Source organism: Cryptosporangium phraense, assembly GCF_006912135.1.
In the GTDB taxonomy this organism is placed as follows: domain Bacteria; phylum Actinomycetota; class Actinomycetes; order Mycobacteriales; family Cryptosporangiaceae; genus Cryptosporangium; species Cryptosporangium phraense.
This window is the reverse complement of record NZ_VIRS01000023.1, coordinates 1-57,671: the sequence shown is the minus strand read 5'-3', so window position 1 is coordinate 57,671 and position 57,671 is coordinate 1. Positions and strand designations below refer to the sequence as shown.

The 57,671-nt window shown below is 72.7% G+C and carries 48 protein-coding genes (1 of these 48 running past the window's edge); 43 read left to right on the top strand and 5 right to left on the bottom strand.

The genetic code is table 11. From position 1 onward, the window contains the following. From FL583_RS28180 to FL583_RS28135, 8 genes are all read left to right on the top strand, one after another. A protein-coding gene (locus FL583_RS28180; protein ID WP_420843204.1) for an SAV_6107 family HEPN domain-containing protein crosses the window boundary here: on the top strand, positions 1-335 show its 3' portion. 151 nt of this gene lie to the left of the window's left edge; only the last 335 of its 486 coding nucleotides appear in the window; the start codon falls outside the window, past its left edge; its stop codon occupies positions 333-335. 105 nt (positions 336-440) lie between these two features. Then, complete coding sequence (locus FL583_RS28175; RefSeq protein WP_142707869.1) at positions 441-1,565, top strand: hypothetical protein; 1,125 nt, start codon at positions 441-443, stop codon at positions 1,563-1,565. Positions 1,566-3,078: 1,513 nt separating this feature from the next. Next, positions 3,079-4,629: a DNA polymerase Y family protein gene (locus tag FL583_RS28160; RefSeq protein ID WP_142707868.1), complete on the top strand. Its 1,551-nt coding sequence runs from the start codon at positions 3,079-3,081 to the stop codon at positions 4,627-4,629. Then, the gene (locus FL583_RS28155; protein ID WP_142707867.1) at positions 4,629-7,904 is read left to right on the top strand and encodes an error-prone DNA polymerase; all 3,276 of its coding nucleotides are present in this window, start codon (positions 4,629-4,631) and stop codon (positions 7,902-7,904) included. Before FL583_RS28160 ends, FL583_RS28155 begins: the two co-directional genes overlap by 1 nt. Next, positions 7,904-8,629: a class I SAM-dependent methyltransferase gene (locus FL583_RS28150; protein ID WP_142707906.1), complete on the top strand. Its 726-nt coding sequence runs from the start codon at positions 7,904-7,906 to the stop codon at positions 8,627-8,629. Before FL583_RS28155 ends, FL583_RS28150 begins: the two co-directional genes overlap by 1 nt. Beyond that, positions 8,626-9,768 (top strand): alkaline phosphatase family protein, encoded by a 1,143-nt coding sequence (locus FL583_RS28145; RefSeq protein WP_142707866.1) that lies wholly within the window; start codon positions 8,626-8,628, stop codon positions 9,766-9,768. Before FL583_RS28150 ends, FL583_RS28145 begins: the two co-directional genes overlap by 4 nt. Positions 9,769-9,778: 10 nt before the next feature. After that, positions 9,779-11,098, top strand: a complete 1,320-nt coding sequence (locus tag FL583_RS28140) for a DNA polymerase IV (protein WP_142707865.1) — start codon at positions 9,779-9,781, stop codon at positions 11,096-11,098. Between the two features lie 201 nt (positions 11,099-11,299). Then, positions 11,300-11,719: a DUF3040 domain-containing protein gene (locus FL583_RS28135; protein ID WP_142707864.1), complete on the top strand. Its 420-nt coding sequence runs from the start codon at positions 11,300-11,302 to the stop codon at positions 11,717-11,719. 909 nt (positions 11,720-12,628) lie between these two features. Here FL583_RS28135 and FL583_RS28130 read toward each other — a convergent pair. The 4 genes from FL583_RS28130 to FL583_RS28115 are packed head-to-tail and all read right to left on the bottom strand — an operon-like array spanning position 12,629 to position 17,497. After that, positions 12,629-14,947: a transglutaminase TgpA family protein gene (locus FL583_RS28130; RefSeq protein ID WP_142707863.1), complete on the bottom strand. Its 2,319-nt coding sequence runs from the start codon at positions 14,945-14,947 to the stop codon at positions 12,629-12,631. After that, complete coding sequence (locus FL583_RS41930) at positions 14,944-16,263, bottom strand: DUF58 domain-containing protein (protein ID WP_142707862.1); 1,320 nt, start codon at positions 16,261-16,263, stop codon at positions 14,944-14,946. The genes FL583_RS28130 and FL583_RS41930 overlap by 4 nt, the downstream gene beginning before the upstream one ends. After that, positions 16,260-17,246 (bottom strand): AAA family ATPase, encoded by a 987-nt coding sequence (locus tag FL583_RS28120; protein WP_142707905.1) that lies wholly within the window; start codon positions 17,244-17,246, stop codon positions 16,260-16,262. The genes FL583_RS41930 and FL583_RS28120 overlap by 4 nt, the downstream gene beginning before the upstream one ends. A 53-nt stretch (positions 17,247-17,299) precedes the next feature. Next, positions 17,300-17,497 carry a hypothetical protein gene (locus FL583_RS28115; protein WP_142707861.1) on the bottom strand — a complete coding sequence of 66 codons (198 nt, stop codon included), beginning with the start codon at positions 17,495-17,497 and terminating at the stop codon, positions 17,300-17,302. A gap of 107 nt (positions 17,498-17,604) precedes the next feature. Between FL583_RS28115 and leuS the strand changes: the two genes are divergently transcribed. The 28 genes from leuS (at position 17,605) to FL583_RS27975 (ending at position 50,597) form a co-directional block, all read left to right on the top strand. Next, on the top strand, positions 17,605-20,469 hold the full coding sequence (leuS, locus tag FL583_RS28110) for a leucine--tRNA ligase (protein ID WP_142707860.1): 2,865 nt from the start codon (positions 17,605-17,607) through the stop codon (positions 20,467-20,469). Between the two features lie 253 nt (positions 20,470-20,722). Further along, entirely contained in the window at positions 20,723-21,154 is a 432-nt protein-coding gene (mraZ, locus tag FL583_RS28105; protein WP_142707859.1) for a division/cell wall cluster transcriptional repressor MraZ, read from the top strand. Positions 21,155-21,281: 127 nt separating this feature from the next. Then, on the top strand, positions 21,282-22,301 hold the full coding sequence (gene rsmH / locus FL583_RS28100) for a 16S rRNA (cytosine(1402)-N(4))-methyltransferase RsmH (protein ID WP_205752519.1): 1,020 nt from the start codon (positions 21,282-21,284) through the stop codon (positions 22,299-22,301). Positions 22,302-22,441: 140 nt separating this feature from the next. Then, positions 22,442-22,888 carry a cell division protein FtsL gene (gene ftsL, locus FL583_RS40380; protein WP_170323905.1) on the top strand — a complete coding sequence of 149 codons (447 nt, stop codon included), beginning with the start codon at positions 22,442-22,444 and terminating at the stop codon, positions 22,886-22,888. A gap of 947 nt (positions 22,889-23,835) precedes the next feature. Continuing rightward, entirely contained in the window at positions 23,836-25,524 is a 1,689-nt protein-coding gene (locus FL583_RS40375) for a peptidoglycan D,D-transpeptidase FtsI family protein (protein ID WP_170323904.1), read from the top strand. A 22-nt stretch (positions 25,525-25,546) separates the two neighbouring features. Next, on the top strand, positions 25,547-27,085 hold the full coding sequence (locus FL583_RS28085; RefSeq protein WP_170323903.1) for a UDP-N-acetylmuramoyl-L-alanyl-D-glutamate--2,6-diaminopimelate ligase: 1,539 nt from the start codon (positions 25,547-25,549) through the stop codon (positions 27,083-27,085). Beyond that, positions 27,082-28,470, top strand: coding sequence for a UDP-N-acetylmuramoyl-tripeptide--D-alanyl-D-alanine ligase (locus tag FL583_RS28080; protein WP_142707855.1), 1,389 nt, complete (start codon positions 27,082-27,084; stop codon positions 28,468-28,470). The genes FL583_RS28085 and FL583_RS28080 overlap by 4 nt, the downstream gene beginning before the upstream one ends. Then, positions 28,467-29,540 carry a phospho-N-acetylmuramoyl-pentapeptide-transferase gene (mraY, locus tag FL583_RS28075; protein ID WP_142707854.1) on the top strand — a complete coding sequence of 358 codons (1,074 nt, stop codon included), beginning with the start codon at positions 28,467-28,469 and terminating at the stop codon, positions 29,538-29,540. The genes FL583_RS28080 and mraY overlap by 4 nt, the downstream gene beginning before the upstream one ends. A 17-nt stretch (positions 29,541-29,557) precedes the next feature. Continuing rightward, on the top strand, positions 29,558-31,006 hold the full coding sequence (gene murD / locus FL583_RS28070) for a UDP-N-acetylmuramoyl-L-alanine--D-glutamate ligase (RefSeq protein WP_240746827.1): 1,449 nt from the start codon (positions 29,558-29,560) through the stop codon (positions 31,004-31,006). 51 nt (positions 31,007-31,057) lie between these two features. Further along, entirely contained in the window at positions 31,058-32,392 is a 1,335-nt protein-coding gene (ftsW, locus tag FL583_RS28065) for a putative lipid II flippase FtsW (RefSeq protein WP_205752518.1), read from the top strand. Continuing rightward, the gene (locus FL583_RS28060) at positions 32,389-33,504 is read left to right on the top strand and encodes a UDP-N-acetylglucosamine--N-acetylmuramyl-(pentapeptide) pyrophosphoryl-undecaprenol N-acetylglucosamine transferase (protein WP_142707852.1); all 1,116 of its coding nucleotides are present in this window, start codon (positions 32,389-32,391) and stop codon (positions 33,502-33,504) included. Before ftsW ends, FL583_RS28060 begins: the two co-directional genes overlap by 4 nt. Next, positions 33,501-34,922 carry a UDP-N-acetylmuramate--L-alanine ligase gene (gene murC / locus FL583_RS28055; RefSeq protein WP_142707851.1) on the top strand — a complete coding sequence of 474 codons (1,422 nt, stop codon included), beginning with the start codon at positions 33,501-33,503 and terminating at the stop codon, positions 34,920-34,922. Before FL583_RS28060 ends, murC begins: the two co-directional genes overlap by 4 nt. Positions 34,923-35,001: 79 nt before the next feature. Continuing rightward, a complete protein-coding gene (locus FL583_RS28050; RefSeq protein ID WP_142707850.1) occupies positions 35,002-36,000 on the top strand; it encodes a hypothetical protein in 999 nt (332 codons plus the stop codon). Between the two features lie 82 nt (positions 36,001-36,082). Then, positions 36,083-36,853: a cell division protein FtsQ/DivIB gene (locus FL583_RS28045; protein ID WP_142707849.1), complete on the top strand. Its 771-nt coding sequence runs from the start codon at positions 36,083-36,085 to the stop codon at positions 36,851-36,853. 321 nt (positions 36,854-37,174) lie between these two features. Further along, positions 37,175-38,341 (top strand): cell division protein FtsZ, encoded by a 1,167-nt coding sequence (gene ftsZ / locus FL583_RS28040; protein ID WP_142707848.1) that lies wholly within the window; start codon positions 37,175-37,177, stop codon positions 38,339-38,341. Further along, the gene (locus tag FL583_RS28035; protein ID WP_142707847.1) at positions 38,338-39,066 is read left to right on the top strand and encodes a YggS family pyridoxal phosphate-dependent enzyme; all 729 of its coding nucleotides are present in this window, start codon (positions 38,338-38,340) and stop codon (positions 39,064-39,066) included. The genes ftsZ and FL583_RS28035 overlap by 4 nt, the downstream gene beginning before the upstream one ends. Positions 39,067-39,140: 74 nt before the next feature. Then, on the top strand, positions 39,141-39,758 hold the full coding sequence (locus tag FL583_RS28030) for a cell division protein SepF (RefSeq protein ID WP_142707846.1): 618 nt from the start codon (positions 39,141-39,143) through the stop codon (positions 39,756-39,758). Between the two features lie 14 nt (positions 39,759-39,772). After that, positions 39,773-40,072, top strand: a complete 300-nt coding sequence (locus FL583_RS28025; RefSeq protein WP_073250795.1) for a YggT family protein — start codon at positions 39,773-39,775, stop codon at positions 40,070-40,072. A gap of 43 nt (positions 40,073-40,115) precedes the next feature. Continuing rightward, the gene (locus FL583_RS28020) at positions 40,116-40,955 is read left to right on the top strand and encodes a DivIVA domain-containing protein (protein ID WP_142707844.1); all 840 of its coding nucleotides are present in this window, start codon (positions 40,116-40,118) and stop codon (positions 40,953-40,955) included. A 2,058-nt stretch (positions 40,956-43,013) separates the two neighbouring features. Next, complete coding sequence (locus FL583_RS28015) at positions 43,014-44,315, top strand: hypothetical protein (protein WP_142707843.1); 1,302 nt, start codon at positions 43,014-43,016, stop codon at positions 44,313-44,315. Then, positions 44,312-44,632, top strand: a complete 321-nt coding sequence (locus tag FL583_RS28010) for a DUF167 domain-containing protein (RefSeq protein WP_205752517.1) — start codon at positions 44,312-44,314, stop codon at positions 44,630-44,632. The genes FL583_RS28015 and FL583_RS28010 overlap by 4 nt, the downstream gene beginning before the upstream one ends. 174 nt (positions 44,633-44,806) lie before the next feature. Then, positions 44,807-45,313, top strand: coding sequence for a TraR/DksA family transcriptional regulator (locus FL583_RS28005; protein WP_142707841.1), 507 nt, complete (start codon positions 44,807-44,809; stop codon positions 45,311-45,313). Next, positions 45,277-46,050 (top strand): signal peptidase II, encoded by a 774-nt coding sequence (lspA, locus tag FL583_RS28000; protein ID WP_205752516.1) that lies wholly within the window; start codon positions 45,277-45,279, stop codon positions 46,048-46,050. Before FL583_RS28005 ends, lspA begins: the two co-directional genes overlap by 37 nt. Next, a complete protein-coding gene (locus FL583_RS27995) occupies positions 46,043-46,972 on the top strand; it encodes an RluA family pseudouridine synthase (RefSeq protein ID WP_142707840.1) in 930 nt (309 codons plus the stop codon). The genes lspA and FL583_RS27995 overlap by 8 nt, the downstream gene beginning before the upstream one ends. Continuing rightward, the gene (locus FL583_RS27990; RefSeq protein ID WP_142707839.1) at positions 46,969-47,748 is read left to right on the top strand and encodes a hypothetical protein; all 780 of its coding nucleotides are present in this window, start codon (positions 46,969-46,971) and stop codon (positions 47,746-47,748) included. Before FL583_RS27995 ends, FL583_RS27990 begins: the two co-directional genes overlap by 4 nt. A 44-nt stretch (positions 47,749-47,792) precedes the next feature. After that, positions 47,793-48,767: a GNAT family N-acetyltransferase gene (locus FL583_RS27985; RefSeq protein WP_142707838.1), complete on the top strand. Its 975-nt coding sequence runs from the start codon at positions 47,793-47,795 to the stop codon at positions 48,765-48,767. 215 nt (positions 48,768-48,982) lie between these two features. After that, the gene (locus FL583_RS27980) at positions 48,983-49,864 is read left to right on the top strand and encodes a MinD/ParA family ATP-binding protein (RefSeq protein ID WP_205752515.1); all 882 of its coding nucleotides are present in this window, start codon (positions 48,983-48,985) and stop codon (positions 49,862-49,864) included. Positions 49,865-49,880: 16 nt separating this feature from the next. Further along, entirely contained in the window at positions 49,881-50,597 is a 717-nt protein-coding gene (locus tag FL583_RS27975) for a DUF2567 domain-containing protein (RefSeq protein WP_142707837.1), read from the top strand. A gap of 37 nt (positions 50,598-50,634) precedes the next feature. Here FL583_RS27975 and FL583_RS27970 read toward each other — a convergent pair whose 3' ends face one another. Continuing rightward, positions 50,635-51,342 (bottom strand): LON peptidase substrate-binding domain-containing protein, encoded by a 708-nt coding sequence (locus FL583_RS27970; protein WP_142707836.1) that lies wholly within the window; start codon positions 51,340-51,342, stop codon positions 50,635-50,637. A 146-nt stretch (positions 51,343-51,488) separates the two neighbouring features. Between FL583_RS27970 and hisD the strand changes: the two genes are divergently transcribed. The 7 genes from hisD to hisF are packed head-to-tail and all read left to right on the top strand — an operon-like array spanning position 51,489 to position 56,958. Then, positions 51,489-52,799, top strand: a complete 1,311-nt coding sequence (gene hisD, locus FL583_RS27965) for a histidinol dehydrogenase (RefSeq protein WP_142707835.1) — start codon at positions 51,489-51,491, stop codon at positions 52,797-52,799. Further along, on the top strand, positions 52,796-53,878 hold the full coding sequence (locus tag FL583_RS27960; RefSeq protein WP_142707834.1) for a histidinol-phosphate transaminase: 1,083 nt from the start codon (positions 52,796-52,798) through the stop codon (positions 53,876-53,878). Before hisD ends, FL583_RS27960 begins: the two co-directional genes overlap by 4 nt. Next, a complete protein-coding gene (hisB, locus tag FL583_RS27955) occupies positions 53,875-54,477 on the top strand; it encodes an imidazoleglycerol-phosphate dehydratase HisB (protein WP_142707833.1) in 603 nt (200 codons plus the stop codon). Before FL583_RS27960 ends, hisB begins: the two co-directional genes overlap by 4 nt. Then, positions 54,474-55,085 (top strand): imidazole glycerol phosphate synthase subunit HisH, encoded by a 612-nt coding sequence (gene hisH / locus FL583_RS27950; protein WP_142707832.1) that lies wholly within the window; start codon positions 54,474-54,476, stop codon positions 55,083-55,085. The genes hisB and hisH overlap by 4 nt, the downstream gene beginning before the upstream one ends. A gap of 24 nt (positions 55,086-55,109) precedes the next feature. Further along, entirely contained in the window at positions 55,110-55,469 is a 360-nt protein-coding gene (locus FL583_RS27945; protein WP_142707831.1) for a hypothetical protein, read from the top strand. Further along, positions 55,466-56,191 carry a bifunctional 1-(5-phosphoribosyl)-5-((5-phosphoribosylamino)methylideneamino)imidazole-4-carboxamide isomerase/phosphoribosylanthranilate isomerase PriA gene (gene priA, locus FL583_RS27940; RefSeq protein ID WP_142707830.1) on the top strand — a complete coding sequence of 242 codons (726 nt, stop codon included), beginning with the start codon at positions 55,466-55,468 and terminating at the stop codon, positions 56,189-56,191. Before FL583_RS27945 ends, priA begins: the two co-directional genes overlap by 4 nt. Next, entirely contained in the window at positions 56,188-56,958 is a 771-nt protein-coding gene (gene hisF, locus FL583_RS27935) for an imidazole glycerol phosphate synthase subunit HisF (RefSeq protein ID WP_142707829.1), read from the top strand. The genes priA and hisF overlap by 4 nt, the downstream gene beginning before the upstream one ends. Positions 56,959-57,671 lie beyond the last annotated feature (713 nt).

Below are 57,671 nucleotides of genomic sequence, written 5' to 3'. Positions count from 1 at the left end.
GGTACGCCACCGCGCACCTGGCCGCGCTGCGTGCGGCGGCCGCGGTGCTCGCGGTCCGCGCTCGTCCGCTGCCGCCCGGCACCCGCCGGCCGCGGTCGCGGCCGGCCAGCGTCTGGGTGCTGCTCACCCAGGTCGCTCCCGAGCTGGGGGAGTGGGCCGCGTTCTTCGCGACCGCCGCGGTGAAGCGGGCCGCGGCCGAGGCCGGCCTGCCCCGCGCGGTCACGACCCGCGAGGCCGACGACCTGCTCCGCGACGCGGAGCGGTTCTGCACGCTCATCGAGACGACGCTCGGTCTGCCGGCCGAGCTCCCGGCGGACGCTCCCCGAGCCGGCTGAGGGGTTTCACCGGTTTCGCCGGTTCCGGGCGACGCAGGGCGGAGACGATCGGGGGAGCGCGGTGGGCGCGGTGGGCGCGGTGGGCGCGGTGTGGGGTGCGGTCAGGTGAGCGCGAAAGCGGCTACCTGGGCCGCGTTGGCCGAGACCGTGCGGGCAGGGACCACTTTCACGGAGAAGCACCAGGTCACCGACCTGTTGCCGGTACCGGCGCCGCTGGCGTCGCTGTTCCCGTCCGGAGGCCTGCAGCGCGGCTCGGCCCTGGCCGTCGCCGGCTCGACGAGCCTGCTCGTCGCCCTGCTGGCCGAGGCGTCGGCGGCCGGCTCCTGGTGCGCGGTCGTCGGCCTGCCGTCGTTCGGAGTGGTGGCCGCGGCCGAGGCCGGGGTGCCGGTCGAGCGGCTCGCGCTGGTGCGCGACCCGGGCCCGGACTCGGCCGGAGTGGTCGGGGCGCTCCTGGACGGCTTCGACGTAGTGGTCGTCGGCAACCCGGCGGCGCTCGGGTTGGCCGAGGTCCGGCGGCTGGTCGCCCGGGCCAGGCAGCGCGGTTCGGTGCTGATGGGGGTGGGTACGTGGCCCGCGGCCGAGCTGCGGCTCTCGCTGACCGACGCGGTCTGGGACGGGGTTGGACGCGGCGACGGGAGGCTCCGGCAGCGCCGGGTCAGCGTCGTCGCCGAGGGCCGGGGGAGCGCGGCCAGGCCGCGCGAGGTGACGGTGTTCCTGCCCGCTGAGGGCGGAGGCATCGCGGCGGTTCCGATGCCGGATCGGCGTCTTGTGCCGGTGCCGGTGCCGGTGCCTGTGCCTGTGGCTGCGGAGCGCTCTGTGCCCGCGGCCGAGCGTCCCGCGGCGGTGGGAAGACCGGCGGTGGTGGGGCTGCCTGCGGCGGCGGGACGGCCCGTAGTGGTGGGCCGATCCGCGGCGGCGGGGCGGTCTGCGGCGGCGGGACGGTCTGCGGCGGCGGGGCGGCCCGCGGTGGCGGGGCGGTCTGCGGGGGCGGGGCGGTCTGCGGGGGCGGGGCGGTCTGCGGGGGCGGGGCGGTCTGCGGGGGCGGGGCGGCCCGCGGTGGCGGGGCGGTCTGCGGCGGCCTCTGGGCGATCCGCAGCGGTGGCGGGGCGGTCTGCGGGGGTGGCGGATCGCGCGCCCGCGGTGCGAATCCGTCCGATGGTGCCCACCCTCGTGCCCGACCCCGAGCTGCCGGCCGCGCCCCTACCGGCGGCGGCCCCGGAGGCGGGATGAACGCGGGCCTACGCAGATTGCCGGGAAATCGGCCTCCCCAGCGCCCCCGAGACGCCGATTTCCCGCCAATCGGCGCGCCCTCAATGAACGCGCCTGCCTGGTGCACTGCGGTAACGGCCTCTGCGCACCGGGGCGCACCCACATTTGCCCCGCTCGCGCCTGCCCCGCTCGCGCCGGTTCTGCTCGCGCCGGTTCTGCTCGCGCCTGCGCTGCTCGCGTCTGCGCTGCTCGCGTCTGCGCTGCTCGCGCCTGCGCTGCCTGCGCCGTCTGAGCGCGCGCCGCTCGCGGGGGCTGCTCAGCCTGCGGCGGCAGCTTCGCCCACGCCCGCGCTGTCCACCCCCGCGCAGCCCGCGTCCACGTCGGCCGTGGCGACCCCGCCCGCGCCCACACGTGCTCTCCCCGCGCCGACTGTGCCCGCGCCGGCTCTCCCCGCGCCGACTGTGCCCGCGCCGACTGTGCCCGCGCCGCTCGCGGCTACCCGGCCCGCGGCTATACCGCCCGCGGCGGCGGCTTCGCTTGCGCCCCCTCCGCCCGTCCCGGCCTCGTCTGCGCTGCTCGCACCGTCTGTGTCTGCGCCGCTCGACGCGGCTGTTCAGTCTGCGGCGGCTTCGCCCGCGTCTGTGCTGTCCATCCCCGTGCCGCAGGCGCCTATGCCGGCCGTGACGGTCCCTTCCACGCCCATACCCCCTCTCCCCGCGCCATCCGCACTGGCGCCGTCCCCGCTGGGCGTGCCTGCGCCGTCCGTGCCTGCGCCGTCCACGCCGGCCGCGCTCGCGCCGGCCCTGCTCGCCCCGTCCCCACCCGCGGTGACCTTGTCTGCGGCGGCCATGGCGCCTCCGCCTGCTGCGCCCGCGGCGGCTGCGCCTGCGCCGCCCACCTTCGCCCCATCCGCGCCTGTGCTGCCTGTGTCGTTGGTGCCTGGGTTGCCCGCCGTGGCTGCTCTGATTGGGGCGGCGGCTTCGTCTGTGCCCGTTTTGTCGATCTCTGTTCCGCTTAGGCTGCCCGCATCTGTGCCGTTCGCGCCCACACCTGCTCCACCTGCGCCGTCTGTGCCTGCGCTGTCCCCACCTGCGCTAGCCATACCTGCGATGTCCGTGACTGCCTCTTCTGCGCCTGCCGCACCCGCCCCGCCCGTGGCTGCGTCACCCGCCCTTGCCGCACCCGTCCCTGCAACCCCGCAGCCCTCGCCTCCGCAGCCTGCGCCCCTGCAGCCTGCGCCGGCTCAGCCCACGCTGCATCAGCCCGCGCCCCCGCAACCCCCGCCGCCCGCGTCTCCCCAGACCGCGTCGCCGCCGCCCGCGTCGACCAGCCCGCGCTGCCCGCGGCCCCTGCGACCCGCGCTGCTCGCGGCCCGCGCTGCCCGTGGTCCGCGCCGTCCGCAGCCCGCGCGCCCCGCAACTCACGCAGCTCGCGGCCCGCGCTGCCCGCGGCCCGCGGGGCATCAGCCTGCGGCGCCCGCAGCGATACGGGGACGCCGCGCCGGCCGGCGCCGGCCCAGGGCTGAGGAGGTGCGATGAATAGCCCCGTTCGAGTCGCAGCAGTCTGGTGCCCCGACTGGCCCGTCGTGGCGGCGGCCACCGACGCCAACATCTCCCTGCATCTCCCGATCGCGGTCCTGGCCGCCAACCGGGTCGTCGCCTGCTCCGAGGTAGCCCGGGCCGACGGCGTCCGCCGTGGCCTGCGTCGGCGGGAGGCGCAATCGCTCTGCCCCGAGCTGGTCCTGCTCGACGACGACCCCGATCGCGACGCTCGGGCGTTCGAGCCGGTAGTGGCCGCGGTGGAGGAGCTGGCCCCGGGCGTCGAGATCATCCGCCCCGGGCTGTGCGCATTTCGCGTCCGCGGGCCGGCCCGCTACTTCGGCTCCGAGACCGACGTCGCCGAGCGCGTCGTCGACACGATCGCCGAACGCACCGGCGCCGAAGTGCTGGTCGGCGTGGCCGAGGGCGTCTTCGCGGCCGGGCTCGCGGCCCGGCACGGCGGCATCGTCCCGCCCGGCGAGACGCCGGCGTTCCTCGCCCCACTCGACCTCGCGGTCGTCGACCGCCCCGAGCTGGTCAGCCTGATGCGCCGGCTGGGCATCCACACGGTCGGCGCGTTCGCCGCGCTGCCGGCCCAGGACGTCCTGGCCCGGTTCGGCCCGGACGGCGCGGCCGCGCACCGGCTGGCCCGCGGGCTGGAGCCCCGCCCGCTGGTGGCCCGGCTGCCTCCGGTCGACCTGTCCGCCTCCAAAGAGATCGACCCGCCGGCCGACCGCGTCGACACGGTCGCCTTCGTCGCCCGGACGCTCGCCGAGGAGTTCGCCGAGCGGCTCACGAGCTACGGCCTGGCTTGCACGCGCCTGATCATCGAAGCCTCCACCGAACACGGCGAAGAACTCAGCCGCACCTGGCGGCACGACGGCGTCCTCACGGTCGCCGACATCGCCGACCGGGTCCGCTGGCAGCTCGACGGCTGGCTCACCGGCCGCTCCCGCGAAGATCGCCCGACCGCGGGCGTCACCCGGGTCCGGCTGGCCCCCGAGGACGTCGTCGAGCACGGCGGCGCCCAGCTCGGGCTCTGGGGCGACACCGGCGCCGACGACGAGCGGGCGCACCGGGCCCTGACCCGCGTACAGGGCCTGCTCGGTCCGGAGGCCGTCGTGACGCCGGTCCTCGGCGGCGGTCGCGACCCGGAGAGCCGGGTCCGGTACGTGGCCTGGCGGGACGCCCGCGAGCCGTCGCTGCCCCTCGAACCACCGTGGCCGGGGCTACTCCCCCCGCCGGCCCCGGCCACGGTGCCCCCGAATTCGCCTCCGGTCAGCGTCCTCGGAGAAAACGGCGAGCCGGTAGGCGTCACCGGGCGGGCCTTTCTCACCGGTCTGCCGACGACGGTGAGCCTGGGCCGCGGCCCGGGCCGGAACGTGGTGGCCTGGGCCGGCCCTTGGCCGGCCGACGAACGGTGGTGGAGCCCGGTCCAGGCGCGCCGTCGCGCCTGGATGCAGGTCGTTCTCGACGGCGCTGAGCCCTCCGCGTTCCTCCTCGCGCTGGAGAGCGGCACCTGGCAACTAGCAGGGATCTACGACTGATGGGCTTCGACAACCCGGTCCTGCCGTGGAAGACGCTGGAGCGCGCGCTGTCCGGGGAGATCCCCGACGGCGGCGACGCCCCCGCCTGGTCCCGCAAGCGGGAAACCTACACCGCGAAAACCATAAAACCTCCCGTAACCACCCCCTACGCCGAACTGCACTGCCACTCGAACTTCAGCTTTCTCGACGGCGCCAGCCACCCCGAGGAACTCGTCGAGGAGGCGGTCCGGCTCGGGCTGACCGGGCTCGCGCTCACCGACCACGACGGCATGTACGGGGTGGTCCGGTTCGCCGAGGCCGCCGCGGCCCACGGTCTGGCCACGGTGTTCGGCGCCGAGCTGAGTCTGGGGCTGAAAACGCCGCAGAACGGCGTCCCCGACCCGGAAGGGGACCACCTGCTGGTGCTGGCCCGCGACCCCACGGGTTACCACCGCCTCTGCTCGGCGATGAGCGAGGCGCACCTGCGCGGGAAAGAGAAGGGAAGGCCGGTCTACGACCTCGACGAACTGGCCGAGGCGGCCGACGGACACTGGCTGATCCTGACCGGCTGTCGGAAGGGGGCCGTCCGGAAAGCCGAAGACCCGGGAAGAGCCCTCAAGGACCTGATGACCCGCTTCGGGCGCGACAACGTCGTCGTCGAGCTCACCGACCACGGTGACCCGCTGGACTCCGAACGCAACGACGCCTTCGCCGAGCTCGCCGCAGAACACAAAATAAGAACCGTCGCGACCAACAACGTGCACTACGCCACCCCGGCCCGGCGCAAGCTCGCCACCGCCCTCGCGGCCGTGCGCGCCCGGCGCAGCCTGGACGAGATCGAGGGCTGGCTCCCCGCCGCCGCCACCGCCCACCTGCGGTCCGGCGCCGAAATGGCGCAAAAATTCGCCCGCTACCCGGGCGCGGTCGCGAACGCCGCAGCACTGGCCGAAGAGTGCTCCTTCGACCTGACGCTGATCGCTCCGAAGCTGCCCGACTCCGACGTCGGCCCGGGCCACACCGAGATGAGCTGGTTGCGCCACTTGACCGCGATCGGCGCGAGAGACCGGTACGGCACCCGCGAGGAACACCCGCACGCCTACGCCCAGATCGACCACGAACTCGAGGTGATCGAGAAGCTGGGCTTCCCCGGCTACTTCCTGATCGTCGAGTCGATCACGACCTGGTGCAAGCAGAACGACATCCTCTGCCAGGGCCGCGGCTCGGCCGCGAACTCCGCGGTCTGCTTCGCGCTCGGCATCACGAACGTCGACGCGGTCAAGTACGGCCTGCTCTTCGAGCGGTTCCTGGCCCCGGAGCGGGAGGGTCCGCCGGACATCGACCTCGACATCGAGTCCGGCCGCCGCGAGCTGGTCATCCAGCACGTCTACGACAAATACGGACGCCGCCGGGCCGCGCAGGTCGCGAACGTGATCAGCTACCGCCCGAAATCGGCGATCCGGGACGTCGCCAAAGCCTTCGGATTCTCACCCGGCCAGCAGGACGCCTGGAGCAAGCAGCTCGAACACTGGGGGAAGATCGACGACGCCGACATCCCGGAGCACGTCACCGAGATGGCCGAGCAGCTGCTGCATTTCCCCCGTCACCTGGGCATCCACTCCGGCGGCATGGTGCTCTGCGACCGGCCGGTCACCGAGGTCTGCCCGGTGGAGTGGGCCCGGATGGAGAACCGCACGGTCCTGCAGTGGGACAAGGACGACTGCGCGATCGCCGGCCTGGTCAAGTTCGACCTGCTCGGGCTGGGCATGCTGACCGCGCTGCACCACTGCGTGGACATGGTCCGCGACTTCTCCGGCCTCACCGTCGACCTGCACAAGATCCCGCTGGACGACAAGGCCGTCTACGAGATGCTCTGCGAGGCCGACTCGGTCGGGGTGTTCCAGGTGGAGAGCCGGGCCCAGATGGCGACGCTGCCCCGGCTGAAGCCGCGCGAGTTCTACGACCTGGTCGTCGAGGTCGCGCTGATCCGGCCGGGGCCGATCCAGGGCGGGTCGGTGCACCCGTACATCCGCCGGCGCAACGGGCTGGAGAAGCCCCGGTACGCGCACCCGCTGCTGGAGAACGCGCTGTCCAAGACGCTCGGCGTCCCGCTGTTCCAGGAGCAGCTGATGCAGATGGCGGTCGACGTCGCCGGGTTCAGCGCGTCCGAGTCCGACCAGCTGCGCCGGGCGATCGGCTCGAAGCGCTCCCCGGAGAAGATGGCCGCTCTTCGCGATCGCTTCTATCGGGGCATGGCCGCGAACGGCATCACCGGCGAGCTCGCCGACCAGATCTTCGCCCAGCTGGCCGCGTTCGCGAACTTCGGTTTCCCGGAGAGCCACTCGGTGAGCTTCGCCGCGCTGGTGCTCTACAGCTCCTGGTTCAAGCGGTACTTCCCGGCCGCGTTCTGTGCGGCGCTGCTCGCGTCGCAGCCGATGGGGTTCTACTCGCCGCAGTCGCTGGTCGCCGACGCGCGACGGCACGGCGTCACGGTCCGCGGGCCGGACCTGAACCTGAGCGTTGCACAAGCGACCCTAGAACGTATAAATACTGTCATTTCAGACTGGCCTGATCCCGGGGCCGCGCCCCGGCTCGACCACGCGGTCCGGCTCGGCCTCGCCTCGGTCCGGACGATCGGCGACGACCTGGCCGAGCGCCTCGTCGCCGAGCGGGAGGAGAACGGCCCGTTCACCGACATGACGAACCTGACCCAGCGGATCGCGCTGACCGCGGCCCAGGTCGAGGCGCTGGCCACGGCCGGCGCGTTCGACGGGTTCGGGCTCTCCCGCCGGGCCGCCCTGTGGGCGGCCGGCGCCGTCGCCCAGGGCCGGCCCGACCGGCTGGCCGGCGTCGTGGTCGGGGTGGAGGCGCCGATGCTGCCCGGGATGTCGGAGGTGGAGGAGGCGGTCGCCGACGTCTGGGCGACGGGCGTCTCGCCGGACAGTTACCCGACGCAGTTCGTCCGCGATGTTCTGGACGCCCGGGGAGCGCTGCCGATTTCTTTTCTGCCGGAGATGTCGGATGGAACCAGAGTGCTCGTCGGAGGCGTGGTGACCCACCGGCAGCGCCCGGCCACCGCCGGCGGCGTCACGTTCATCAACCTCGAGGACGAGACCGGCATGCTCAACGTCGTCTGCACCGAGGGGTTCTGGGCCCGCTACCGCCGGATCGCCCGGGGTTCGGCCGCGCTGCTGATCCGTGGGCGGCTGCAGAACGTCGAGGGGGTGATCGGGGTGACCGCCGAGTTCGTGGAGCCGCTGCCGCTCCGGGTAGCGAGTACGTCCCGGAACTTCCGGTAATAGGCTGGGCGTCTCCTCGACGAAGGGTGGCCCCCGTGCCCCGCAGCCCGCGCAACGCCGTGGTCTGGGCCGTACTCGACGCGGAACTCACCCGCGGCCCGGCTCACGTCGTCGACGCCGGCGGCGGTACCGGCGGGTTCGCGGTGCCGCTGGCGCAGGCCGGGCACACGGTCACGGTCGTCGACCCGAGCCCCGACGCGCTGGCCGCGCTGGCCCGCCGCGCCGCCGAGCGGGGCGTCGCCGACCGCATCACCGCGTACCAGGGCGACGCCGACGACCTCGGTGGCCTCCTCGAGCCGGGCACCGCGGACGTCGTCCTCTGCCACAGCGTCCTCGAGGTCGTCGACGACCCGGGCCGCACGCTGGCCGCGGTGGCCGGGGTGCTCCGCCCGGGCGGGTGCGCCAGCATTCTGGTCGCCAACCGGGTGGCTGCGGTGCTGGCCAGGGCCCTGGCCGGGCATTTCGCGGCGGCTCGCGACTCGCTCGACGGCGAGCTCGACCCCCGCCGCTACGACCTGGAGGGGTTGTCGGCGCTGATCTCCAAGGCCGGGCTCGTGCCCGAGCGCGCGCACGGCGTCCGCGTGCTGGCCGACCTCGTCCCCGGCGCCGTCGTCGACGTTGAGCCTGGTGCGGCCGACGCGCTCACCGCGCTCGAGCTCGCGATGGCCGAGCGTCCGCCCTACCGCGACATCGCGACCCAGCTCCACGTCCTGGCCCGCCGGTGACCCGGCCTGCTCCTCCGGCCTACGGCCGGCGCTCGGCCGCGGAACTGCTGCCCGCCGCCGTGCGCGCGCTCGGCGTCTTCTTTCCTGGGGACGACGCTCTGGGGCTTCCCGCCGCCGATCGGATCTGCGTTCTCATTCTGGACGGGTTGGGGGCGGCCCTGCTGTCGTCCCATGCCGGCGATGCCCCGTTCCTGGCGTCGCTGAACGGGGCCCCGCCGCTCACCGTGGGGTTCCCGTCGACGACCGCGACGAGCATGGCGAGCTTCGGCACCGGCCTGCCGCCCGGGCAGCACGGGATGCTGGGCTACCGGGTGCGCAACCCCGACCGGGGCACCCTGCTCAACCTGCTGCAGTGGGACAAGACGACGGTCCCCGAGCTCTGGCAGCCGCTGCCGACCGTGCCCGAGCAGGCGGTGGCGGCCGGGCTGCCGGTGTTCCACGCCGGCCCGTCGGCGTTCTCGAACTCACCGCTGACCCGGGCGGTCTGGCGGGGCGCGGAGTACCGGTCGGCCGACGGACCCGGCCCGCTGGTGGCCGCGACGGCCGCGGCGGTGGCCCAGGAGCCGCGGTCGCTGACGATCGCGTACTACGCCGGGGTCGACCACGCTGGGCACGTGTACGGGTCGGAGTCGGCGGCCTGGCGGCACGAGCTGGCGATCGCCGACCGGATGGTGGAGCGGCTGGCCGGGGCCTTGCCGCCGGACGCGCTGCTGATCGTGACCGGCGATCACGGGATGAGCGACCCGCTCGGGCGACACGACATCGACGCGGTTCCGGCGCTGGGGGACGGCGTAGCGCTACTGGGCGGCGAGGCCCGGGCCCGGCACGTGTACGCGGTGCCCGGGGCTTCGTCGGACGTGCTGGCGGCCTGGACGTCCGTGCTGGGGGAGGCGGCCTGGGTGCTCTCCCGGGAGCAGGCGATCGAGGCCGGGTGGTTCGGGCCGGTCGTGCGGCCCGAGGTGCTCGGACGGATCGGGGACGTGGTCGCGGCGGCCCGGCCCGGCTCGGCGCTGATCGCCACCGCGGTCGAGCCCCGCGAGTCGCGGTTGGTCGGGCTGCACGGATCGTTGGCTCCGGAAGATCTCACGGTGCCGCTGTTGCTGGCGCAGGCGGCCCGTTCTGTCGGAGGTTCGGCCTAGGCTCTCGGGCATGGGACGGTCGCAGTCGTTGCCGCGTTCGGGGCCTGGCGGCGAGCTGGGTGACGACACCGGGTGCACGATCCTGCACGTCGACATGGATGCGTTCTTCGTCTCGGTCGAGGTGCGGCGGGATCCGTCGCTGCGCGGGAAGCCGGTCGTGGTCGGTGGCACCGGCCCGCGGGGCGTGGTGTCGTCGGCCAGCTACGAGGCCCGCGCGTTCGGCGTCCGCAGCGCGATGCCGACGTCCCGGGCCCGGCGGCTGTGCCCACAGGCCATCTACATCCAGCCCGAGCACGGCGCCTACGGCGAGGTCTCGGCCGCCGTGATGCAGATCTTCCGTGACGTCACGCCGCTGGTCGAGCCGCTCAGCCTGGACGAGGCGTTCCTCGACGTGGCCGGGGCCCGCCGGCTGCTCGGCTCCCCGGCCGAGATCGGCCGGCTGATCCGTCGCCGGGTCGCCGAGGAGCAGCAGATCACGTGTTCGGTGGGCGTCGCGTCCACGAAGTTCGTCGCCAAGCTCGCGTCCACCCGCTGCAAGCCCGACGGGCTCGCGGTCGTCCCGGCCGACGGCGTGCTCGAGTATCTGCACCCGCTGCCGGTCGGCGCGCTGTGGGGCGTCGGCGACCGCACCGGCGAGCAGCTCGACAAGCTCGGCCTGCGCACGGTGGGCGACCTGGCCGCCCTGCCGCTAGCGGTGCTGCGCCGCTCGGTGGGGGAGGCCCAGGCGGCCCACCTGCACGCGCTGGCCTGGGGTCGCGACCCGCGCCGGGTGGTCGTCGGCACCCCCGACAAGTCGATCGGGGCCGAGGAGACGTTCGACGTGGACGTCGCCGATTCGGATCTGATCAATCGGGAACTACTCAGGCTGTCGGAGAAGACGGCGGCCCGTTTGCGGTCGACCGGGCAGGTGGGGAGAACCGTCGTGATCAAGGTGCGATTCGGCGACTTCTCCACCGTGAACCGCTCCCGCACGCTCCAGTCGCCCACCGACGGCACCCAGGAGATCTACGACACAGCCCGGCGCTTGTACGTTGGTTTGTCGCCCACGATGCCGATCCGTCTCGTTGGCGTCCGGGTCGAGGGCATCGGCCCGGCCGCCGCGGTGGCCCGCCAGCCGACGCTCGACGAGCCCGATCGCGGGTGGACCGAGGCCGACCGCGCGGTGGACGCGGTCGCGCGTCGATTCGGCAGCGGAGCGATTCGTCCGGCGGCTCTGGTCCGCCCGAACGTTCGGACCGCGCCGAACGTTGATGAAGTCAGGGCACGCGGGGAAAGAAGAAGTCAGAAAGGGCCCAATAAGGGCTCCACGGAGGGAAACGGACAGTTGTGAACGGGTATCGGAGCAGTGAACGCCACCTCGCGACCGACACCTGTCCGAGTCACGACTACGAGCGTGGCCGTCTGTCTTTCCGACATCGCGGACCGCTCGTAAACTCATGGTCGGATAGCCGCAACGGCCGTTCCACAGCGGTCGCCCATGCCCGGGCCTCCGGCCCCCGTGGAGCGGCCCTGAAGAGCGGGGAGGAGTGCCGTGCCGCTCTCTGAGAACGAGCAAAGGCTGCTCGAGCAGATCGAGCGCGGCTTGCTCGCGGACGATCCCAAGTTCGCGGACAAGGTTCGCTCGACCGACCCTCGGCATCGCGCAGTTCGGCGCGGTGCGCTCGCGGTCGCTCTGTTCCTCGCTGGTGTCGCGATCATGGTGTTCGGCCTGGTCAGCAAGATCGCTCCCGGGGGAGTGCCGCTGCTGGGGATCCTCGGCTTCGTGGTGATGTTCGGTGCCGCGGTGCTCGGGGTCCAGTCCTACCTGTACACCGGTCGTGGCGATCAGCGACCGCTGCACGCCGTCGGCAGCGAGCCGCCGAAGGGGCGGGGACGGAGCCGGGGCCACCGGTCGTCGCTGCTCGATCGGTTGGAGGAGCGCTGGCGCCGCCGGGCCGACGAGGACCGCTGAAGTGAGCCGGGAGCTTCGGCTCCCGGAGGGCGCCGCCCCGCGCTGAGTGCTCAGGCGCCCCGAGAGTCACATCTGCCGCTGCCCCGAGGGGCGGCGGCTGTTGTGTTCTCGCTCACGTTCGCGCGGGGGTGGGGGTTGCTCCGGCGGGGTGGGCGGGTGGCCCCGCTTCGAGCCGGCCTCGCGGCGCCCGGCCGGGCGCCGCGAGGCCGGAGCCGTGGTCGTCGGGCTGCGGTCGTTGGGCTGGGTCGTCGGGCTGGGGTCGTGAGGCGGGGGATGAGCTGCGGAGCGCGGGCGCTCAGGCGTCGGGCCCTCTAGCCGCCGGAGTGCTGAGCTCCTGGGCGTCAGCTGGGCCGCCGGACGGCTGAGGCGGCGGGGATGGGCCGGGGGGCCAGGCGAGTGGCGTGTTCGATCTGACCGGACGCGTTCGGACCGGTGAGCTTGCCCAAACGCACCTACCTGACCCGAGGGCGCCCAGTTGCGCCGATCGGCCCCGATGCACCCCTGGCCGGGGTCTGCTCATTTGCGCCGCCCGCGCTACCGCTGAGCTGCCTGGCACCCCGCGCCACGTGCTGAGGCGCCCTGCGGCGCGCTGAGCCGTCTAGCACCCCCGCGCGTCGCGCGAAGCCCCCACTCACCGCGGTAGGGGAGCGGCGCCGGGCCGCTCAAAGCGTCGTGCGCCCTCACGGCGCACTTCCGCTGCCGGGTGCCGCCGCCGAGGGGCCGCTGAGCTGCCCATGTGCTGAGCTGCCCCGTCTGCTGAGCTGCCCCGACCGTGAGCTGCTCCGGCCGTGAGCCGCCCGACCGCCGGGGCGTCCGCCCGCCGGGGCGCCCGCCCGTCGGGGCGCCCGCCCGCCGGGGCGCCCGAGCGCCGGGGCGCGCGGCCGTCGGGGCGCCGAGCTCAGGTGGCAGCTAGCTTCGGCGGGCCTTGGCCGGTATCGAGCGCACGGCAGAACCCGCCCTCTCCAGCGTCGACGCCGGCGCCAACTCCGCCAGAATCCTCCTCCGCCTCGGCGACTTCTGATGCAACGCAGCCCGCACCGTCACCACCGCATCAGCCAACCCCGGCACCGCCCCCATTCTCGGCGCATACCTGGCCTGCTCCTCGGCGTGCGCCAGCAGCGTCAGGGCACCCTGGGCCTGGCCGTCCAGACCGTCCGAGCCCAGCCGCTTCGAGAGGCCCCGAGGCGTCTCGCCACCGTCCCCGGCCGCATCGAGGTCGGTGAGCGTGTCCATGACCTCGTCCCAGGCCGCGTGCGCGGCCGCCGACGGGTCACCCGGACGTGACACCGCGGCGAGCCGCTTCGCCCGCACGGCCCGGCGTACCAGCGCCGGAGTCACGGCCAGCGCGACGACCACCAGCGCACCCAGCACCCAGAGCAGGATCGTCATGAGGATCGACAGCAGGGTCGGGCCGCTGTCCTTGTTCTTGTCCTGCTCGGTCGCCGCGGCCGCGGCGTCGTCGCTGGCCTCGGGCTCGGGAGCGGCCTGGGACGGGCCGGCCGCCTCGGGCTGCTCCTCGGGCGCGGTCTGCGCGGCCGTGTCACCCGGGTTGGTCGCGTTGTCGTCGACCCAGGCCAGGTTGCCGGTGCGGCCCTGGCCGGTCGGCGGCGTCGGGTCGAACGGCACCCAACCGATCCCGCTGAAGTAGATCTCGACCCAGGCGTGGGCGTCGTGGCTGGTGATCGTCGTGTAGTTGCCCTCGGGCGCGCCGTAGCCGAACCCGATCGCGACCCGGGCCGGCAGGCCGGCCACCCGGGCCATGTAGGCCATCGCCGACGCGTACTGCTCGCAGTAGCCGCGCCGCTTGTCGAGGAAGTCGACGATCGCGCTCTGGCTGGTGCCCGCGGGCGTCTGCAGGTCGTAGACGAACCCGTTCTCGGGCGAGAAGAAGTTGTTGAGCGCGACCGCGCGCTCGTACTCGTTCGACTTGCCCGCGATGAGCTGGTCGACCTGCTTCTTGACGCTCGGCTCGGGGTTGGACAGCTGCGTGTAACGGGCGATCGAGCTGTCGGTCGGCGGCGGCGGGGCGTTGCGCAGCAACTCGGCCGAGTAGCGCACCCGGCGCGACTCGAACGTGTACTTCAGCGACTTGGTGGTGTCGACCGTGCTGAACACGGCCTCCGAGCCCCGGTCGAACCGCCAGTCGCCCTTGACGTCGACCGCGGTCGGGTTCGAGTACAGCGGCAGGTAGCGGGACTGGGTCAGGCCGGTGATCTCGATCGTCGTCTTCTGCGAGACGGTGGGCGTGCCACCGCTGATGCCGGAGACGTTCGGCACGCCCTCGCGGACCCGGGCCTCGGGCTTGGCCGACATGTCGCGCAGCGTCCAGCCGTTGCCGGTGAACCGCTCGAGCGTGGCCAGCCGCAGGTAGAACGGGTCACGGTCGTTCGAGCGGATCCGGAGCAGCTCGACCGGGTCGTCCTGGATCAGCTGGCCGCGCAGTTCGGTGACCGGGTTGATCGCGGTGACGGTCCGGCCGCTGCCGGTGCCCGGCAGCCCACCGTTGAACAGCGAGTGCAGCCCCTCCGCGGAGAGCGCGGGCACCCCGGCCGGCAGGAGCACGGCCAGGACGATGCCGAACACCGCGAGCCGCCCGGCGACCAGCGACCCCGAACGGGACGGCTCGGCCGCCGAGCCGGCCCGGAACGGGCGGCCCCAGCGCCGGATCGTCGTGCCGTGCTCGGCGGTCAACAGCCAGCAGAACCCGGCCGCGCCCAGCGCGAACGGCACCCAGCCGATGCCCTCCCGGTCGACCGCGACCGGCACCGTGTACAAGCCGAGCAACGGCAGCCCGGCCAGCGCGGCCCGGCCGAGCACCGACGCCAGCAGGTCGACGAGAATCGCGACGATGCCGACGCCGGCCACCGTGAGCAGCAGGATCCCCGGCCGGGCGGGCACCGGGGCGGCCAGCTCGGCGATGTCCGCGAACGCGGTCTGGATGTCGGCGCGCAACCCGGTGATCGTCGCCGGGGTGGGGACGAGACCCAGGAACCGGTCGTGGCCGAAGACGACGGTCGTGTACAGCAGCACGGCGACGGCGCCGACCACCGGTTGCAGCCACGGCGGCGTCCGCAGCGCGCGGGCGCCGAGGCCGGCCAGCGTGACGACGATGATGCTGCCGGCCACCACCGGGAACCACGACATCCCGTCGAAGACGCCGGTGAGCGACGTCGCCGCGAGCACGGTCGCCGCCCCGGCGACCACCGATACGTACGTCCGACGATTCATGAGGACACTCCGTGAAACCCGTTCGAGCGGATCCCGTTGCCGGGCGCCGGCGGGACGTGCATGGTCGACGGGCCCGACGTCGGCTCCGACGGCACCCAGAGGCTGCTGATCCGGGCGCCCGGCCGGGCCGGCATCACCCGCCAGCCGGCGGCCGAGAGCCGCCCGATGTTCTCCTGGTAGCGCCGGTCGGCCTCGGCCTTCGCGGCCGACGGGATCGACGCCCACGCGGTGGAGTCGATCAGCACCGCGATCGACGTCCCGCCGGTGCGGGCCGCGGCCAGCCGCGTGCACTCCTCCGGCGTCAGCAGGCCGACGATGGCGACGAGGAGCTGGTCGCGTTCGTGCCGGAAGCGTTCGAGCGCCATGCCGAGCGACTGGATCCGGCTCGCCTCGACCTCGGCCAGCAGCCCGAGCGCGATGTTCTCGCCGCCGGCGCCCGACGACAGGGACTGGTCGAGCCCGGAGTCGGTGACCAGGTGCAGGTCGAAGCCGGCTCGCAGCAGATGGCAGGTGATGCTGGCGGCCGCGCTGACCGCCCACTCCAGGCTGGACGCCGGACCGGTACCGCGGTGGCCGGCGAACCGGGCGTCGAGCAGGACGGTGCCGGTCGACTCGCGCGGCTGCTCCTCCCGCCGGACCATCAGCTCGCCGGTGCGGGCGGTCGACCGCCAGTGCACCCGGCGGTAGTCGTCGCCGTGTCGGTACTCGCGGGTGGTCGCCGCGTCCTCACCCCGGGACGCCGTCGACCGGGGCTGGCTGACCGAGCTGCCGGACCGGTCGCCCTCCAGCGGGATCGGCTGCAGGGGAGCCACCTGGGGCGTGACGACGATCCGCTCGGTGCGGGTGAACGAGCGGGTCAGCTCGCAGAGCCCGAAGGGGTCGGAGAGCCGGACGGTCAGCGGACCGATCTCGTACCGGCCGCGGACGTCGACCCGGATCGGGTAGTCGACGCTGCTCCACTGGCGGCTCGACAGCCGGTCGAGAACGAACCGCGGCGGCTCACCGAGGGCGGGCGGCAGCTGTTCCTCGAGCAGCAGCACCCCGGTCGGCACCCGGGACAGGTTCTCCAGCCGGAGCGTCACCGACGCGGCCGTGCCGGCCTGGATGCGGCCGGGATGCACTGAGCGGGTGCACGAGAGCCGGTACCGGGTGCGGGCCACCGCGACCACGGCCAGGATCGGCAGCGCGGCAAGCAGCCCGGCCACCTGGAGCAGCTCGCGCTCCCCGAGCACGAAGGCCGACAGTGTCGCCGCGGCCGCCGCGGCCAGGAAGCTGCGGCCGCGGGTCGTGAGCCCCCGGAGAGCGGCCCGGATCACCGGGTCCTACGCCCGCCCCGCGCGTCCGGCACCGGGACCCTCGCGACGAGATCGGCCAGGATGACCTCGGCGGTGCGCCGGTTGAACACGGCTTCCTCGGTCGGGATCAGGCGGTGGGTGAGCACGGGCGCGGCCAGTCGCTGGATGTCGTCGGGAAGGACGTAGTCGCGGCCCTCGATCGCCGCGAAGGCCCGGGCCGTGCGCAGCAGCTGCAGGCTGGCCCGCGGGCTGGCGCCCAGGCGCAGATCGGGGTTGTTGCGGGTCGCGCTCACCAGGTCGATGACGTACCACTTCACCGGCTCGGCGACGTGGACGCGGTGCACCATGTCGATCAGCATGCGGATCTCGTTGCCGTCGCAGACCGGGCGCAGGCCGTCCAGCGGGTCGGCCTCGCCGTGGCCGTCGAGCATCGCGAGCTCGGAGCGCCGGTCGGGATAGCCCATCGCCAGCCGGGCGGTGAACCGGTCGCGCTGCGCCTCGGGCAGGGGATAGGTGCCGGCCATCTGGGTCGGGTTCTGCGTCGCGACGACCATGAACGGGTGCTGCAGCGGGTAGGTGACGCCGTCGACCGTGACCTGGCGCTCCTCCATGCACTCGAGCAGCGCGGACTGGGCGTGCGGCGAGGCCCGGTTGATCTCGTCGCCGACGACCAGGTTCGCGAACACCGGGCCCGGCTTGAACTCGAACGAGCGGTTCTCCGGGTTGTAGATGCTGACCCCGGTGACGTCGGAGGGCAGGAGGTCGGGCGTGAACTGGATGCGCCGGACCGAACCGTCGATCGACCGCGCGAGCGCCTTGGCCAGCTTGGTCTTGCCGACGCCGGGCACGTCCTCGATCAGGAGGTGGCCCTCGGCCAGGAGAACCGCGACCGCGAGCGTGATCGTCGCGGTCTTGCCCTCGATCACCCGCTCCACGTTGGCCACGATGCGGTCGGTGACGACCCGGACCCCACCGAGGTCGGCCGGGGCTCCGTAGTTCTCCAGTGTGCCGTGCGTCGTCACCGACTGCCCTCCGGACGTGCGTCTGATAGGGGCGCTCACCCCGCGACCATTGTTCCAGGATCCGTCACGACCGCCAGGCGATCGGAATTGCTCTGCACTTCCATACCGTTTAATGCAGTTTTGTCACCGGCGTTATCCCAGTCGGCGCCCACCACTACGGAGCGGTATGATGCGCGCATGATGCGAGCCGGAGCGCTCCTCCTTACCAGGCCGTGCTGACGTCCGATCAGCACGGCTACCCCTCCATGGCGAGGGGTTTTTTCGTGTCTTGAGACGTTCACCCGGCACGTGGTGGCCCCGCAGTTCTTTTATCCAGTTTTAAGCCCCGAGGAATCCCACGATGAGCGAGCAGACTCCCGCCGACGCCCCGGCCCACCGCTATACCGCCACGCTGGCCGCGGCGATCGAGAAGCGCTGGCAGGACCGCTGGGAGGCCGAAGGCACGTTCCACTCGCCGAACCCCTCCGGCCCGCTGGCCGCGCCCACTCCGGGCTGGCACAACGACGGCGGGAAGCCGCTGTACGTGATGGACATGTTCCCGTACCCCTCCGGTGCGGGCCTGCACGTCGGCCACCCGCTGGGTTACATCGGTACCGACGTCTTCGCGCGCTACCACCGGATGCTGGGCTTCAACGTCCTGCACCCGATGGGCTTCGACGCGTTCGGCCTGCCCGCTGAGCAATACGCGGTCCAGACTGGCACGCACCCCCGAAAGACGACCGAAGAGAACATCGAGCGATACCGCGCGCAGCTGCGCCGGCTGGGCTTCGGCCACGACAGCCGTCGGCTGCTGGCCACCACCGACATTTCCTTCTACCGCTGGACGCAGTGGATCTTCCTGCAGATCTACAACTCCTGGTACGACGAGAAGGCCGGTAGGGCCCGCCCGATCGCCGAGCTGGAAGAAGAGTTCGAAGCCGGTCACCGCGTCGTCAACGGCGCGCCCTGGGCCGAGCTGTCCCGCATCGAGCAGCGCAAGCTGATCGACAGTCACCGGCTGGCCTACCTGTCCGAGGCCCCGGTCAACTGGTGCCCCGGCCTGGGCACGGTGCTGGCGAACGAGGAGGTCACCGCCGACGGCCGGTCCGAGCGCGGCAACTTCCCGGTCTTCAAGCGCCGGCTGCGCCAGTGGATGATGCGGATCACCGCGTACGCCGACCGGCTGGCCGACGACCTGGACGAGGTCGACTGGCCGGAGTCGATCAAGCTGATGCAGCGCAACTGGATCGGCCGCTCGACCGGTGCGTACATCGACTTCCACATCGCCGAGGGCGCGCCCAAGCGGCGGCACAGCGCCCCGAACGCCCCGATTCGCGTCTTCACGACCCGGCCCGACACCGTGTTCGGCGCGACCTACCTGGTCGTGGCCCCGGAGCACCCGCTGCTGGACGCGATCGTCGCCGACGAGTGGCCCGCCGACACCCCGTCGGCCTGGAAGACCGCCGAGGACCCGTCGACCGCGGTGGCCGCCTACCAGGCCCAGGCGGCCGCGAAGTCCGATATCGAGCGGTCGGCCGACGCCCGCAAGAAGACCGGCGTCTTCACCGGCGCCTACGCGATCAACCCGGTCAACGGCGAGCGCGTCCCGGTGTTCGTCGCCGACTACGTGCTGACCGGCTACGGCACCGGCGCGATCATGGCCGTCCCCGGCCAGGACGAGCGCGACTGGGAGTTCGCCGAGGTCTTCGACCTGCCGATCGTCCGGACCGTGCAGCCGACCGACGGCTTCGACGGCAAGGCCTTCACCGGCGACGGTCCGGCGATCAACTCCGGCTTCCTGGACGGCCTGGGAGTCGCCGACGCCAAGCGCGAGATCATCAACTGGCTGGTCGAGAACGGCCACGGCGAGGCGACGACCACCTACAAGCTGCGCGACTGGCTGTTCAGCCGCCAGCGGTACTGGGGCGAGCCGTTCCCGATCGTCTACGACACCGACGGCCTGCCGGTCGCGCTGCCCGACGACATGCTGGCCGTCGAACTGCCGGAGATCGACGACTACTCGCCGCGGACGTTCGACCCGGACGACGCGAACACCGACCCCGAGCCGCCGCTGGCCCGGGCCGAGGACTGGGTGAACGTCACGCTGGACCTGGGTGACGGCCCGAAGCAGTACCGGCGGGAGACCAACACGATGCCGCAGTGGGCCGGCTCGTGCTGGTACGAGCTGCGCTACCTGGACCCGACCGACGAGAACGAGTTCGTCAGCCCGGCCAACGAGCAGTACTGGATGGGCCCCGACGCCGACAAGCCGGCCGGCGGCGTCGACCTGTACGTCGGTGGGGTGGAGCACGCGGTGCTGCACCTGCTGTACGCGCGGTTCTGGCACAAGATGCTGTTCGACCTGGGCCACCTGCGTTCGTCCGAACCGTTCGGCCGGCTGTTCAACCAGGGCTACATCCAGGCCTACGCCTACACCGACGCCCGGGGCACCTACGTGGCCGCGGACGAGGTCGTGGAGGCCGACGGCGGCTACCGGTTCCACGGCGAACCGGTGAACCGCGAGTACGGCAAGATGGGCAAGTCGCTGAAGAACGTCGTGACCCCCGACGACATGTGCGCCGAGTACGGCGCCGACACGTTCCGCGTGTACGAGATGTCGATGGGCCCGCTGGACGTTTCCCGTCCGTGGGAGACCCGGGCGGTCGTCGGCTCGATGCGGTTCCTGCAGCGGCTGTGGCGCACCGCGGTCGACGAGGAGTCGGGCGCGCTGCGGGTCACCGAGGAGCCGGCCGACGACGAGACCCGGCGTCTGCTGCACCGCACGATCGACGGCATCCGGGGTGACCTGGAGGGGCTGCGGACGAACACCGCGGTCTCCAAGCTGATCGAGCTGACCAACCACGTCACGTCGGCCTACGGCAGCACCGGCACCCCGCGCGAGGTCGTGGAGCCGATGACGCTGATGGTGGCGCCGTTCGCGCCGCACCTGGCCGAGGAGCTGTGGGAGAAGCTGGGTCACGGCGAGACGCTGACCTACCACCCGTTCCCGGCCGCGGACCCGGCCCTGCTGACCGCGCCCGAGATCGAATACCCGGTTCAGGTCAACGGCAAGGTGCGGGGTCGCATCACGGTCCCGGCCGACGCCGACGAGGCGGCGGTGCGGGCCGCGGCGGTCGCCGAGCCGAAGGTCGCGGCGATCCTGGCCGGTGCCGAGCCCCGCAAGCTGATCGTCGTTCCCGGCCGAATCGTGACGATCGTGGTCTGAATTTCACATCTGCAACTCCCGTCCCACTGGGCCGGTGTTTCCGCGTAGTCGGGAGCACCGGCCCGTTTCATCTGTGCCAACCTGCTCGGGCCCGCCAATCCGCCCCACCTGCGCACCACCAGGCTGACCTGCGAAGACATCGGTCCGATATCCGGCAGCTACAGGTTTGAGTCGTTGACGGTGGGGGGAAGTGGAGTACAGTGGGGCGTGATGGAGCGTCTGGGATGCTCCGGGCCAAGGGGTGGTGGGTGCGGTGTTTCTCGGCACGCACACGCCTCGCTTGGACGAGAAAGGTCGGCTCTTCCTGCCGGCGAAGTTTCGCGACGAGCTGGCAGGAGGTTTGGTGGTGACGAAAGGGCAGGAACGATGCCTTTTCGTTTTCCCGATGGCCGAGTTCAGCCGGGTCGCCGAGCAGCTCCGCGCCGCTCCGATGACACACAAGGCCGCCCGGGCCTACAGCCGGGTGTTCTTCGCCAGTGCCCACGACGAGGTTCCTGATCGTCAGGGGCGCATCACGATCCCCGCTCACCTTCGCGAGTACGCCGGTCTCGACCGGGACTGCGTGGTGATCGGGGCCAGCACGAGGGTCGAAATCTGGGATCGGCAGGCCTGGGACACCTACCTCGCCGATTCCGAGGAAGCGTTCGCAGAGGTGGAAGAGGAGGTGCTGCCCGGCATCTTCTGACGACGTTCACGTCCCGTGGCGTGAGGTCTCCAGCCGCTTGGCGAATCTCCTGGCGCACCTTCCCCGGCGCCAGGCCACGCGAAGCGGATGGGGACCTGGCGGCATGGGTCACCGACGAGGGGGCGGCATGGCGGCTGATGAGGAGACGTGTGCGCACGTCCCTTCCGGCGCCGGAGCCGCCCCCCATTCCGATGTCCACGTTCCGGTGCTGCTCGACCGCTGCCTGGAGCTCCTGGCTCCGGCGATCAGCGGCCCCGGCGCCGTCGTGGTCGACGCCACGCTCGGCCTCGGCGGCCACACCGCGGCGATGCTCGCCGCTCACCCCTCACTCACCGTCGTCGGTATCGACCGCGATCCGGACGCTCTGCGTCGCGCGGCCGAACGTCTGGGACCGAACGCGAGCCGCGTCCGGTTCGTCCACGCTATCTACGACGCAATTGCCGACGCCTTGGTTCAGGCCGATGTGGACTCGGTTGACGGTTTTCTTTTCGACCTCGGGGTGTCGTCCCTGCAATTGGACGAGGACGAGCGAGGCTTCTCGTACGCCCGGGACGCGCCCCTGGACATGCGGATGGACACCAGCCGGGGCATCACCGCGGCCGAGGTGCTCAACACGTACTCCCACGGTGACCTGGCCCGGATCCTGCGGACGTACGGCGAGGAGAAGTTCGCGTCCCGGATCGCGGCGGCGATCATCCGGGAGCGGGAGAAGGCCCCGCTGACGTCCAGCGCCCGGCTGGTCGAGCTGGTGCGGGACGCGATCCCGGCGCCGGCCCGGCGCACCGGCGGCAACCCGTCCAAGCGGACGTTCCAGGCGTTGCGGATCGAGGTGAACGGCGAGCTCGACGCGTTGCGCAACGCGCTCCCGGCCGCGCTGGACGCGGTCCGGCCGGGCGGGCGGATCGTCGTGATGTCGTATCAGTCGCTGGAAGACCGGCTGGTCAAGCAGGCGTTCGCGGCCGTGACGCAGGACCGGACGCCGCCGGAGCTGCCGGTGGCGCTGCCCGAGTACGGGCCGCGGTTCCGGTTGCTCACCCGGGGGGCGGAGACGGCGGGTCCGGACGAGATCGAAGCGAACCCGAGAGCGGCATCGGTGCGGCTCCGGGCAGTGGAACGGCTAAGTGGTTCTGGGAGCGGGGTGACATGATGTCGGGCTCACGTACCGGTGTGCGATCGCGTCCGGGCGCGGTCCGCGAGGGACGGCCGATCACGCCCAAGGTGGCGCCTGGTCGTCCCGTCGATCGCGGCCGGTCGCGGGACCGTCGTCGGGCTCCGATTCCGATCAGCGTGCCGCCGTCGCCCTCGGTGCCGTCGGGGCGGTCGGCCGCGTCGTCGCGGGCGCCGTTCGTGGTGCTCGTGCTGGCGCTGGCTATCGGTGGGTTGATCGGGCTGGTGCTGCTGAACACCGCGGTCAACGAGAACGCGTTCCGGATCCACGACCTCGACACCCGGCAGGAGAAGCTCGACAAGGAGGAGCAGCGGCTCCAGCAGGCGCTGGACGGGCAGGAGTCGCCGCAGAAGCTCGAGGAGCGGGCCAAGAAGATGGGGCTGGTTCCGGCGGGTGACCCCGGGTTCGTGAAGCTGCCCGAGGGGAAGGTGGCCGGGACTCCGACGCCGGCCACCGCGCCGCCGTCACCGACGCCGACCCCGTCGACGGCCGGGTCTTCCTCGTCGCCCGGCGAGTCACCCGGAGGATCGCCCAGCGGTTCGCCGAGTTCGTCGGCTGGCCGGTGATGGCGGCAGAGCCACCGAAGGGGTCGCGGGCTGGTCGCGGCCGGGCGCGGGACGAGAACGTCGTCCCGTTCCGGCCGCGCCGCCAGACGCTGTCCGACGCTCAGCAGTACCACCCCCGAGGCAAGACCGTCCGCGAGGGCGCCACACCCCCCGAACCCCGCCCCGCCCGAACCGGCACCGCCGGCAGCGCCCGCGGGAGCTCCGACGGCGGCTCCGGCCGCAGCCCGCGCTCCGGCGCGCGCGCCGGAGGATCCGCCCGGTCCACGCCCGGCGGCGGATCCGGCGAAGGGCCCCGCGGCAGCGCCCGCGAAGCCCGCTCCGCCCGCAGCGCGCCAGCCGGCGCCCCCGCCCGCACCGCGTCGGCTGGCGCCTCCGGTCGCAGCGGGTCCGCCGGCGCCTCCGCCGGCGGGTCTCGCGGCTCCGGCGGATCGGGCCGCGGCACGTCCGGCGGTGGTGGTGGAACACGCGGCGGCGCAGCATCCAGCGGCTCGTCTCGCGGTGGTGCACGCGCGGGCTCCGGCCGCGGCACATCTCGCGGTGACGGCTCCGCCGGCGGCGCATCCGACGGAACGCGCACGAACTCGGGCCGCAGCGCGTCCGGCGCCTCGTCTCGCAGCGGCGGTTCCGCCCGCGGTGCGTCCGGCGGCGGTTCCGGTGGCGCCCGCCCAGGCGGTGGCCGCAGCGCGTCCGGCAGCCCGTCCCGTGGCGGCGGATCCGGCCGTGCGGCGGTCGGCCGTGGCGACGGTCGGGGACACGCCCGGCGGGGGGCCGCTCCGGGCGGCCGGTCGCGCCGCGGGGGCTCCGCCGCGTGGGAATCGGACGGTGTCCGGCCGCCGCGGCGGACGAGCGTCCGCATGCCCCCCGTACCCCCACCAGCCAGAAGAACCCGCCGCCACCTCCCGAGACTCGGCAACCCGAACGCGCGCCTCCGCATCTCGCTCGCGGTCATGCTCGCGCTGTTCGCCGCCGTCGGCGGGCGTCTCGTCCAGATCCAGACCACCGAGGGCTCCCAGTACGCCGCCCTCGCCGCCGACTCCCGCCGGGTCAGCCTCGAGCTCTACGCCCCCCGGGGCGCGATCCTCGACCGAGACGGCAACGTGCTGGCCCACGACGTCCAGGGCGCGACGATCGCCGCCGACCCCGGCTACATCGCCGACAAGTCCGAGGTCGCCGCGGCCGTGGCCCCGCTGCTCCAGATGCCGGTCGCCGCGGTCGAGGAGAAGCTCTCCCACGACAAACACGCCGACGGCACCCCCAACCGCTACGTGATCCTGAAGAAGAAGGTCTCGCTGGCGGTCGGCGACGCGGTCAGCGCGCTGGCCAGGACGAAGAAGATCCCCGGCCTGATCGTGCAGGACGACCAGGTCCGCGAGGTCCCCGGCGGCCAGTTCGCGGCCAACGTCATCGGCTACACCGGCACCGACGGCACCGGCCTGGCCGGCCTCGAATCCGGCTTCAACGGCACCCTCCAGGGCGTCAATGGCGAACGCGTCTACGACGAGGGCACCGGCGGCCAGGAGATCCCCGACGGCTACCACAAGACCGTCCCGGCCAAGGCCGGCTCCGACCTCGTCCTCACGCTCGACCGCGACCTCCAGTACCAGGCCAACAAGCTGCTCACCGAACGGCTCAAGGCCACCAAGGCCTGGAGCGGCTCGGCGATCGTCATGGACGCCCGCACCGGCGAGATCCGCGCGATGGTCAGCTCGCCCAGCTACGACGCGTCCAACCCGTCGACGATCAAGCCGGGCTCCACGCTCGACCTGGCCACGACCGCGATCGTCGAGCCGGGCTCGGTCCACAAGGCGCTGACGATCTCCGGCGGCCTGGACTCCGGCGTGATCAAGCCCGACTCGATCCTCACGCTGCCGGAGACGATCGAGAAGGGCGGGGTCACCTACCGCGACACCCACAAGCACGGGTCGCCCAACTACACGCTGATGGGCATCCTGGCCCAGTCCAGCAACGTCGGCACGATCATGGTCGCCGACAAGCTCGGCGCCGACCGCCTCTACGCCTACCAGCGCGCGTTCGGCCTGGGCACGAAGACCCGCATCGGCCTGCCGGGCGAGTCGGCCGGCATCGTCCAGCCGCCGGCCAACTGGAGCGGCCCGTCGGCCGGTTCGATCCCGATCGGACTCGGTGTCGCGGCGACGCCGCTGCAGATGACCGCGCTCTACGCGACGCTGGCCAACAACGGGATGAAGGTCCAGCCCCAGCTGGTCAAGAGCGTCGTGGCCCCGGACGGCACCGTGCAGCCGACCGCCCGCCCGAAGCCCAAGCGGATCGTCAGCGAGGAGGCGGCGAAGACCGTCGTCCGGGACATGAGCGCGATCGCCACCCCGGAGGGCACCGCGCCGCTCGCCGCCGTTCCCGGCTACATCGTCGCGGGCAAGACCGGCACCGGTAAGCGCGCCGAGGGCAACAAATACATGCCCGGGAACGTGACCTCGTTCATCGGCATCGTCCCGGCCGATTCCCCACGCTATGTCATCAGTGTGTTCATTCACACTCCGGAAGGGGTCGGCGGCGCCATCGCCGGACCCACGTTCTCCGACCTGGCCGGTTTCACGCTGCGTCGTTACGGGGTGTCACCCTCGGGCGCCCCGGCCCCACCGATCACCTTGTACGGCTAGGGCGGCGGTAGGGTCTGTGCCCGTGTCCAACGCCAGCGTCCCGCGGCCTGCGCTCGAGACGCCCGTTCCGATCCCGGAACTGGCCGAGATCGCCGGTGGCCGCCTCGTCGGGAGCGCCTCCGCCCGCGTCACCGGGGTGACCCACGACAGCTCCGCGATCCGGTCCGGCGACCTGTTCGCCGGGCTCCCGGGCGCGCGCACGCACGGCGCCCGCTTCGCGGCCCGCGCGGCCGAGGCCGGTGCGGTCGCGATCCTCACCGACACGGCCGGTGTCGACCTGGCCCGGGAGACCGGGCTGCCGATGATCGTCGTCGACCGTCCCCGCGCCGTGCTCGGCGCGGTCAGCGCCCGCGTCTACCGTGACCCGAGCGCGTCGCTCACCGTCATCGGCATCACCGGGACGAACGGCAAGACGACGACCTCGTACCTGGTGGACGCCGGGCTGCGCGCCGCCGGGCACACCACCGCACTGCTCGGCACCGTCGAGACCCGGATCGCCGGGGAGCGGTTGCACTCGGCCCGCACCACGCCGGAGGCCCCTGATCTGCAGGCATTGCTCGCGGTGGCGCGGGAACGGGGAGTGACCGCCGTCGTCATGGAGGTGTCCAGCCACGCGCTGGCCCTCGACCGGGTCGCCGCCGTGCGGTTCGCGGTCGGCGCGTTCACGAACCTCGGCGCCGATCACCTCGACTTCCACAAAGACGTCGAGGACTACTTCCGGGCCAAGGCCCGGTTGTTCGACGGCCGCTCGCGACGCGCGGTGGTCAACACCGACGACGCGTCCGGACGTCGCCTGGCCGCCGAGATCGCGGGCACGACCGACCTGGTCACGGTGTCCGCGGCCGGAGACCCGGAGGCGGCCTGGCGGGTCGTCGAGCGCGGACCGGACGCGTTCGTTCAGGACTTCACCGTCTCCGGTCCCGAGGGCACCACGAACGCGCAGGTCGCGATGCCCGGGGCGTACAGCGTCGAGAACGCGTTGATGGCCATCGCCATCCTGGGCACCGTGGGAGTGAAGACCGCCACCGCCGTCGACGCGGTGGCACACGCTGGCCAGGTACCGGGGCGGATGGAACGGGTCGGCGGCCCGAGCGGCCCGACCGGCATCGTGGACTACGCGCACGACCCGGGCTCGGTGGCGGCCGCGCTGGCCGCGCTGCGCCCGGTCACGTCCGGACGGCTCATCGCCGTGCTGGGCTGCGGCGGAGACCGGGACGCGGGCAAGCGTCCGCTCATGGGAGAAGCGGCCGCCTGGGCGTCGGACGTCTTCGTCGCGACGGACGACAATCCGCGCTCGGAAGAGGCGGCCGCGATCCGGGCGGCGATGCTGGCCGGCGTGGCGCGGGTCCCGGCCGCGGAGCGGGCCGAGGTGATCGAGGTGGGGGACCGGGCCACGGCGATCGCGACCGCGGTCGAGCGGGCCGGGCCGGGCGACTGCGTCGCCGTACTGGGCAAGGGACACGAGCAGGGACAGGAGGTCGCCGGGGTGGTGCACCCGTTCGACGACCGCGAGGTGCTCGCGGCCGCGCTGGCGGCCCGCGCAGAAGGAGCCCGGGCATGATCCCGCTCACGCTGGCCGAGATCGCGGCCGCGACCGGCGGTGACCTCCGCAACTGCGACCCGGCCACGGTCGTCACCGGCACGGTCGAGTACGACTCCCGCGCGGTGACGCCGGGCGGCCTGTTCGTGGCTCTGGCCGGCGAACGCGTCGACGGCCACGACTTCGCCGCGGGCGCGGTCGAGTCCGGCGCGGTCGCGGTGCTGGCCACCCGCCCGTTGAACGTCCCGACGGTGCTCGTCGACGACGCGCTGATCGCGCTGGGTAAGCTGGCCCGGGCCGTCGTCGACCGGCTGCCCGACCTGACGATCATCGGGGTCACCGGCTCCAGCGGGAAGACGTCCACGAAGGACCTGCTGGCCGCGGTCACCCGCCGGCTCGGCCCGACCGTGGCCCCGCCGGGCTCGTTCAACAACGAACTCGGGCACCCGTGGACCGCGCTGCGCGCCGACCGCGACACCCGCTACCTGGTGATGGAGAAGAGCGCCCGGGGGGTGGGCCACATCCGCTGGCTCACCGAGGTGGCGCCGCCGCGGATCGGCGTCGTCCTGAACGTCGGCACCGCGCACGTCGGCGAGTTCGGATCCGTCGAGGTGACCGCGCAGGCCAAGGGTGAGCTCGTCGAGGCGCTGCCGTCCGAAGGACTGGCCGTTCTCAACGCGGACGACCCGCGGGTGCGCGCGATGCGCGACCGGACGAAGGCCAGGGTCGTGCTGGTCGGCGTCGCGCCGGACGCGGACGTCCGGGCCGACGACATCGAGCTGGACGCGGCCGGACGGCCGGCGTTCGTGATCCGCGCGGGAGAGGCCACCGCGAAGGTCGCGATGAAGCTGCACGGCGAGCACCATGTGGGCAACGGTCTGGCCGCGGCCGCCGTGGGCCTGGAGCTCGGCCTGACCCTGGATGAGGTGGCCGAGGTGCTGGCCGGCGCGGTGCCGGTGAGCCGGCGCCGGATGGAGGTCACCGAGCGGGCCGACGGCGTGACGGTCGTCGACGACAGCTACAACGCGAACCCGGACTCGGTCCGGGCCGCGCTGAAGGCGCTGAAAGCCATGTCGCAGGGCCGTCGCCGAGTGTGGGCGGTGCTCGGGTTCATGGGGGAGTTGGGCGAGACCAGCCGCGAACAGCACGACGCGATCGGCCGGCTGGCCGTGCGGCTGGACATCGACCGGCTGGTCGTGGTGGGCGCCGAAGCCGGCGCCATCCACGCCGGTGCGGTGCTCGAAGGGTCCTGGGGAGAGGAATCGGTGCACGTTCCCGACGTCGACGCCGCGGTACGGCTGCTCAGCGAGCAGGTCGCACCCGGCGACGTGGTGCTGGTCAAGGCGTCCCGCTCGGCGCGCTTGGATCGAGTGGTGGACGCGTTGACCGGGGGTGGCCCGGCGTGAAGTCGGTTCTCGCCGCGGCGTTCGTGGCTTTCGTCGTCTCGATCTTCGGTACCCCGGTCGCGATCCGCTGGCTGCACCAGCTGAAGTTCGGCCAGGAGATCCGCGAGGAGGGGCCGAAGCACCACGCCTCCAAGCGCGGTACGCCGACGATGGGCGGCATCGTCTTCATCCTGGCCACGGTGATCGCGTACATCGTCGCGCAGATCGTGATCGGTGACGGCCGGGTCAGCCCGACCGCGGTGACGCTGCTCGGGCTGTTCGTCGGCATGGGGCTGGTCGGCTTCCTCGACGACTTCATCAAGATCCGCAAGAAGCGCAGCCTCGGCCTGAACAAGCGGGGCAAGCTGATCGGCCAGGCCGTCGTCGCGGCCGGGTTCGCGTTCCTGGCGCTGAACCTGCCGGACGAGAAGGGGTACACGATCGCGTCCGAGAAGCTCTCGTTCACCCGGGATCTCGACTGGGCGAACCTGACTCAGGTCGGCGCTGCGCTGTTCTTCGCGTTCGTCGTGATCGCGGCGGCCAACGGCGTGAACCTCACCGACGGCCTGGACGGGCTGGCGACCGGGCCGTCGATCATGGTGCTGTTGGGCTACATCCTGATCGGGTTCTGGCAGTACCGGCACATCTGCGGTGAGGTCCCGGGGCCGAACGGTTACTGCTACGAGGTCCGCGACCCGCTCGACACCGCGCTGATCGCGGCCGCGGCGGCCGGCGCGCTGGCCGGGTTCCTCTGGTGGAACGCACCCCCGGCCCGGCTGTTCATGGGCGACACCGGCGCGCTCGGCATCGGTGGCCTGATCGCGGGCCTCGCCCTCACCACCCGGACGACGCTGCTTCTGCTGATCCTGGGCGGCCTGTTCGTGATCGTGACGATGTCGGTCGTCATCCAGATCATCTCGTTCCGCAGCACCGGTAAACGGGTGTTCCGAATGGCCCCGCTGCAACATCACTTCGAGCTGGCCGGCTGGCAGGAAACCACGATCGTCGTCAGATTCTGGATCATCGCCGGGTTCTTCGTGGCGGCCGGGCTCGGCGTCTTCTTCGCCGACTATCTGGGCGCGTTGAAGTGAATTTCCGGGGTAAGCGGGTGCTGGTCACCGGCGTCGGCGTCACGTCCGACTCGGTGGTGCCCGCGCTGGCCCGGCTCGGGGCCGAGGTCGTCGTGTTCGAGCGGTCGAAGACGTCGAACTGGGGCGCGGCCAACAAGTGGCTGGAGGACTCCGGCCGGCTGCCCGCGCTGCGTGCGGCCGGTGCGACGGTCCTCCTCGATTCTTCCGACGACCTGCCGCCCGGTATCGACGTCGTCGTGACGTCGCCGGGGTGGCCGCCGTCGGACCCGCTGCTGGGCTCGGCCCGGGCGGCCGGCCTCGAGGTGTTCAGCGAGCCGGAGCTGGCCTGGCGGGTCCGGCCGCCGTCGGCCGCTCCCTGGCTCGCGGTCACCGGCACCAACGGCAAGACGACGACGACGCTGATGCTGGCCGGGATGCTGGCCGCGGCGAACCTGCGGACGGTCGCGGCCGGGAACATCGGCACCCGCAACCTGATCGACGTCGTGCTCGGCGACGACGTCTACGACGCGGTCGCGGTCGAGCTCTCGAGCTTCCAGTTGGAGTGGTCGTCGACGCTGGCGCCGCTGGCCGGGGCCGTGCTCAACCTGGCCGAGGACCACCTGGACTGGCACGGCGGGTTCGACCCGTACGCGGCGGCCAAGGCCAAGCTCTGGACATCGCCGGAGACGATCGCGATCGGCAACCTGGACGACCCGCGGGTCGCGGCGATGCTGGCCGGTGCGGCCGGGCGCAAGGTCGGGTTCCGGCTCGGGCCGCCCGAGCCGGGGGAGCTCGGCGTGGTGGGCGACGTGCTGGTCGACCGGGCGTTCGGGCACTCGGTGGTGCTCGCGCACGTGTCCGACGTCCGGCCGGTGGGGCCGCACAACGTGGCCAACGCGCTGGCCGCGGCCGCGCTGGCCCGGGCCTACGGGGTCGCGCCGGACGCGGTCGCGGCGGGCCTGCAGAGCTACACGCCGGCCGCGCACCGGTCACGTGACCTGGGCGTGGTCGACGGGGTCCGGTACGTCGACGACAGCAAGGCGACGAACCCGCACGCGACGGTCGCGGCGCTGCGGGCGTACGACCGGGTGACCTGGATCGCCGGTGGGATGCTCAAGATCGACCCGGATCCGCTGGTCGAGACCGTCGCCGACGTGCTCGGGGCGGCCGTGCTGCTCGGGCGCGACCGGGACGCGCTGGCGATCGCGATCCGCAAGTTCGCGCCGGACGTCCCGGTGGTGCGGGTGGGCGACGGACCGGAGGACGAGGTCCGGGTGCCGTCGGCCGGACGGAGCAAAGCGGAGTACGCCGCGGACGTGATGACGGCCGCCGTCCGCGCGGCCGCCTCCGCGGCGGGCCGGGCCGTCGGCGGCGGCGAGGCGGAGCCGACCGTGCTGCTGGCGCCGGCGGCGGACTCGCGGGACATGTTCCAGGACTACGCCGACCGCGGCGACGCGTTCGCCGCCGCGGTCGAGTCGCTGCGGTGACACGCGGGAGCGGTACTGCAGATCGGGCCACCCAGGCCCGACTATGAACGCATGACGGCCGCAAGGATCGAGCCCGACGCGCCTGCCGGGCCGCACCGCCCGCCGGTGCGGCCCCGCGAGGCCGTCAGCGGGCTGCTGCGCCGTCCGATGGCCTCGTACTACCTCCTGCTGGCCAGCTCCGGGCTGCTGCTCGGTCTCGGCCTGATCATGGTGCTCTCCGCGTCGAGCATCGACTCCTACGCGACCTCCGGCTCGGCGTTCACGATCTTCATCAAGCAGCTGACGTTCGCGGTGCTGGGCATCCCGGCGTTCTGGCTCGCGCTGCGCCTGCCGATGCGGGTCTGGCCGATGCTCGGCTGGCCGCTCGTCGTGCTCGCGGTGATCCTGCTCCTGCTGCTGCCGTTCCTCGGCAAAGAGGTCAACGACGCCAAGCTGTGGCTGGCGATCGGCCCGATCCAGATCCAGCCGGTGGAGGTGGCCAAGCTCGCGCTGGTGCTGTGGGGCTCGGCCGTGCTGGTGCGCAAGCGTCCGCTGCTGACCGAGTGGCGTCACCTGGCCGTGCCGCTGCTGGTCGTCTCGGTCGTGCTGTTCGGGCTGGTCGGCATCGAGGACTTCGGCGGCATGGTCCTGCTGCTGTTCATCCTGATCGCGCTGCTCTGGACGGCCGGCGTCCGGTTCCGGGTGTTCGCGACGCTCGGCGCGATCGCGGTCGTCGGGCTGGTACCGCTGATCGCCGGCAACCCGGAGCGGATCTCCCGGCTGACCAGCTTCACCGACCCGTTCGCCCATCAGGACCAGGCCGGCTACCAGGTCGTGCGCGGGTTCTACTCGCTCGGTACCGGCGGCTGGTTCGGCCTCGGGCTGGGCCAGAGCCGGGAGAAGTGGGGCGGGCTCCCCGAGGCCCACAACGACTTCATCTTCGCGATCATCGGCGAGGAGCTCGGCGTCCTCGGGTGTCTCGTCGTCGTGGTGCTGTTCGGGGCCCTGACCTACGCCGGGATCCGGGTCGCGACCCGGGTGGACGACCCCTTCCGCCGGCTCGTTGCCGCCGCCGGTACGGTCTGGCTGGCCGGACAGGCTCTCGTCAACATGGGGGGCGTCGTGGGACTGCTGCCGATCACCGGCGTCCCGCTGCCGCTGATCTCGGCGGGCGGTAGCTCGCTCGTGCTCACCATGTTCGTCGTCGGCATGCTGGCCAGCTTCGCCCGGCACGAGCCCGAAGCCGTGCTCGCCCTCCACGCCCGCGGCCGTCCCTGGTGGATGCGGTGGGCGGGGATCCCGCTGCCCGAGCTGCCCGGCCGTTCCCGGCAGGCGTTACGGTCTGGGCGGGCCGGGCGCCCCTTAGGCAGGCCCACTCACCGAACACGGACAGGAGGTCGTCGGTGACCGTGTTGCGCTCGGTCGTCCTCGCCGGTGGCGGGACGGGCGGACACATCGAGCCGGCGTTGGCGCTGGCCGAGTGCATCCGCCGGTACCACCCGGACGCCCGCATCACCTGCCTCGGCACCCCGAAGGGCCTGGAGACCGAGATCATCCCGGCCCGGGGCTGGGATCTCGAGCTGGTCCCGGCCTACCCGCTGCCCCGGCGTCCCAACGCCGATCTGGCCCGGACGCCCGGCCGGATCCGGCGCAGCGTCAACGCGGTGGCCGAGGTGCTGGAGAAGGTCGACGCCGAGGTGGTCGTCGGGTTCGGCGGCTACGTGGCGCTGCCGGCCTACCTGGCGGCCCGCAAGAAGAAGCTCCCGGCCGTCGTCCACGAGGTGAACGACCCGGCCGGCATCGCGAACAAGGTCGGCGCGCGTTTCACGCCGTTCGTCGGTCTCGGCGGTGAGCACGTGACGCTGCGGAACGGCACGGTCGTCGGCGTGCCGCTGCGCCGGAACATCTCGACGCTCGACCGCGCGGCCACCCGGGCCGCGGCCCGCGAGCACTTCGGGCTCGACCAGGACAAGCCGGTGCTGTTCGTCACCGGCGGCTCGCAGGGGGCCCGCTCGATCAACCTGGCCGTCACCGCCGCGGCGAAGGCCCTGGGTGCGGCAAACATCCAGGTGTTGCACGTCATCGGGGCCCGCAACACCCTCGACATCATGCCCGAGCCGACCGGTACGAAGTACGTGACGCTGCCGTTCCTCGACCGGATGGACCTCGGGTACGCGGCGGCCGACCTGATCCTCTGCCGTGGTGGAGCACTGACCTGCGCCGAGGTGGCTGCGGTCGGGCTCCCCGCCGTCTACGTCCCGTACCCGCACGGCAACGGCGAGCAGCGACGCAACGCGCTGCCGGTGACCCGGGCCGGTGGCGGTCTGCTGGTGGAGGACTCGGAGCTGTCCGCGTCCTGGCTGGAGGAGAACGTGATACCGCTGTTGGGTGAACCCGACCGGATAGCCGCCATGGGGCGCGCCGCCGCCGGATACGGTCGCCGGGATGGTGACGAGGCGCTGCTGGCCCTGGTCTACCAGGCGGTACGGGAGAACCAGCGGGCGGAGGAGCAGGCGTGACCCAGCAGGACCTGTCGAAGCTGGCGGCCGAGGATCTGGGCCGCGTGCACGTGATCGGCATCGGGGGCGTCGGCATGCTCGGTGTGGCCCGGCTGCTGCTCACCCGCGGCATCCCGGTCAGCGGCAGCGACATCAAGGAGTGGCCGGCGCTGGACTCGCTGCGGGCGCTCGGCGCGACGATCCACCTCGGACAGGCGGCCGAGAACCTGGCCGGCGTCGACACGGTCGTGTACTCGACCGCGATCCCGGCCGACAACGTCGAGCTGGCCGAGGCCCGCCGGCTCGGGCTGCGCGTGCTGCACCGGGCCGAGGCGCTGGTCACCGCGATGAACGGCCGTCAGGTGATCGCGATCGCCGGCACCAACGGCAAGACCACGACGACGTCGATGGTCACCACCGTGCTCCAGCACTGCGGCGTCGACCCGTCGTTCTTCATCGGCGGCGAGTTCGCCGACGCGGGCGTGGGCGCGCACCACGGCTCCGGCCCGCACTTCGTCGTCGAGGCCGACGAGAGCGACCGCTCGTTCCTGCTCTACTCGCCGTACGCGGCGATCATCACGAACCTCGAGGCCGACCACCTCAACACCTACGGCGACATGGCCGGGCTCGAGGCCGCGTTCCGCGAGTTCGTCGACCGCGTCGACCCGTCCGGGTTCGTCGTCGTCTGCGCCGACGACGCCGGCGCGGCCCGGTTGGGGGAGTACGCCCGGTCGACCGGCCGCCGCGTCTTCACCTACGGACGCTCGGTCGACGCCAACCTGCGGCTGGCCGAGGAGGCCAGCGACGTCGCCGGGACCTCGTACGTGGCCGAGCTGGACGGCACCAAGCTCGGCGCGGTGAGCGTGCCGGTGCCCGGTATCCACCTGGCCCTGAACTCGGCCGCCGCGCTGGTCACCGCGGTGAAGCTCGATCTCGAGCCGGCGAAGGCGGTCGAGTCGCTGGCCCAGTTCCGGGGCGTCCGGCGGCGGTTCGAGCTCAAGGGCGTCGCGGCCGGGGTGCGGGTGTACGACGAGTACGCCTACCACCCGACGTCGATGAACGCCGCGCTCTCGACGCTGCGCACGCTGGCCGGCACCGGCCGGCTGATCGTCGCGTTCCAGCCCTACCGGATGTACCGCACGGTCGCGTTCCAGGACGAGATCGCCGAGTCGCTGGGGATGGCCGACCAGGTCGTCGTCATGGAGGTCTTCGGGCCGGGCGAGGAGCGCGCACCCGGTCAGGGCGGCGCCCCGCTGGCCCGGGCCGTGCCGCTGCCGCACGAGGACGTCGTGTTCGAGCCGTCGTGGTCGGCGGTGGCGCCGGAGGTCGTGCGCCGGGCCCGGCCGGGCGACCTCGTCGTGACGATGGGCGCGCCGCCGATCTCGATGCTCGGCACCGAGATCCTGGCCGCCCTCGAAGAGCAACGCGTCGATCGCTGAGCGTTTGGGTAGCCACTCGGGGATCCCCACTGCCCGGAGCGCACGTCGCTCCGGGCAGTCGTACAGCCGGAGGTCCCCGATGCGTTACGCCCCCGTACCCCTCCCGGTCGAGCGGGCCGCGCGTCCGGATCCGGACGCGATCCTGGCCGGCATCGACCGCTGGACCGCGTCCGAGCCGCTCCATGATCTGGTCCGGGCCTTCGGCGGCTCCCTGCCGGACGGATCGCTGGACGAGCGTCTGACGTTCCTGGAGGCGTTCTCGCTGGAACGCTGGGACTCGCGGAAGGGCGGAGAGCGCTGGGAGGCCGTGCGGCCGGATTTCGCCCCGCACATCGACGAGGTGATCCGGGCGACGTCCACCGCGCTGGGGCTGTCGCTGCGCGCCGAACCGGCCCGCGGCGAGTACACCCACCTGCTGGTGCTCGGCGGGGGCGTGCGGACCTGCGTGATCCGGGCCGAGTTCGCAGCGCGGATCGTCGACGGGGGCGTCCGGGTTCGTGACGTCGCCGGGCTGGGCAGCTTCCGGCCGACCAGGGACGACGAGAAGGCCCAGGCCGCGCGGCTGGGTGGGTACCCGTGCCGGTCGGAGCACGCGGCGATGGATCTGGCGCTGCGTCTGGCGTTCGATCTGCCGCCGGGCAGCGGGGTGGACGAGGCCCACGGCGTCCCGTCCGATCCAGGGGACGAGGTGCCGATGGACGCCTGGCTGATCCGCCGGTACTCGTCGGGGGACGTCCCGGTCCAGGTGCTGGCGGCGCCGTCGTCGGAGCCGTCCGTCCGCCGGGCCAACACCGCCGACACGCTGACGTTCTGGGGCCGGCAGATCGTCGGGCTCTCGCCCGACGACAGTGTGCTGATCGCCACTTCGGACGTGCACGTCCCGTTCCAGCACGCCGACGCGGTCCGGACGCTCGGGCTGCGGTTCGGGTGTGGAGTGGACACGGTGGGCGTCGACACCGGGAAGGCGTCGATCGACTGGGTGGCGTACACGAACGACGAGAGCCAGATCCTGCAGGAGGTGCGGTCGGCGGTGCGGTCGATGGCGTTGCTGCGGGCGTCGCTGGTGACCAGTGCCTGATACGGCGTGGCGCCGGGGCTCGTGGGTACGTCGCGGCTAGAGTGTCGCGGTTGTCGATACTCGAGTTCCGGAGGACCGCATCGTGAAGCCCGACCGGCCGGCGCGTCGATGGCGCCTCCGCCGGGACGCGGCCACGACGTCGGCCCGGGCCGGTGGGCGACGGGCGATCCGCCGGGGTCGCCGGGGACTGCGTGCGGTGGCCCCCTACGCGTTGGTGGCGGGCGTCGTCGTCGTGGCGTCGGTGGCGGTCTGGGCGCTGCTCGGATCGGCGCTGCTCGGCGTCCGGACCGTCTCGGTGCGCGGAGAGCGGACCGTCACCGCGGAGCAGGTGGCCCGCGCGGCCGCGATCCCGGTCGGGACGCCGCTGGCGCGACTGGACACGGCGGCGGCCGCGGCGCGCGTCGGCGCGCTCCCCGCGGTGGCCTCGGTGCAGGTGCGGCGGGCCTGGCCGAACACGGTCGTGGTCTCGATCGCGGAGCGGTCGGCGGTCGCGGTGGCGGCCCGGGGGAAGCAGTTCGTGCTGCTCGACGCGAGCGGATTTCCGTTCCGGACGGTCAGCGCGCGCCCGGCCGGCCTGCCGCTGATCCAGGTGAAGAAGCCGTCGGCGGGCGATCCGGCCACCCGGGCCGCGCTGGCGGTCGCGACCGCGCTCACCAAGCCGCTGCGCGAGGTCGCGACCGCGGTGGTGGCGAACTCGCCGCAGCGGGTCGAGGTCCGTCTGGCCGACGACCGGGTGGTGTTCTGGGGGACCGCGGCCGACAGCCCTCGCAAAGCGACGATCGCCACCGCGCTGCTGGAGGAGTCGGGTAAGCGGATCGACGTCAGCGCGCCGGACGTCGTGACCGTCCGGTAAACCTCGAGCCCCGGGGTGGCGCGGTCGCAGGGGTTGCGAAAAGCTTGTCCGGTCCGGAGGTCGAGACTGGGGCAAACGCCGATCACTTTGGACATTTATCCCAGGTAGGGAACAATGTTGCATTGATGGTCGACTATGGGCGCCCGGCGTGATCCACGCGGGACACGCCCGCGTGGCTGCTTGAATCACTCCCGCATCGACGCCTACCGTCCGACTACATCAACACTTGACATAATAGTAACGCTCTACTAGAGGGTGAGAGTTCGGCCGCGTGAAGCTGGGTCGCCCTCACGGGACCATGCGCACTAGGAAGGCACACCGATGACACCTCCGCACAACTACCTGGCGGTCATCAAGGTCGTCGGCATCGGCGGCGGTGGCGTCAACGCCGTCAACCGGATGATCGAGGTGGGCCTCAAAGGGGTCGAATTCATCGCGATCAACACCGATGCGCAGGCGCTGCTGATGAGCGACGCCGACGTCAAACTGGACGTCGGCCGTGAGCTCACCCGCGGGCTGGGCGCCGGAGCCAATCCGGACGTCGGCCGCAAAGCCGCGGAAGACCACAAGGACGAGATCGAAGAAGTACTCAAGGGCGCCGACATGGTGTTCGTCACCGCCGGCGAGGGCGGTGGCACGGGCACCGGCGGCGCGCCGGTCGTCGCCAGCATCGCCCGCAAGCTCGGCGCGCTGACGATCGGCGTCGTGACGCGCCCGTTCGCGTTCGAGGGCCGCCGCCGCGCCGTACAGGCCGAGTCGGGCATAGACGATCTGCGCAACGAGTGCGACACGCTGATCGTCATCCCGAACGACCGGCTGCTCTCGCTGGGCGACCGCGACATCAGCATGATGGACGCGTTCAAGATGGCCGACCAGGTCCTGCTGCAGGGTGTTCAGGGCATCACCGACCTGATCACCACGCCGGGTCTGATCAACCTGGACTTCGCCGACGTGAAGTCGGTGATGAGCGGGGCCGGCTCGGCGTTGATGGGTATCGGCTCGGCGCGCGGCGAGAACCGGGCCGTCGAGGCGGCCGAGGCCGCGATCTCCAGCCCGCTGCTGGAGGCCAGCATGGAGGGTGCGCACGGCGTGCTGCTCTCGATCGCCGGTGGTTCCGACCTGGGGCTGTTCGAGATCAACGAGGCTGCCTCGCTGGTCGCGGACGCGGCCCACCAGGACGCGAACATCATCTTCGGAACCGTCATCGACGACGCGCTCGGCGACGAGGTCCGGGTCACGGTCATCGCGGCCGGGTTCGACAGCGGCGCGCCGGCCTACCGGGCGGCGACCAGCCGGGTGTCCTACGCGGAGCAGCACCAGCAGCGGTACTCCGACCAGTCGGGCTATGCGCCGCGTCAGCCGGCCAACCAGCCGGTGTCGGCGGCGCCCGCGCCGCAGCCGCCGGCTCCGCAGCCGCCGGCCCCGGCGCCCAAGCGTGTGATCTTCGACGACGTCGACGTCCCCGACTTCCTCAAGAACGGGGCGTGACGACGCCGGACGCCCGGCTCGCCGAACTCGAGGCAGGGCTGGCCGACGTGCGCGGACGGATCGCGTCGGCGTGTGCGGAGGCCGGGCGCGACCCGGCCGACGTCACGCTGATCGCGGTCACCAAGACGTGGCCGGCGTCGGATGTCGCGGCGCTGGCCTCGCTCGGGGTGTCCGACGTCGCCGAGAACAAAGACCAGGAAGCCCGGGCCAAGCACGCCGAACTGACCGATCTCGACGTGCGGTGGCACTTCGTCGGGCAGCTCCAGCGGAACAAGGCGAAGTCGGTCGTCCGGTACGCGGACGTCGTCCACAGCGTCGACCGTCCGGAGTTGGCGTCGGCGTTGGCTTCGGCGTCGGCCAAGTACCGCGAGGGGACGCTCGACGTCCTGCTCCAGGTCGACCTGGAGGAGGGTGCGTCCGAAGGACGCGGTGGGGTCGCTCCGTCCGGAGTGGCCGCACTGGCGGACGAGGTCTCCGCACACGAGGCGCTGCGGCTGTCCGGTCTGATGGCGGTCGCGCCGTTAGGCGGGAACCCCGACCGCGCCTTCGCCCGGCTGGCCGAATTCTCGGCCGACCTCGTCGCGACACACCCGGGCGCGACCTGGATATCGGCCGGAATGAGCGGGGACCTCGAGTCGGCTGTGCGACACGGAGCAACACATGTGCGTGTCGGATCGGCTTTGCTCGGGAAACGGGTGTCCCGACACGGTAGTGTGAGGCCTTGAAAATGCGGAATTACACGCGTGTCATTTAGGTTCGGTTCGACCGATCGTCGCTGACGAGGAGGAGGGGGCGCTCCATGGGTGCATGGCGGAAGGCAGGCGTCTGGCTCGGCCTCGTCGAGGACGACCCGCGCTACGAGGACGGCGCGTATGACGACGGACGCTATGAAGGTCGCCGCTTCGACGACGGCCGGTTCGGTGACCGTCGCTACGCCGACGACGATCTCGACACCTATGAGGACGAGTTCGAAGAGCCCGCAGCGCGTCCTGCTCGGCTGGAGCGCCCCGCGAGCCGCCCGGTTAGCCGGGTGCCCGCGACGCCGGCGCCGCCGACCCACGACAACCTGGCGCTCGCGCCGCAACTGTCACTTCACGAGAGGGCGGTGGTGAGTGACGTGAGCGCGCCTGACGAGACGTCGTACCGGATCACCACGCTTCACCCGACGAACTACAACGAAGCGCGGATGATCGGAGAGCAGTTCCGCAATCACATTCCGGTGATCCTCAACCTCACCGAAATGGACGAGGCGGATGCTAAGCGACTGGTTGACTTCGCGGCCGGACTTACTTTCGGCCTTCGCGGTAGCATCGAGCGCGTGACCAACCGGGTCTTCCTGCTCTCGCCGGCCAATGTCACCGTCACCGCGGAGGACAAGGCACGGATCGCCGAGGGCGGATTCTTCAACCAGAGCTAAGGACGTCGTACTCCGTGTTGCTCGTGTGGCAGCTCGCCTACCTGCTGCTGTATCTGTTCCTTTTGGTACTTCTCGGGCGACTTGTGGCGGAGTACGTGCTTGTATTCGCGCGGCGCTGGAGGCCGGGCCGCGCGGCGTCCGCCGCTCTCGAGGTCGTGTACAGCACCACAGATCCGCCGCTCAAAGCGTTGCGCCGGGTGATCCCCCCGCTGAGGATCGGGAGCGTTAGCCTCGACCTCGGTTTCCTGTTGCTGCTCATGATCGTCACCATCCTCATGAGCGTGGTCCGACGGCTGTCAGAGACGTCATACTGACCGCACGCCGTCCAGCCACCCCGACGTGTCCGGAGGAGTTTCGATGCCGCTGACCCCCGCCGACGTTCATAACGTCGTCTTCAAGAAACCGCCGATCGGTAAACGCGGTTACGACGAAGACGACGTCGACGCCTTCCTCGACGAGGTGGAGCGGGAGCTCGCTCGGCTGATCGAGGAGAACAACGACCTGAAGGCTCAGGTCGAGCGTGGCCGCACCGGTGGTCCGGCGGCGGCGCCTGCCGCGGCGCCCGGGGCCGACCCGGACGTGCGCCGGCTGCACGCCGAGAACGGCGAGCTCAAGCAGCAGGTCGACCGTCTCCGTCAGGAGACCCAGCAGGCCAAGCAGGCCGCTGCGGCCGCTCAGCAGCAGGCGCAGAGCGCCGCGGCCCAGAGCCAGGCCACCTCGTCGGCGCTGCCCGCCGTTCCCGGCGGCGACGACCAGGGTGAGAAGGCCCTGCGGGTGCTCATGCTCGCGCAGCGCACGGCCGACGACCACGTGGCGGACGCCCGCCGCGAGGCCGACAAGCTTCTGTCCGAGGCCCGGGCCAACGCCGAGGAGCTCACCCGCGACGCGCGGGCGAAGGCCGAGGCGCTGGAGCGGGACGCTCGGCAGCGTCACCAGGAGGCAATGGGCGGCCTCGAGGCGAAGCGCACCGCACTGCAGAAGCACATCGAGCAGCTCAAGGCGTTCGAGCGCGAGTACCGCACCCGGCTCAAGGCGTACCTGGAGAGCCAGCTGCGTGACCTCGAGGCCCGGGGCCAGGCGACCGAGGCGGAGATCAACCGTGAAGGCGTCGGTACGTCCAGTCTGTCCGGTGCGTTCGGCGGTCCGCACGCCGGGTTGCCCCGGTCCGGAGACGTCGCCGACACCCACGGTCGCTGACCTGGGCCGCGTCATGGGCCGAGGTTTCGCTGCGCCGTGATCGTCGTCAGCCTTCTCTTCGTGTGCGCGTCTGCCGTGCTTCTGGGTGCGGGAGTCGTGCAGACGAATGACGGCTTCGTTCTGGGGTCCATCGCTACCTGCCTGGTCGCGGGCGTGTTCCTGGCGTTCGGCATCCGCCGGCAACGCGCCCGCGCCGCCTCGGCCGCTAGCGGTGAGACCGTCGAACCGGAGCCGTCGGAGCAGCCTGCGCTGTTACGCGTGAAGGCGGAGCGGCTCATGGCCGTCGGGGAGTCCGCGGAGCAGGCTCCGCGTCCCGACGATCAGCCGTATCGGCGGGACGCGGAGTATCGGGACGCCGAGTATCGGGCGCCGGAGTATCGGCAGGAGCCGTTCCGGCCGGCGGGTTCGCCGGTCTCGGCGGCGGGGTCGCGGCCGAGTTCGGGTGCCTCTCGCCGGGATTCCGGTCGGCCGGAGGGCGGTCGGCCGGACGGCGCTCGGACCGAGTACGAGGCTCGTCCCGGCGGAGATTTCGGTCGTTCGGGTTCGGCGCAGCCGGACTTCGGGCGGCCGGGGTACGGGCAGCCTGGATATGGGCAGCCGGGAACCGGGCAGCCCGGGTACGGGCAGCCTGGGTACGGGCAGCCTGGGGTGCGGCCGGCGGCTGCGCAGGACGGTCCTGGACGGTCGTCGGGATCGTCAGGGTCGTCGGGGCCGTTGGGATCGACAGGGCCGGCGGGGCCGTCGGGGCCGTCGGGGCCGTCGGGGACCTCGCATCGGCCGGCGAGTGGCCAACCTTCTTCTGCTCCACCCTCAGCGCAGCCGGCGGGCGCGCGACCGGGTGCGGCGCGCCCGGCGGCTGCTCAAGCCAGTCCCGGCCGTCCGCCCGGGACGTCTTCCGGTCCGCCGCGTCCGTCCGCCCAGCCGGGCGGGGTCCGCCCGGAGCCGGGAGGGATTCGCGCGGAGCCGGGCGGGGTTCGCGCGGAGCCGGGCGGGGTTCGCCCGACTTCGGGCGAGCCATGGGGAGCGCCGGGCCGTTCCCAGCCCGCCCAGGCGGCTCAGTTCCAGGCCGGGGGGCAGTATCCGTCGTCGCAGCGTCCGCCGCAGCAGCGGCCGGCCGAGGGATACGCGGCCGCTCGGCCCGCCGATCCGCGCTACGGCCAGTCCCCGGACCCGCGCCGTCCGGACGCGGATTCGCGCCGGGCCGAGGCGGATTCGCGCCGTCCGGACGCGGACCCGCGCCGGGCCGAGGCGGATTCGCGCCGGGCCGAGTTCGCCGGGCGCGCCGAAGGGGCGCGGGTCGAGTCCGCTGGTCGCTCGGGGAGTCCGGAGCACGGCGAGTACGCCGGTCGGTCCGAGAACGCTTCGCGCGGCGAGCACGCGAGTCGGTCGGAGGGCACATCTCGCGCGGAGCAGGCCTCTCGCGCGGAGCAGGCTGCGCGCGCGGAGCAGGCTCAGGCCGGCCGGGCCGAGTACGGGGGCCGGTCGGAGAGCGCGGGGCGCGCTGAACAGGCCGGCCGGGCCGAGTACGGGGGCCGGTCGGAGAGCGCGGGCCGCGCTGAGCAGGCCGGCCGGGCCGAGTACGCCGATCGCCCGAGCTACGGCGACTCGCAGTCCGACCGTTCCGCCTACGGTGACGCACAGTCCGATCGTTCCGCCTACGGCCGGCCGGAGTCCGGTCGGCCGGAGGGAGCGCGCGCCGGCGGCCGCCCTGACGGTGGCCGGTCCGGCGGCGCCCGAGCGGGCGGGCGGGAATACGACAACGATTGGCCGGAGGGCATCCGCAGCGAATCTGTCCGGGGTCCGGCCGACCGTCCAACCGGCAGCCGTACCACCGGGGACCGTCCCGGGATGGGGCGTACCGACACGGATCGGCCCGGGAGCGGTCGTACCACCGGGGACCGTCCCGGTGGCGGGCGTACCGACGGGGACCGGCTCGGGAGCGGTCGCCCCGGCACACGCGCGGACGGGAGCCGGTTCGAGACCGGCCGGCCGGATCCGAGCCGCCAGACACCCCGCCAGCGGCCGGGCGACGACCCCCGCCGAGTGCAGTCGGAGCCGATGGACCCGGATCTCGCCGACGCCGAGACCGTCATCGTCACCGACGCGGACATCATCGCCGAGGTCGTGAACCCGACGTCGGCGAACTCGACCTCCACGAACGTCTCGGACGCCGACGACCCGGTGATCGACGCCGAGTCCTCGGACATGACGATCCGACTCGACGGCGCGCCCGTTCTGGTCGTGAGCTCGACCCGCGTCGAGGATCCCCCGGACACCGACCCGCCGACCCCCTCCGACCGCGAGCACGGTCGCGGTGAGTCCGGTCGCGGTGAGTCCGGTCGTGGCGAGTCCGGTCGTGGTGAAGCCGGCCGTGGTGGGTCCGGTCGTGGTGACCGCAGTGTCGGAGAGCCGCGCCGACCCGCCGACTCGCCCTGGTCGACCGATCAGTCCCGCCCTACGGGCGCCCGATCCTCGGACACGCGCCCCTCGGACGCTTGGTCGTCCGACGAACAGGCTTCCAGCGGCCGGGCTTCCAGCGGCCGGGCGTCCGGCGGCCGGGCGTCCGGCGGTCGGGCGGACGAGCAGCGTGGGGCCGAGTCGGGCTGGTTCGCCGAGCAGCGCCCGGCCGAGCCCCGCGGTGAGGCCTTCAGTGCAGACTCCGAGCCGGTCACCGAGCCGATCTCTCTGGCCGACCGCCGCGCCCAGAAGGCCGCCGGCCAGCCGGATCAGCCTTCCCGCCCCACTGCCAACCCGCGAGACACCGCCCCACCCCGCGAGGCCACCTCGCCTCGAGAGGCCGCCCCTCCACGAGAGGCCGCCCCTCCACGCGAAGCCACCTCACCACGCGAAGCCACCCCACCGCGTGAATCCACGCCGTCGCGTGAGACCACGCCTCCGCGCGAGTCGACCCCATCGCGCGAGTCCGCGCCGTCGCGCGAGTCCGCGCCATCGCGCCAGGCCGCGCCTCCTCGCGAGTCCGCGCCTCCGCGTGAGGCCTCGCCTCCGCGTGAGGCCGCGTCTCCTCGCGAGGCAGCGCCTTCGCAAGAGGCCGCCCCGCTCAGGGGAACCACCTCGTCACCAGCCGGCCACACCGGCCCCCTGCCCTCGCCCACCGGCGACGACACCGACCCGGAACCCGCCCCCGAGCTCCTCCTCTCCTCCGAGAAGAAGAAGCTCGCCACCGCGGACGAAGACGTCCTCGTCGTCGACGGACGCCCCCGCTACCACCTCGACGGCTGCCCCCAGCTCGACGGCCGAACCGCCGTCCCGATCCCGGCCGCCCGCGCCATCGACCTCGGGTTCACTCCGTGTAGCCGATGCGCCGCCGCTACCCGGCTCCTCGTCGCGCTGCGTCGGTGACCGATAGTCACGAATTCGTCGTCCCGGTTCGCGTCAAACCCGGAGCTTCGCGGCCCCGCGTCGGCGGGTCACACGACGGGCCGTACGGGACGGCGCTGATCGTCGCGGTCTCCGCCCGCGCCGTGGACGGCCGGGCCACCCAGGCGGCCCTGGACGCCGTCGCCGCGGCCTTCGGCGTCCGCCCGTCCGGCATCACGCTCCGGGCCGGCCGGACGAGCCGCGACAAACTCGTCGCGCTCACCGTCCCGCCCCCGGACGCCACCGATCGGCTCAGAGCCCTCCTGAGGTTTGAGGACGTTCGTCGGAACGGTATGTGAGAGAAGACTCACAGTGCGCGCAGGCTCTGGCAACGCTCGGCTGCGGCCAACACGACCGTGTACGGCGTCAGCATTGGTGCGCGTCGCATTGTCGGGGCGGCATCGGCCACCTATCCTGAGCGCTCTGACCAAACGCCGGGCTCAGCCCGGCGATACGGGGCGGAGGTGGCCGCGATGGCTGAACGGGCGAAGGCCACGAAAGAAACCCCTCGCCGGGCGACGGCGAAGACCGGGGTTCGCCGATCGACGCGAACGGCGGCCAACGGGGCAACGGCGACGAGCACCGCGCAGCAGGCGCAGACGCGCACCAAAGCGCCGATCGCCGACGATCGGCACGAGGAGCTGCGCAGCGTCCTCGAGGCGCGCCTGCACGAGCTCAGCACCGAGTACGACGAAGCCGTCGTCTCGCTGACCGAACTGCAGCGCAGCCGGGTGTCCGACGGAGCGGGTGACGACCAGGCCGACACCGGGACGAAGACGTTCGAGCGGGAGCAGGAGCTCGCGCTGGTGCACGGCCTGCGGGAGCGGGTGCAGCAGGTCGAGCACGCGCTCGCCCGGCTGGCCGAGGGGCAGTACGGCTCGTGCGAGCGGTGCGGTAACCCCATTCCGACCGCGCGGCTCGAGGCATTCCCTAGTGTGACCCTGTGCGTGAGTTGCAAGCAGATCGAGGAACGCCGCTGAGCCGGGCCACGGACAGCGACCCATCGGACGCCCCGGCGGCGAGCGAGGCCGTCCCGGCCCCGCCCGCCCCCGGCTCCCCGGAGCGCGCCTCCGGCTCCCCGGAGCCCGCCGGCACCTCGGACAACCCCGCCGGCCCTCCCGAGAGCACCGCCGGCGAGGCCCCCCCGGGGAGCGGCGCGGACCGCGACGACCCCCCACCCACCCCCCGGCCCCGAACCCGCCGAGGCCGCTGGGTCTTCGCCGTCGTCGCCGTCCTGGCCCTGGCCGCCGACATCCTCAGCAAGCTGGCCGTGGTCAGCAAGCTCGAGGACACCGACCACCCCCCGATCACCGTCGTCCCGAACGTCCTCTACTTCGTCCACACCCGGAACACCGGCGCCGCGTTCTCCCTCGGCGAGAGCTACACCTACGTGCTCACCGCGGTCGCGATCGGCGTGATCGTCGTGATCCTGCGGTACGCGCGCCGGCTCGCCTCGACCGGCTGGGCGATCGCGCTCGGCCTCGTGCTCGGCGGGGCCTGCGGAAACGTCATCGACCGGCTGTTCCGCGAAGGCGGCGGCGTCGTCGACTTCCTGGCCATCGTCGACCCCTACGACCCGCCGTGGCCGATCTTCAACCTGGCCGACTCGGCGCTCTGCGTCGGCGTCGCGATCCTGGTCTTCCTCGAGCTCACCGGGCGCCGGATCGACGGCTCGAGGGTGCGCAAGTCCGACAGTGCAAAATTGAAGGATGACTGAGCATCGTTCCCTCCCCGTCCCCGACGGGTTGGAAGGCATGCGGCTGGACGCCGCGCTGGCCCGGTTGTTCGGTCTGTCCCGCACCGCGGCCGCGGGCGTCATCGAGGCCGGTGACGCCTCGCTCGACGGCACCCCGGCCGGCAAGTCCGACCGGGTCTCGGCCGGGTCCTGGCTGGACGTGACCCTCCCGGCGCCCCCGGCTCCGCCGTCGGCCAACCCGGAACCCGTCCCCGGCCTGCGGGTCGTGTACGCCGACGACGACATCGTCGTCGTCGACAAGCCGGTCGGGGTGGCCGCGCACCCGAGCCCGGGCTGGACCGGCCCGACCGTCGTCGGGGGCGTGGCCGCGATGGGCTACCGGATCTCGACGTCCGGCGCGGCCGAGCGCCAGGGCGTCGTGCACCGCCTGGACGCCGGTACGACCGGGCTGATGGTGCTGGCCACCAGCGAGCGGGCCTACACGCTGCTCAAACGCGCGTTCAAGGAGCGCGAGGTCAGCAAGGTCTACCACGCGCTGGTCCAGGGCCACCCCGACCCGAGCCGCGGCACGATCGACGCGCCGATCGACCGGCACCCCTCGTCCGACTGGCGGTTCGCGGTGGTGGCCGGCGGCAAGCCGAGCGTGACGCACTACGACACGCTGGAGGCGTTCCGGGCCGCGTCGCTGCTCGAGGTGACGCTGGAGACCGGCCGCACGCACCAGATCCGGGTGCACTTCTCCGCGCTGCGCCACCCCTGCGTCGGCGACCTCACCTACGGCGCGGATCCGACGCTCGCGGCCCGCCTCGGCCTCACCCGGCAGTGGCTGCACGCGATGCGGCTGGGGTTCGAGCACCCGGCCACCGGCGAGTGGGTCGAGTTCACCAGCGAGTACCCGGCCGACCTGCAGACCGCGTTGGACCGCGTCCGCGCCGAGTCGTGAAGGTCCTGCGAAGGCTGGCCCTGGGCGCGCGCCGGTTGTCGCGGTCCTGGACCGCGATGGTCACGCTCCTGCTCGTCGTCGGCCTCGTCGTCGTCGCCTACCGGGCCGGGACCCGGTCGGCCCCGGTCGACGACACGGTCTCGAACGTCCCCCGCGTCGGTCCGGCCGACGGTCAACCGGTGGACGCCTACCGAGCCGCCGCTTCGCACGAGCTGGACGGGTCCCGGAACCAGCCCACCTGGGCACTGGTCTCGCTCACCGGGTACCAGCGCCCGGCCGCCCTGGCCTCCCTACTGACCGGCGTCGACGTGAGCCGGGTCGTCGCCCGGGTGCCGCTGCCGGACGTCCAGACGCAGTTGGTCACGCTCGTCGTCGACCGGCTGACGGTGGACGTCCCGACCGGGATGCGTCGCACCGCGACCGCGAAGGAGAGGGCCGCGACGACGGCGGCGAGCTCGGCGGCGTCGGCCGGGACGAGCGAGTTGAAGCAGGTGTACGCGCAGGAGGCGGCCGTGCAACGGCGGGAAGCGGCGGCCTACCGGAGCCTGTGCGCGTGCGTCTACGGGGCGGTCGTGCGGGGGACGCCCGCGCAGCTGCGGACGCTCGCGCAGCGGCCGGGGATCCGGGTCGTGGACCCGGCGCCCGAGGTCACCCGGCTGGATCGGGCGACCTTCGTGCCGCTGCTGCCGGAGCAATCCGGAACTGTCGGTCCGCCGTCCGATACTGCTGCCGGTCCGAGCGCGACGCCGTCTCGGTCCGCGGTCGGTCACAACTGATTCGAAGCGCTGTTCGATACGTACGAAGGATCGTGGCAATGCACATGAAGACTCGCTCGGGCTCACTCTGGGTCACGGTCGCGACCCCGGCCGAGATGCCAGCGGTGTTCGCGCTCCGTCACGACGTGTTCGTCGTCGGGCAGAACGTGCCCGTCGAGATCGAGCGCGACGAGTTCGACGACGTGGCCGTGCACGTCTGCGCGTGGGAGTCCGACCCCGAGGCCTCGGTGGGCGTGCCACCGCGGCTCGCGGGCACCGGCCGGCTGCTCGGCGAGCCACCGGCGCCGGGCCGGGTCGGGCGGATGGCGGTCCGCGCCGAGCTGCGGGGCAGCGGCGTGGGCCGGGCCGTGCTGCGGGGGCTCGAGCGGGCCGCGATCCGGCGCGGCAACCCGGCGATCGAGCTGCACGCCCAGGTGCACGCGCGCGAGTTCTACGCCAAGGCCGGCTACACCCCGGTGGGCAGCGAGTTCGAGGAGGCCGGCATCCGGCACGTCGAGATGCGGAAGGAGCTGCCGGTGATCCGCCCGGTGGCCGATTCCGACTCCGAGGCGCTGATCGAGCTGATCGGCACGACGTGGGCCGAGTACCCGGGCTGCGTGCTCGACGTCGACGGCGAGGAGCCGTGGCTGCGGGCCCCGGCCACGTACTACGCCACCCACGGCGGCCGCCTGTGGGTCGCCGAGCTCGGCGGCACGGTCGTCGGCTCGGTCGGCATCCGGCCGGGGCCGGATCCCGACACCGCGGAGCTCAAGTCCCTGTACGTGAGCGCGTCGGCGCGGCGGCACGGCCTGGGTGAGGTGCTCACGTCGCTGGTCGAAGACGAGGCGGTCCGGCTGGGCGTCCGGCAGCTCGAGCTGTGGAGCGACACCCGTTTCCTCGACGCCCACCGGTTCTACGCGCGGCTCGGCTACGAGCAGCTCCCCGGGTCCCGTGAGCTGCACGACCTCTCGGAAACCGTCGAGTACCCGTTCGCCAAGTCGTTTCCGTACGCCGAGTACGCGGCCGATCTGGTCGGATGACCGACCAGTTCGTCACCGGCGAGCACAACGAGGCGGAAGGTACGTAGGCTGACTCCAGCGGCGTCGAGCTCGGGGAGGTGGCGGTGGGGCCCACTGAGCCCGCCGACCGCGGTGAAGCGGTTCGACGCTGGCGTGCGTTACTCGGCCGGAACCGCAGTCGGCCGCGCCCGGCCGGGGTGTCCCGGCCGCTCGCGCCCCCTCTGGCGCCTCCTCCGGTGGTTCCGCCGCAGCGCACCGGCTATGAGATCCCCGACTATCCGCCGCCCCCGCTGGTCGGCACCGTGCCCGTGCAGCAGGCGATCGAGGTCATCCGGGGCGACGTCGGGCGCCCGAAGGCGGTCGCGTTCGTCAACCCGAAGGGCGGCGTCCACAAGACCACCGCCACCGTGCTGGCCGCTGCGACGCTCGGCAGCGTGCGCGGCGGCGGCGTGCTGGCCTGGGACGACAACGAGCTGCGGGGCACGCTCGGGTTACGCGCGGGCACGGCCCGGCACGCCCGCACGATCAAGCACCTGATCCACGACCTCACCGACGTCGAGACCGCGATCAACCAGGGCCACGGCATCGCCGAGGTGCTCGAGAACTACCTGCGGCACTCGAACGACGGCTCGTTCGACGTGCTGGCCGGCGACGAAGACCCCCGGGTCGCCCGCGCGCTCGACCCCGACACGGTCCGTCGCCTGATGACGCTGCTCACCAGGGCGTACGACATCGTCTGCGTCGACACCGGCAACAACGTCGAGAGCCCGAACTGGAAGACGGTCATCGAGCAGACCGACCGCATGGTGATCACGACGCTTCCGCGGGAGGATTCGGCGTTCACCGCCGACTGGATGCTCGACCTGCTCGAAGAAGACGGGTACGCCGACCTGGTCGCCGACGGCGTGACGATCCTGTCGTGCCCCAGCCCGATCCCGTCGCCGCTGCTCGACGAGCTGGTCGACCACTTCTCCCACCGCACCCGGGCGGTCGCGGTGATCCCCTACGACCCGGCGCTGGAGTCCGGGTCCACGATCTCGTTCTCGGGCATCGCCGAACAGACCCGGCGGGCCTGGCTGGACGCGTCGGCGGCTCTCGTCCAGGGGTGGGGCCGGTGAGCACTATGGTTGAGCGGTGCGCCATGAATCGCCGGGTCCGGACGGCGTGACGACGCCGCGACCGGCGGCCGGGCTCAGCCATTCCACCGAACTCGTGCCGGTGCGCAGGCGTCACGCCGGTGAGGAGCCGGAAGATCCGCCCGGGCTGTCGCCGGCCGCGCTGATGACCGGGATCCGGGCCTCGACGGCCTGGCGGGACGTGATCGCGGCCGTCGTGCTGGCGCTGGTGGTGGCCGCGTCCGGGGCGATCAACGGCGTCCTCTGGGGGACGATCGGCCCGCACGTGCCGGTGCTGATGACGGCCAACGGGCCGATCCTGGCCGAGTACTACGGCGAGTCCTCGTTCGGCGCCCAGGCGACGTACGGCGGGCTGGCGCTCGCGGCCGGGCTGCTGCTCGGGCCGATCGCGTACCTGGCCCGCCGCTGGCGCGGGCCGATCGTGCTGGTGGGGCTGGCCGCCGGGTGCCTGGCCGCGGGGTTCGTCAGCTGGAAGCTCGGGACGTGGTGGGGCCGCGACGAGTACGACTCGCTGCTCCAGCACGCGGCGCCCGGGCGCCAGTTCCCGATGCCGGTCGAGCTGAACGCCAAGGGCCTGCTGTTCCTCGAGCCGCTGATGGCCGTGCTGGGGTACGTCGTCGTGGCCGCGTGGAGCCGGTATCCCGACCTGAAGGTCGACCCGGGCCTGAACCGCGAGCACGGCCGCCACTGGGGAGACCGACCGCCGGACCAGTGACGGTCAGGTGGGGGACCGGCTCAGGTGGGGGATCGGCTCAGTTGGGGGATTGGTCGACCCGCAGCTCGGCCAGCGGCACCGGCACCGCGTGCAGCCGGGAGAGCATCGTCGCCTCGCGCTTGAGCAGCCGCAGCTGACGCCGCAGCCGGCTCACCGGGTCGTCGATCGCCAGCAGGCTCTGCTGGTCGTCGAGCGTGAGCGGCGCGGCCGACCCGACCAGGTACGAGAGCATCGCCGGGTCGTTCGGCAGCGGCAGCGCGGGCAGCGCCGGCCGCTCCGACGAGTCCTCACCGGCCCGCAGCGTCGCGTGCAGTAGCGTCCGGCACCGGGCGAACACCTCCCGGACGCCGCCCGCCAGCACCTCGGCCTCCTCGCCGGCCCGGGCGTCGAGCTCGGGCTCGGGCCGGCGTTCGACCCGTCCCCGCAGGTAGGGCTCACCGGGCAGCACCTCGATCAGCCGGAACCGGTCGCGCCCGACCGAGACGACGTCGAGCCGCCCGTCCCGGTACGGGTGCACCTGACGCAGCTCGGCGGTGCACCCCACGTCGTACAGCGCGGTCACCGCGTCCTCGCCGACCTCCCAGCCCTGCCGGATCGCGAGCACGCCGAACTGACGGGCGTCGGGCTCCGCGGCCATCAGGTCACGGATCAGCGCGCGGTAGCGCGGCTCGAAGATATGGAGCGGCAGCACCACTCCCGGAAACAGGACGGTGCCGAGTGGAAAGAGCGGAATGATCTCGGCCACGTCGTTCAGGGTAGGAGTGGAGTCGCAACGCTGCGCGCTGAACGCCGTCGCTGCGTCGGTTGCCACACCAACCGGCGGGCCTACCCGCACGTGAGCGCGGTAACCACGGCACTAAACCTGTCGGCCCGCTCCGTAGACTCTTAGCCGTGCTGACCCGAATCGACCTCCGCAGCTCGGCCTATTCAGCTGCTGACCTCCGGGGCGTGCTGCCCCGGGCCGCCCTCGACGTCGACGCTGCCGTGGCGCAGGTCCGTCCGGTGGTGGAGGCGGTTCATTCCGAGGGGCTGTCGGCGGTGCTCGCGGCCACGGCCCGGTTCGACGGCGTCGAGGCGACCGGCATCCGGGTCCCCGCCGACGCGATCGCGTCCGCGCTCGACGGGCTCGACCCGAACGTGCGGGCCGCGCTGAGCGAATCGATCCGCCGGGCCCGCCTGGTCCACGACGACCAGCGGCGCACCGACGTCACGACCCGGGTCGTCCCCGGTGGCACGGTCACCGAGCGGTTCGTCCCGGTCGGCCGGGTCGGGCTGTACGTGCCCGGTGGGCTGGCCGTCTACCCGTCGAGCGTCGTGATGAACGTCGTCCCGGCCCAGGCCGCGGGCGTCTCGTCGCTCGCGGTCGCGTCGCCGCCGCAGAAGGAGTTCGGCGGCCTGCCGCACCCGACGATCCTGGCCGCGTGCGCGCTGCTCGGCGTCGACGAGGTGTACGCGGTCGGCGGCGCCCAGGCGGTCGCGGTGTTCGCGTACGGCCTGTCCGACGCCGGGCACGAGGTCGAGCCGGTCGATCTGGTCACCGGCCCCGGCAACATCTGGGTCACCGCGGCCAAGCGGCTGCTGCGTGGGGTCATCGGCATCGACTCGGAGGCCGGCACCACCGAGATCGCGGTGCTGGCCGACGACACCGCCGACCCGGTGCACGTCGCCGCCGACCTGATCAGCCAGGCCGAGCACGACCCGGCCGCGGCTTCGGTGCTCGTCACCGCGTCCGAAGAACTGGCCGAGGCGGTCGACGCCGAGGTCGTCCGGCAGGTGGCGGTCACCAAGCACGTCGAGCGGGTGCAGGCCGCGCTCTCCGGCCCGCAGTCGGGCATCGTCCTGGTCGACGACCTGGACGCCGGCCTCCGGGTCGTGGACGCGTACGCGGCCGAGCACCTGGAGATCCAGACCGCGGACGCGTCCGCCGTGGCGACCCGGGTGCGCAACGCGGGGGCGATCTTCGTCGGGGCCTGGTCGCCGGTCTCGCTCGGCGACTACTGCGCCGGCTCGAACCACGTGCTGCCGACCGGCGGCTGCGCCCGGCACTCGTCCGGGCTGTCGGTGCAGACGTTCCTGCGCGGGGTCCACGTCATCGAGTACAGCGAAGAGGCGCTGCGCGAGGTCGCGCCGTTCGTCGCGACGCTGGCCGACGCCGAAGACCTGCCCGCGCACGGCGCCGCGGTGAGGGCACGGTTCCGGTGAACCTCGACGACCTGCCGATCCGCGACGAACTCCGGGGCAGCACGCCGTACGGTGCTCCGCAGCTCGACGTCCCGGTGGCGCTGAACACGAACGAGAACTCCTATCCGGTGCCCGAGGCGGTCGTCGAGGCGATCGTCGCGGCGGTCCGCGAGGAGGCCTCCGGCCTCAACCGGTACCCCGACCGGGAGGCGACCGCGCTCCGCGCCGACCTCGCCCGCTACCTCGGGCACGACCTCACGGTCGCCAACGTCTGGGCCGCGAACGGCTCGAACGAGGTCCTGCAGGAGCTCCTGCAGGCGTTCGGCGGCCCCGGCCGCACCGCGCTCGGCTTCACGCCCGCGTACTCCATGCACCCGATCCTGTCGCGCGGCACCGGTACCGACTGGATCGACGGCCGTCGCAACGACGACTTCTCGGTCGACGCCGAGAGCGCGGCCGCCGACGTCCGCAAGCACGATCCCGACGTCGTGTTCCTCTGCTCGCCGAACAACCCGACCGGCACCGCGCTGGGTCTGGACGTCGTCGAGGCGGTGCTGGCCGAGTCGCGCGGGATGGTCATCGTCGACGAGGCCTACGCGGAGTTCCGGCGGCCCGGCACGCCGAGCGCGATCTCCCGGCTCGGGCTCAGCCCGCGGCTGGTCGTCACCCGGACGATGAGCAAGGCGTTCGCGCTGGCCGGGGCCCGGCTCGGGTACCTGGCCGCCGACCCGGCGGTGGTCGACGCGATCCAGCTGGTGCGGCTGCCGTACCACCTGTCGTCGATCACCCAGGCCGCCGCGCGGGCCGCTCTGGCCCACACGGACGCGCTGCTCGCGACCGTCGAGGCGATCAAGGAGCAGCGCGACCGCATCGTTTCGTCGTTGCGGACGCGGGGGCTCGAGGTCGTGCCGAGCGACGCCAACTTCGTGCTGTTCGGCGGGCTGGGCGACCAGAGGGCGGTCTGGCAGCGGATGCTGACCCAGGGCGTGCTCATTCGCGACGTCGGCCTGCCGGGCTACCTGCGGGTCACCGCGGGCACTCCGGCCGAGACGGACGCGTTCCTCGAGGCATTGGACTTCTCGTTGAAAGGGCAAGCATGAGCCGCACCGGCCGGATCGAACGGGTCACCGGCGAGTCGAAGGTGCTCGTCGAGATCGACCTCGACGGGTCGGGAAAGTGCGACATCTCCACCGGTGTCGGCTTCTACGACCACATGCTCAACCAGCTCGGGAAGCACGGCGGGTTCGACCTGACCGTGCAGACCGTCGGTGACCTGCACATCGACGCCCACCACACGGTGGAAGACACCGCGATCGCACTCGGCCAGGCGTTCAACCAGGCGCTGGGCGACAAGGCCGGCATCCGCCGCTTCGGCGACGCGCTGGTGCCGCTCGACGAAGCGCTGGTGCAGGTCGCGGTCGACCTGGCCGGGCGTCCGTACCTGGTGCACGAGGAGCCGTCGGTGATGGAGGTCGCGCGGATCGGGCCCGACTTCCCGGGCACCCTCGTGCGCCACATCTGGGAGGCGTTCACCCACAACGCGTCGATCGCGCTGCACGTGCTCGTCCGGTCCGGACGCGACCCGCACCACATCGCCGAGTCGCAGTTCAAGGCCGTGGCCCGGGCGCTGCGCGACGCGACCGCGTTCGACCCGCGGGTCACCGGCATCCCCTCCACCAAGGGGCGGTTGTCCGGATGAGCCCGAGCGTGGTCGTCCTCGACTACGGGTCGGGGAATCTGCGGTCGGCCGAGCGGGCGCTCGTGCGGGCGGGCGCCTCGGTGACCGTGACGCCGGATCTGTCGCTGGCCGCCTCGGCCGACGGGCTGGTCGTGCCGGGCGTCGGCGCGTACGCGGCCTGCATGGCCGGCATCGAGAAGCTCGGTGCGGCCGAGGTCGTGCACGAGCGGGTGGCGGACTCGCGGCCGGTGCTCGGGATCTGCGTCGGCATGCAGGTGCTGTTCGAGTTCGGCGTCGAGCACGGGGTGCGGACGCACGGGCTCGGGGTGTTCCCGGGCGGGGTGACGCGGCTGACCGCCGAGCGGATCCCGCACATGGGGTGGAACACGGTCTCGGCCGGGGCGGGGTCGTCGCTGTTCCGAGGGGTCGAGGACGAGCGGTTCTACTTCGTCCACTCCTATGCGGCGGCGGCGACCGGCATCGACGGCGTGCTGACGACGTCGGAGCACGACGAGCCGTTCTTGGCCGCGATCGAGCGTGGCGCGGTGGCGGCGACGCAGTTCCACCCGGAGAAGTCCGGCGACGCCGGGGCGGCGGTCCTGGCGAACTGGGTGCGGGGACTGTCGTGAGGTCGCCGGAACCTAGGGCGTCCGATGACTAAGGGTGCCCGGGCCCGGGCGCGGGCCGTTCGGGAGGCCGAGGCGGAGCGGGCCCGGCGGCGGGCCTCGCGGCGCGCCCGCCGGCGGGCGATCCTCACCGCGCCCTGGCACGCGATCCGCGCGCTGACCCCGGGCGGTGCCGCCCGGCGGGGTCGGCGCACCGGGCGGATGCGGTCGCCCCGCGACCGGGCGCAGGTGTCGGCGATCGTGATGGGGCTGCTCGTCGCGATCGTCGTCGTGTTCCTCACGATCGACTCGTGGGCCCTCCGGATCGGCGCGGTCGTCCTCGCGTTACTGCTCGCGCCCGTCCTGCTCGCCCTGACCCGTACCGATTACTCCCGGAGAGTTCAATGACAAGGCTCGAGCTGCTTCCCGCGGTCGACGTCGCCGACGGCCAGGCGGTCCGGCTGGTCCAGGGCGAGGCGGGCAGCGAGACCTCCTACGGCGACCCGCTGGAGGCCGCCCTCACCTGGCAGCGCGACGGCGCCGAGTGGATCCACCTGGTCGACCTCGACGCCGCCTTCGGCCGGGGCTCGAACGCGGCCCAGCTCGCCCAGGTCGTGGGCGCTCTCGACGTCCAGGTCGAGCTGTCCGGCGGCATCCGCGACGATGCGTCCTTGCGCGCCGCGCTCGCGACCGGCTGCCGTCGCGTGAACATCGGCACCGCCGCCCTGGAGGACCCGGAGTGGTGCGCCAAGGCCATCGCCGAGTACGGCGACCGGATCGCGGTCGGCCTCGACGTCCGCGGGACGACGCTGGCGGCCCGCGGCTGGACCCGCGAAGGTGGTGAGCTGTTCGAGGTGCTCGCGCGGCTCGACTCCGAGGGCTGCGCCCGGTACGTCGTCACCGACGTGCGCCGCGACGGCACGCTGACCGGCCCGAACGTCGAGCTGCTGAAGTCGGTGTGCGCGGCCACCGACCGCCCGGTGATCGCGTCCGGAGGAGTGTCCACGCTGGACGACCTGCGCGAGCTCGCGACGCTGGTTCCGCAGGGTGTCGAGGGCGCGATCGTCGGCAAGGCGCTGTATGCCGGGGCGTTCACGCTGCCCGAGGCGCTGGCGGCGGTGTCGTCGTGACGGTGGCCGTCCGGGTCATCCCGTGTCTCGACGTCGACAACGGCCGGGTCGTCAAGGGCGTCAACTTCACCCGCCTGCGCGACGCCGGTGACCCGGTCGAGCTCGCCCGCGCCTACGACGCGGCCGGCGCCGACGAGCTCACGTTCCTCGACATCACCGCGTCCTCGTCCGGCCGCGAGACCACGTTCGACGTCGTCCGACGCACCGCCGAGACCGTGTTCATCCCGCTCACCGTCGGCGGCGGCGTCCGCACGACGGCCGACGTCGACGCTCTGCTTCGCGCCGGGGCCGACAAGGTCGGCATCAACACGGCCGCCATCGCCCGGCCCGAGCTCCTGCGCGAGGCCGCCGAGCGCTTCGGTTCCCAGTGCGTGGTGCTCTCGGTGGACGCCCGCCGAGTGGTCGATGGCCCGCCCACCCCGAGCGGCTTCGAGGTGACGACCCACGGCGGCCGCCGGGGCACCGGCATCGACGCGGTCGAGTGGGCCGAGCGGGGCCAGGAGTACGGGGTCGGCGAGATCCTGCTCAACTCGATGGACGGCGACGGCACGAAGGACGGCTACGATCTCCCGCTGATCACCGCGGTCCGCAAGGTCGTCGACGTCCCGGTGATCGCGAGCGGTGGGGCCGGGGCTCTGTCGCACTTCCCGCCTGCGATCGAAGCGGGCGCGGATGCGGTGCTCGCGGCCAGCGTCTTCCATTTCGGAGAGCTCACGATCGGAGAGGTCAAGGAAACTCTGAGGGCGACGGGTAGCCCGATCCGCTGACCATCGGGTTGGCCGCCGACCCGCTTCGTGCCGTTCGGGCGTGTAGCGGCGCGTATCGGGCCATCTTCGGGCGTAGCGGCGCCCGCGCGGCGCTCCGTTTGTGCGCATGGCGGCGCGCGCGTCGCGCCGTTTTCGCGCCTGGCGGCGCCCGTCGCCCCGCGCGTATCCCGCTGCCTCGCGTATCGCGTCGCCTCGCGTATCGCGCTGCCTCGCGTATCGCGCTGCCTCGCGTATCGCGCTGCCTCGCGTATCGCGCGGCCTGCGCGACCGCGTAGGTGCGTGCGATCGCGATGACGGGTTGGTTCGCGCTGATGAGGCGCTTCGGCAGGCCCTGCCCTGCCTAGCCCTGCCCGAGTGCATTCGACCGACCGATGCGCTACTGGTGGAGGGCGCGTACCGGCCTGAGCGTGCCGACCCGGCCCAATGCGCCTCGAGACCTGCACGGGCCCGCCTGCCTTGAGCGCGCCTGCCCGGCCGGACGCGTCCCGAGCGAGCGCGTTCGGGCCTACCGGGTCTGGCAACAGGCCATCACCGGCTTGCACGTGCCCACCTGGCCCGAGCCAGTTCATCGGCCCGCCCTCCAAGGGGGCTCGGTCGGTCAAGCCACGAGGGGTATGGGTGCGCAGCTCGCCGCGAACGCGCCCACCGTTCGTCCAAGCGCCCCCGAGCGGCCCGCGCGTCCGAGCGGCCCGCGCCGAGCGGCTCGCGCGCCG

Coding starts and splice junctions, on each gene's coding strand:
- FL583_RS28015 (WP_142707843.1), top strand. CDS start 43,014: ATGGACCCGGATCTCGCCGACGCCGAGACCGTCATCGTCACCGACGCG.
- priA (WP_142707830.1), top strand. CDS start 55,466: ATGACAAGGCTCGAGCTGCTTCCCGCGGTCGACGTCGCCGACGGCCAG.
- ftsW (WP_205752518.1), top strand. CDS start 31,058: ATGACGGCCGCAAGGATCGAGCCCGACGCGCCTGCCGGGCCGCACCGC.
- FL583_RS28005 (WP_142707841.1), top strand. CDS start 44,807: ATGGCTGAACGGGCGAAGGCCACGAAAGAAACCCCTCGCCGGGCGACG.
- FL583_RS28130 (WP_142707863.1), bottom strand. CDS start 14,947: ATGAATCGTCGGACGTACGTATCGGTGGTCGCCGGGGCGGCGACCGTG.
- rsmH (WP_205752519.1), top strand. CDS start 21,282: ATGGCGGCTGATGAGGAGACGTGTGCGCACGTCCCTTCCGGCGCCGGA.
- FL583_RS28080 (WP_142707855.1), top strand. CDS start 27,082: ATGATCCCGCTCACGCTGGCCGAGATCGCGGCCGCGACCGGCGGTGAC.
- leuS (WP_142707860.1), top strand. CDS start 17,605: ATGAGCGAGCAGACTCCCGCCGACGCCCCGGCCCACCGCTATACCGCC.
- FL583_RS28020 (WP_142707844.1), top strand. CDS start 40,116: ATGCCGCTGACCCCCGCCGACGTTCATAACGTCGTCTTCAAGAAACCG.
- hisB (WP_142707833.1), top strand. CDS start 53,875: ATGAGCCGCACCGGCCGGATCGAACGGGTCACCGGCGAGTCGAAGGTG.
- FL583_RS40375 (WP_170323904.1), top strand. CDS start 23,836: ATGCTCGCGCTGTTCGCCGCCGTCGGCGGGCGTCTCGTCCAGATCCAG.
- FL583_RS27945 (WP_142707831.1), top strand. CDS start 55,110: ATGACTAAGGGTGCCCGGGCCCGGGCGCGGGCCGTTCGGGAGGCCGAG.
- FL583_RS27985 (WP_142707838.1), top strand. CDS start 47,793: ATGAAGACTCGCTCGGGCTCACTCTGGGTCACGGTCGCGACCCCGGCC.
- FL583_RS28050 (WP_142707850.1), top strand. CDS start 35,002: ATGCGTTACGCCCCCGTACCCCTCCCGGTCGAGCGGGCCGCGCGTCCG.
- ftsZ (WP_142707848.1), top strand. CDS start 37,175: ATGACACCTCCGCACAACTACCTGGCGGTCATCAAGGTCGTCGGCATC.
- FL583_RS28155 (WP_142707867.1), top strand. CDS start 4,629: ATGGGCTTCGACAACCCGGTCCTGCCGTGGAAGACGCTGGAGCGCGCG.
- FL583_RS28140 (WP_142707865.1), top strand. CDS start 9,779: ATGGGACGGTCGCAGTCGTTGCCGCGTTCGGGGCCTGGCGGCGAGCTG.
- FL583_RS27995 (WP_142707840.1), top strand. CDS start 46,043: ATGACTGAGCATCGTTCCCTCCCCGTCCCCGACGGGTTGGAAGGCATG.
- hisH (WP_142707832.1), top strand. CDS start 54,474: ATGAGCCCGAGCGTGGTCGTCCTCGACTACGGGTCGGGGAATCTGCGG.
- FL583_RS28030 (WP_142707846.1), top strand. CDS start 39,141: ATGGGTGCATGGCGGAAGGCAGGCGTCTGGCTCGGCCTCGTCGAGGAC.
- FL583_RS28160 (WP_142707868.1), top strand. CDS start 3,079: ATGAATAGCCCCGTTCGAGTCGCAGCAGTCTGGTGCCCCGACTGGCCC.